Here is a 57671-nt window from a genome sequence, read left to right as displayed (position 1 = left end):
TGGTCTGAAGGTCCTCGAACAAGCGGTCACCGACACGAACTTGCTAGATCCTGATTTGGTGATGACCGTGGGAGACTTAATCCAAGGGTACAGCGACTCGCCGCCGTGGTTGAAGCAGATGAAAGAGTACAAGTCGATCGTCAATCGCTTGAACATGAAGTGGTACCCCGTCGCGGGCAATCACGACATCTACTGGCGTGGCGAGACAGCAGCACCGCCGGGACACCACGAAGCCAATTACGAAAAACACTTTGGACCGCTGTGGTACAGCTTCCGGCACAAGAACGCCGGTTTCGTCGTGCTCTATTCCGACGAAGGCGACCGGATCACCAACCTGAAAGCATTCAACGTGGGTGCACTGCAAAACATGAGTCCGGAACAACTGGAGTTCCTAGACAAGGCGTTGGCTGAATTAAGCGACGTCGATCATATTTTTCTGTTCTTGCACCATCCCCGTTGGATTGGCGGCGGATACACCGGCAGCAATTGGCCGGTCGTTGAACGCAAGCTAGTCAAAGCGGGCAACGTGTCGGCTGTCTTCGCCGGCCACATTCACCACATGCGATACGACGGCCCCACCCGCGCAGAAAAGGCAGCACAAAAGACCAAAGCGACAGAAACACAAGATGCGGCAGGCGGCTTACCTGGCGAAAACCTACCGATCCAGCGGAACAACATCGAGTACTACACGCTCGGTGCCACGGGCGCGGGAATCGAAGCGGATATCCCCGACGCGGGATACCTGCATCACTTCAACATGGTGACCGTGCGTCGCGAACACATCACCGTCGCGACGTTACCGGTGGGCAGCGTCATGGATCCGCAACAGTTCACACCCAAATTCCTGGCCGAGGTGAACGAAGCTCGCAAACTTCGTGTCAAGCAAACCTCACCCGCATTGATCGTTAACGCGGATGGTTCTTGCCACGGCGAGGTCACGCTTGTTCTTCGCAATCCAACGTCCTATCCAGTCGACGTGACTTTGACACAAGCCCCAACCTCTTATTCGGCGCACTGGCTTTCCAGTTTGGATCACCGACACCTCGAACTGAAGCCGGGCGAAAGCCACGAGGTCAACTTCATCGTTCGGCGTGACGTTTCGCCCACCGCGGGCGAAGATGATGGAATCGGTGCTGAATCCTTACAAAACGTGCCAGCGGTTAGCCTGACCGTAGAAGCCAAAACAAGCTCGGTACGAGCCCGGTTGCCAGAGGCGATCCATCCGATTGAGCTGGCATTAGGACAAGTACCGGCGGACTATTTCAGCGTAGAAAACGATCACTGTCTTCACGTCCAAAACGATCAATCGGCGATCCGCGTTGAGTCCAAGGACATCGAGCTACCCGACGGACCGATGACGCTCGAAGCGTGGGTACGTCCAGAATCGCTGCCAGGTTACCGTGCGATTTTGGCCAAGACCGAATCCTCGGAATACGCGATCTTCAGCGATGAAGGCGTGCCAGAGTTTTCCATTCACCTCGGCGGACGCTATGTCATCGCCAAAGCAACCAAGCCGATGAAGCCGAACCAATGGACTCATCTGGCCGGAGTCTATGACGGCGAGTCGGTCAGCCTGTATGTCGATGGAGTACGGGTAGGCAACCAACCAGCCCATCCAAAGTCCCGACAAGCAACAAAGCAAGCCTTGAAACGACGAGTGAATAGCTTGCCGTTCTTTGTCGGTGCCGATCCGAATCGTCGTGGCAACCCAACACGATCGTTTAGCGGATGGATCGATGAAGTTCGCTTATCAACCGGTGCTGCTTATGCCGAAAACTTCACACCCAAACTGCGACACACCCCAGACGAGGACACGGCATTTCTTTACCACTTCGATCGCCGTGTGGGACCGTTCGTGTTAGACCACAGCCATCATGCGGCAACCGGTGTGATGGGTCCGTCGAGCCGGTTAACCGAAGCGACAAGCAAGCCCGGTAAGTGATCGAGATGCACTGATACTCCGCACCTTGCATCACATCCAAACATGCGGTTCTTTAACATCGGCGTGCCGATAACGCACCACCGGGTTACCTGAGCATGTGCTGAATTTGTGAACTTCCATTGCTTCCGAAGCTGTGTCAGACACCTCCGCGCACATTGAATCCTGGTACGCTGGTATGAATCAGCCTGAACTTCCCATTGAGGGTCGTTCACCCTGCTTTTCTAGCTCGATGCCGCACCTATTCAGGAGAATCTGATGCAAGCCATCTTGGTTTGGTTGATTGCAATGTCCGCATCGTTGACCGCCCTCGTTTGGGCGTGGCGATTTTATCGAGAGATGATGCGAGCGGACGAAGGAAACGATGCGATGCGAGCGATCGCCCAAAGCGTTCGCGAAGGCGCGGCGGCTTATCTGAATCAACAAAACAAAGTGGTCACGATCGTCTTTGTAATCGTGACGGGACTGCTGGCCGTGGCCGCCTTTGGCTTGAACGTGCTTTCCGCATTCACTCCGATCGCGTTTCTAACCGGCGGCTTGTTCAGCGGTCTGTGCGGCTGGTTTGGAATGAAGACCGCGACCCAGGCGAGCAGCCGGACGGCCGCTGGAGCCAGCCATTCGCTTAACGAAGGACTGCAGGTCGCCTTTCGCAGCGGTGCCGTCATGGGGCTGACCGTCGTCGGGATGGGACTGTTTTATATCGGTGCTTGGTTTGCCGTTTTGTACTGGGGCGTGCCGGCCTTGGGCGGTGAGGACGCAACCCTTAGCTTGCAACAAATTTCCGTCACCATGCTTTCGTTCGGCATGGGAGCGAGTGCGCAAGCCTTGTTCGCGCGAGTCGGCGGCGGCATCTTCACCAAAGCGGCCGATGTGGGTGCCGATTTGGTAGGCAAAGTGGAACAAAGCCTTGCCGAGGACTCGCCTCGCAACCCGGCCACCATCGCCGATAACGTGGGCGACAATGTGGGCGATGTTGCCGGCATGGGAGCTGATTTGTACGAGTCTTATACCGGTTCGATTTTGGCTGCCTCAGCCCTGGGTGTGGCCGCGTTCAGCCAACCCGGGCTGTTGCCCGAAGGTGTTGACCTGGTCTCGGCTCAACTCAGTGCGATGATGCTGCCGATGGTGATCGCGGCGGTGGGAATTGCTTCGTCAATCGCCGGAATCTACGCGGTCAAAACGGGCGACGAACTCTCTCAAAAGGCTTTGCTGCACGCACTGGCTCGCGGGATCAATCGCTCATCCCTGTTGGTCATGATCGCAGCGGTGGTGCTATCGATATGGCTGATGCCGCAAGTTCCCGGCACGATGTTGTTCGGCGTGCTTCCGGGCGTTGCGGTCAGTGTCGTCATCGGTCTGTTCGCCGGATGGGCGATCGGCCAATGGACCGAACGGGTAACCAGCGATGAATACGCCACGACTCAACATCTCGCTAGCCAAGCCGAAACCGGGCCCGCCACCATCATCATCGGTGGCGTGGCCGATGGCATGATGAGTGTTTGGTTGCCCGTGGTGATCGTGTCCGCAGCGATGCTACTGGCGTTTGGATTTGCCAACGGTGGCAGCTTCAACGATGTCAATCGTTTCTCGCTGGGCTTGTACGGTGTCGGTATCGCTGCGGTTGGCATGCTCAGCACGCTAGGCATCACGTTGGCCACAGACGCCTACGGACCGATCGCCGACAACGCTGGCGGCAACGCAGAAATGGCTGGCTTGGCCCCCATCGTCCGCGATCGCACCGATGCACTGGACAGTCTAGGCAACACCACGGCGGCAACCGGGAAAGGGTTTGCCATCGGCTCGGCGGCGTTAACCGCATTAGCACTCTTAGCAGCCTATGTCGAATCGGTGCGGGACGGTTTCGAGCGATGGGGCCACGATGTCGCGATCACGATTCAAGACGACGGCATGTTCAAACTCAGCAACGGTGTTGTGATCGAGAAAACGCCCAACGGGAACGAGACCTTTTTAGTGATGCCAGCTCGCAACACACCTCTTGAAGCGGCCGAACAATGGAACGCGGTCGCGTACGAGTCGGCGTTAACGGGAACGTCACCACTGGATTCGGTGCCCGGTGAACTCGTCGCGGTATCTAAAGCGACGTTGGTTGACTTCTTGTTGTACTTCGACGCAACACTGATGAATCCGCGCGTCCTGGTCGGCATCTTCTTGGGTGCGATGAGCACGTTTCTGTTTTGCGCGATGACAATGAAGTCCGTTGGTCGTGCCGCCGAAGGCATGGTGCTGGAAGTACGCCGGCAATTCCAAGAGAACCCGGGCATCTTGGACGGTAGCGCGACTCCCGATTACCAGCGCCCGATCGCAATCAGCACGCTTGCGGCGCAGCGTGAAATGATCTTACCCAGCCTGCTAGGTTTGCTGCTGCCAATCGGCGTTGGGTTGCTGCTGGGCGTGGGTGGTGTACTTGGTTTGTTAACCGGATGCTTAACAAGTGGTTTCTGCTTAGCCGTTTTCATGGCCAACAGTGGTGGGATGTGGGACAACGCCAAGAAGTACATCGAAGCGGGACACCACGGCGGCAAAGGCAGTCCGGCACACAAGGCCTCCGTTGTCGGCGACACCGTGGGTGATCCCTTCAAAGACACCAGCGGTCCCAGCTTGAACATTCTGATCAAGCTGATGAGCATGGTGAGTGTCGTCGTCGCCGGATTGATCGTCCGCTACTCGCTAGTCGCTATGGGAATTTTTTAACGGCGGATTCGATGATCGACGGCGTTTGCCAATCAGATCCGGCAAGCGCCGTCTTTCAGGATCGCTATTTGAAACCAACGGTCAACGATCGCCGTCGACTGTTAATATGCTGAAGACGCAATCACGAGATGATGGCATCTTCGGACAAAACGATCGTCTCGTTGTGACCGTGGTGATGCGAGTGGTCCACACGCTTTTGAGTTCGGCGTAACAGATAGACGATACCGGCGGAAATGGCCAGCAAGCCAATCGCAAAGACAGGACGCACGGCAACCCACGACACCGCGATGGTGGTGATCCCGCACACCAGTGCGACCGCGAAAGCGACCGCGGCAATCAACGCCCCGGTGATGTCGCCTACCAATGGTATCCAGCGAAAGAGTGCTTGGGCGGGCGAAAAGATCATCGTGACACCAACGAAACAAAGCACGCAGCCAAGCCCACGCAACATCCAAGCCATAATCGTGTTCTCAGATCGCATGTTGCCAATGACCTGTTCGGCGGTCAACGTTCCGGCATAGAGGCGTTCCATTGGTTCGCCGTTGCTGGTTTCATAAGAAGCGAAGGTATTACCCTTGAGTCCCGCGATCAAACTGACCGGGCCTTGAGGTACCGCTTCGAAGAAGATCCGTAAATCACCCACCCGCGGCGAGCGTGGATCGATATCGAAACTCTCTGCAAAACGAGCCTCGGTTTCCTCCCTGGCATTGACGTCCGCGGCAATGGGGGCGACAGCACTCGCCTCAGCGGCAGCCGCGTCTACGGCAATGGGTTCAGCACTCGCGTCAGCGACAGTGGGTTCAGCGGCAGCAGAGTCCGAAGCCTCAGCCTTCGCCTTCTTTGGCACGTTTAAGTTTGCGGCGTAAAACAATCGGTCGCCGTCGATAACGATTTGCCTGCCAAGCGGATCACCTAAGGATTGCCGAATCTGCTTAACGTCCAGCTCGACTGACTGGGCGTCTGTCTTTTGCCGAGCCAAAGACTTGCTCAATTGGTACTGCCCAACGGTCACGTTATCCGCCAACTGTTCCCACGAAGCGAACTTGGGTTGCGGGTTTTGGTGACCGGATCGACGTTCAAAACGCTCGCTATCGATTCGCCCTTCGTGCCAGCCTTTGTCATAGCTGTACGAGGTACGGCCGTCGTGTCGCTGCTCGTCCTCTTCCCACTGGTACATTTCGACAACGCGGCGCAGATGAATCGCAGGCGATTCGACGCCGAAGTCAGGATCACGCAAAACGCCTTGAACCTTCGCGTCGCCTGCCATGTGAATTAGCTGGTGGTCCAAGTCGTCCCGCAGAGTCTGCACATCGTCAATGGTTTGCACAATTTCGGCAGCCTCATTGAGCCCTCGCGTGCGGTGAATCGTCCGGTACTCGTTCCACGCCTGCAAAACCATCGACCCAGGAACCAACAACAGACCGAACAGGGCGGCAACAAATGGATTGAGTTGACGACGCGACATAGAAGAGGCTTCCTAGTGAAAAAACACGCGGCAAACACGCGCCAAATACGGATTGCAAAACGCTAGCAAAACGGTCGTTAGGCAAGCGGGTGGTACGACCTGGCTTTTGAAACCCGCCCGGCGAGGGGCGATAAATTAAATTTCAAACAAATGTTTCAAACAGGTGTTTAACTCGGCTTGCCATGCAATCAGAATAGGCTAAAAGCACGATGTCGGTAGGCGCGGATTCTGTCCGAGCGATTTGATTTCCCAGCAAAAGTTCATTTTTGACCAGTTCAGCAACACCTTCCAGCGCGACTGACCCCGCCCAGCGACTACTGGATGCGGCCGGTCCGGTGTTCGCCCAGCGTGGATTCGACCGCACACCCGTACGTGAAATCGCGAAACTGGCGGGCGTGAACGTCGCGGCGGTCAGCTATTACTACGGCGACAAAATGGGGCTCTACCGGGCCGTCATTACATCGATTCGTCACAAACGCGTTAGCCAATTCCCAGCACCGGTGCTGGGCAGTGCACCGGCGGAAGAAACGCTGCAACGACTGATCCACACGCTCTTGTCGCGGATGTTGTCTTGCGACGAAACCAGTTGGGAATCAATGTTGTTGGCCCGTGAAATGGAGCAACCCACCGAAGCGCTTAGTGAGTTGATTGAAGAGTATTTCAAGCCGCTCTACGACGTGATGTGTCAAACCATTGCCGAACTTATCGACGCCAATCTTGTCGTTCCAAACAATCCCGACGAATCAGCCGCTCATCGCGAGTCGGCTGCCCCCACAGGAGACATCGGAGCCACCGATTCCGACTGGCTCAACGAATCGCTCGTCGAACAGGTTACCCTCGGCGTGATCGGCCAGTGCTTGCACTACCGAATCGGCCAGCCTGTGATCGAACGACTCATCGCACCATCCATCCGCTCGCGTCATTACGACCTGGCGTCATTATGCCGACACATCACGGCGACGACGCTCGCCGTTTGTGGACGAGGAACCGTCATTGAACATCGCCGAAATCTCGAAGCGATCCAAACAGAGTCTTCAAAAGAATGCCGCTAACATGAGCATTGAATCTACCCAAGAAAGTCCGGCATCCAAAGGAGCAAGCGATCCCTATCAAGCTCCCACTGCGCCGGCGAACGACGGCGTCACTCCGGTGACGGCCAACGGTCCATCGGTGACGACAACGGCATCGCAAACCCGCGCGAAACTAAGCAGTAGTTGGTCGTCGTGGTTGCTGTTCAACATCGTTTGCCCGTTAGCTCTGTTGGCAGCCGCTGGCGCAATCGTCTACGTGCTCGGCAGCGTGGAGTCACCTGCCCGTCCGCCAATCGACGACACGACCGGCGGGCGATTGTTCGCCTTGCCCGCCGTCGACGTTGTTCCGGTTCAGTCGCTTGCTAGCACCGGCCAGAAACTCGAATTGACGACTGATGGGACCGTTGTCCCGTTTCGAGAAATCGTGTTGGCAACCGAAGTCGCAGGCCAAATCATCGAGAAATCACCGCTCTGCGAAGCTGGCAAGTACGTCAATCAAGGCGATGTACTGATGGTGATCGACACCACCGATTACGAACTGGAAGTAAAACGTCTGCAGCGTTTGCAACAACAAGAGTACGAGGCCTTGGGCGAAGTCGACCAAGAAATGGCCAACACGGACCGTTCGATGGAACTGGCTCGGGCCGACATTGAATTGCAACGGCGTGAACTGAAACGTCAAGAAACCCTACCAAGCCAATTCGCTAGCAAAGGCGAGATCGATCAAGCCCGCCGCGCGTTGCTGCAGGCCGAACAAGCTTTGCTAACATTGCAAAATCAACTCGAGCTTGCGAAGAAACGACGCATCCGACTGCAATCCGCCGAGCAACTTGCCAAGATGCAATTGGAAGCGGCCCAAAACAACCTGGAACGCACCCAGATCGTTGCCCCGATGGATGGCGTCATCGTTAGCGAACAGGCGGAACTGAACACATTCGTCGCCCGTGGCAGTCCTGTGGTGACAATGGAAGACACGTCCAAGGTGGAGGTCGCGGCCAGTCTTCGTACTGACCAACTGTATTGGGTGCTGAACCAAAAACGAAACGAATTAGACCTACTGACAGAAGCCAACGGCAACCCAGTTCGCGGCTACAACCTGCCCGCCACACCGGTCAAGGTGCAGTACCTGTTATCCGGTCGTGATGACTTAGCCTATCAATGGCAAGGGGAACTGATCGGCTACGACGGGATCGGTTTGGACGAACAAACCCGTACCGTCCCAGTCCGTATCCTGGTCGACGATCCGCAAAAATTCACCGTGCTTCGTAACGGCAAACCGGTCAATCCCGACAGCGAATCTTCCACCGATGTATTGCGTGTGGCCGGTCCAACGACCTTGGTACGTGGTATGTTCGTGAGCCTTCGTTTGGAATTGGATCCCTCGGTTGACTTGGTTGTCTTACCTGGCGAAGCACTGAAGCCTGGCAACCGAATTTGGCAATTCATTCCCGACACATCGGTACTGGATAAGTCACGAAACGCAATCGTGAAGTCAGAAACTGCTGCGTCGGAAAGCGACCCGACCAGTCCTGAAGATACAAAGGGCACCGGCGACTCGGATGGCAAGAAGGACAAGACCGCTGCCAAGCCAACCGAAGCAAAACCGACTGCCGAAGAACTAGCCAAACTGGAAGAAGCATCTAAAGAAGCTTTGGCCGAAGCGGGGTTCAATCCCTCGGCGTGGGTTCCCGGCAACCTGCACGTCGTGGAAGGGATTCGCCCAGTCGATCGCTACGTTGGTCCATTAGGCAGTTCCGATGGAGATTCACAAAACTGGATTTGCGAAGTTCCCAAAATGGCCAATGCCACTTTGGGTGACGGTTCCTACGTCATCGTCTCGCCATTAGGCAGCCTCTCCAATAGCGTTGTTCCCGTCCGAGCGTCCGCCGAAGTGGTGAATCCGGACAAGAAAGAAGCGGCCGCGAAGGCAACCGATGAAACAGCATCCGAAACCGGGGCAACGGATGCCGCACCGACATCAGTCGCGATACGGAGTGACCGATGAAACAAGCAATCTCATGGGCGATTCACAACGCGCCCGGAATGAACGTCTTAATGCTAGCTTTGATGCTGGTGGGCGTCGGCTCATTCGCATCGATGCGGCGTGAAGTCTTTCCCGAATTCGAACTTGAAGTCGTGATGATCTCGGTGCCCTACCCGGGTGCGACGCCACAGGACGCCGAAGAGGCGATCTGTCAAAAAATCGAAGAAGCAATCCGCTCCATCGACGGCATCAAGAAGGTCACCTCCATTGCGATGGAAGGCACCGGATATGTCCTCGCCGAACTGCGCAGCGACATTGACGATGTGCAAAAAGTAATGTCCGAAATCGACCGGGAAGTCGACCGCATTCCCAGCTTTCCGGATCTCGCTGAAGATCCCCAGGTGGAACAGATCACCTTTCGCGAAACGGCGATTCGCGTGGGCATCATCGGCCCGGACGATCGCACTCGAACCGGTGAGCTAGCTCTGCGAGAAGTCGCCGAACGTGTACGTTCCGAAATGCTGCTTCTGCCTAGCGTTTCGGTCGCCGAATTGATGGGAACACGCCCGTATCAAATTGATGTGGAGATCCCCGAAGCGACCTTGCGTTCTTACGGCATGACGCTGGACCAGGTGGCTGCCAGTATTCGCAGCCACAACATTGAATTGCCCGGTGGACAATTGAAATCACGCGGGCAAGAGATTCTCTTGCGGGCCAAGAACAAAGGTCGCATTGGACCTGAAATCGAAAAGATTCCGTTGGTCACCGAAAGCGGTGGCGTGGTTCTAACGGTCGGCGACCTGGGTGTCGTACGGGACGAATTTGAAGACATCACATCGGTTGGTGAGATCAACGGCGAGCCATCCGTCATCGTCAACGTGCAACGCACCAAAAGCGAAGATCTTTTGGCGTTGGTTGACGACGTCCGGGCTTACGTGGACCAAGCTACGCTTCCGGACGGTTACCGCTTTGTTATCTGGGGCGACACCAGTACCGACGTTCGTGACCGAATGGCATTGCTGCTTCGCAACGGTGCTCAAGGGCTAGGGCTGGTGTTTTTGGTGCTGGCTTTCTTCCTGGAAGTTCGACTCGCGTTTTGGGTCGCGATGGGAATTCCCATCTCGATTCTCGGTGCCGGCGCGTTCTTGGCCTACGGTGACCAGACACTCAATATGCTGTCGTTGTTTTCGTTCTTGATCGCACTGGGAATCGTCGTCGATGACGCGATCGTGATCGGTGAAAACATCTATGCTCACCGGCAAATGGGCAAAACGTTGATGGACGCTGCGGTCGACGGCGCAACCGAAGTGCTGCCCAGCGTGGCAGCGTCGATCGCCACAACCGTCATCGCGTTTTCACCCATGTTCTTCGTGTCCGGTGTGATGGGCAAATTCATGGCGGTGATCCCGTTCGCGGTGATCGCGATGCTGATCATCTCGCTGTGGGAAAGCACTTTTGTCCTGCCGTGTCACCTCGCGCACTCGCATGCCGGATTCTTTCGCTTGGCATCCATGCTGATGTACCCGTTGCGTCCGTTCATGCTGTTGCTGCTTTGGATTAACGGACACGCTAGTGACGCGATGGAATGGTTTGCCGAACACATTTATGTGCCGTCATTGCATTTTGGACTGCGCAACCCGGTCTTACCGATTGCCGTAGCCATTGGAATGTTGATTGGAACCTTTGGTTTGGTTCGCGGCGGTTTGGTGAAGACCATTTTGTTCCCCAAATCAGATAACAACTACCTGCAAGCAACCGTCGTTTTCCCCAACGGAACGCCATCCAAAGCGACCGACGCGGCAACGCGACGGATGGAAAAGGCACTCGCCAAAGTCAGTGCAGAGATTGCCGCTGAACGTGCCGCGAAAGAGAAACGATCCATCGAACAAATCTACCCACTTCCGCAGGGTGGTTACGTCGGCCCAGTTCGGTTGGCATTCCGCGAGGTCGGCGCGATCGCGAACACTCAAGGCCCGATGGGTGGGCAAAACAACACCGGCAGCAACGCTGGACAAGTATTCGTAGAACTCCACGACACCGAAATCCGAAACGTCCATAGCGACGATTTGCTAAGTCGTTGGCGTAAGGCCACCGGTGAAATTCCTGGCGTCGAAAAGGTCACCTATGGCAGCGTCGGTGTTGGTCCGGCCGGTCAACCGATTGAATTCAAATTACTCGCCGCCGGTGAGCACATCGACGAACTGCTCGAAGCGACGGAGGCGATGAAGGCTCGCGTCGAAAAGTTCGCCGGCGTCTTCGACATTTCCGACGACAACACGCCCGGCAAGTGGGAGTTTCAATTTCGCGTCAAAGATCGAGCACTCGCCACCGGCGTGACGCCAACGGATCTTGGCCAAACCGTCCGTAACACTTATTACGGCGCGGAAGTCATGCGGCTTCAGCGTGGTCGCCACGAAGTGAAGTTGATGGTGCGTTACCCCGAGGAAGAACGGGCGTCGCTGGTCAACTTCCGCGAAATCAAGGTGAGCGGTCGAGACGGAATGTCACGGCCGATCGGCGAACTCGCGGAAATCGATCTGCAACGTGGTTTTTCTGAAATTAACCGCGTCGATCAACAACGCAGCATTACGATTTCGGCCGACCTAGATGAAACGACCGCCAATGCTGATTTGATCATCAGCCAACTCAAACGCGATTACTTGCCGGAATTCCTGGCCCAGTACCCACACGTGTCTTTGCGTTGGGAAGGCCAACAAGAACAGAGTCGCGAATCGGTGGGTAGCTTGATGGTGGGCTTTGCCGTCGCAATCTTGTGCATGTTTGTCTTGCTGGTTTTGCAGTTCCGATCGTACGCACAACCGCTCCTGATCTTGTTCATCGTTCCCTTTGGAATGATCGGGGCCGTGTGGGGCCACGGATTGTTGGGGCTTCCTTTGACGCTATTCAGCATGTTTGGCTTAGTCGCGTTGGCGGGGGTCGTTGTGAATGACTCGATCGTGTTGATCGACTTCATCAATTCTCGTGTTCGTGCTGGCGTTGAGCCGGTGGAAGCCATTTTGGAATCCGGCCGTCGTCGCTTTCGTCCAATCATGCTGACCAGTATGACCACGATCGCTGGCCTAATGCCTCTGCTGACCGAAACCTCATTCCAGGCCCAATTGCTGATTCCAATGGCGACGAGCTTGGCGTTCGGCTTGATGGTGTCGACGGTGTTGGTTCTGCTTTTGGTGCCGGTTCTCTATATGATTTACCTGAAGGCGCTGGGACTGCTGAACATTGATTTTATTGAGGTGGAAGAATAGTCACCTTATCGGGCATAATCGGTGGGCCGCTATGCAATTTGCGTGATGATGTGCGCGGCGCCAACGATTAGGCTGTTCTATGTGCGAGTTTGGGCTTTCGCGTTAGCTCGCACAGAAATGACTACTTCCCTTTCACCTTGGATCCGTCCCGGATGCTCGACCGTCGCCAAGTCGCCACTGAGCGTATCGAGCAGCTCGATGAGCTGGTCGCCCGTGTGGATGGCAAGCGATTCAGGGCAGCGGATGTCTTCAACAAGTCGGCCGAAGCGATCCAGGCCATCACCCCCGCGTCGACTACGCTCGACTGGATCATCGAAGATCGAAGGACGTGCTTGCTTGCCAACGGCGAGCCGAGCTCGATGGGGACAAGCGGGACCGAACGTTGGACCGGAACCTACACACTCGGCGAACAAGAATCGCTGAAGTTAACCGTCGTTCAAGAATCAGCTACCGATGCTGAAAATTGGCAACACACATTTTTCGATTCCGTGCTGGACTGCTGTGGCGTCGCGTTTTTGAAGGAGCGGTATCGGCTCGCGACTTCCGCTCCGGTTGTTGTTCAGCCAAAGACGAAAAGCCGTCTAATTCTTCCTGCCGCGGTGATCGCCGCAGTATGCACACTGGCAGCATTCATCCCGGTTCCGTTTCGGTTACCTGTCGAAGGGGTCATCGCCCCGGCAATCGCTCGCGAAGTGTTTGCCCCGGCCGCTGGCACGCTCACAACGCTTGAAGTCCACGACGGGCAAACCGTTCAGCAGGGCGATGTGCTTGCGATCATTGATCAACCCGAAATCGAGCTTCAGCACGATCGCCTACACGGCGAACTTCTAACCGCTGAAACCGAACTGGCTTCCGCGAGAGTCGACCAAACTCGGCCGCAAAACACGGGGTCGTCGTCAATCGCCAGCACGCATACAGCCGTCTTGCAAGCACGGGTGCGATCGCTGCAACGGCAAGTGGAACTGATCGATCAAATCTACGCCTCGCTCACCATGAAAGCCGCAATCGATGGCCAAATTGTGATGCGGGACGCCCAAGCGGACTGGGCGGGGAAGACGGTCATGCAAAGCCAAGCTTTGATGAGCGTGATTCAACCAAGTGGTGGCTTTCTATCGTACTTGGATTTACCGAGCGATCAGTTCGCTTATCTGGCCACCGCGCAAGCCAAAGCCAACGATGAACCCGCGTCGTCATCGGCGTCCGTCTCTCTGCGTTTACGATCTGCTCCCGAAGTCGAACTCACCGGACACGTCGTTCGCATCGCAGATTCCGTCTTCATCGACAAACATCACGAAAGCGTGATCGAAGTCACGGTCCGTCTGGATGATATCGACGAGAGTATCACTCGGGTTGGCGCCGCGGTGATTGGCCATGTGGAGCTTGGTAAACGACCTCTTGGTTTTGTCTTGTTTCGTCCATTGATTGAACGCATTCGGAGTATGGGCTGGTGAGACGTTTTGCACTAATCGCCTTGTTGTTTTGCATGGTCGCGTGCCGTTTGAATGCGGAAACCATTGATGGCTTGGTCGTCGCGTTGGTTGATGAAGCCGTGATCGTTTCGGTTGTCGACGGTCGCGTGGCGAACGTGGCAATCCAAGAAGGACAAGTCCTCTCAGCGAAAGATTTGGTCGTCCAACTGGACGATCGCAAACAGCAAATCAATTTGCAACTCGCTCGCCGAGATGTCGAGATAGCCGAAACACTTAGCGACCAGTCACACGCGTTGGACACAGCCCTCGCGGCCGCGGATACGCAAAAGAGCCGGTTGGATGAGCATGCTGTTCGTATGGATCAGCATCAAAGCCAAGCGGACAACGAATTGAAAGTGTTGGCGGCACAAAAGGCAGAGGCGGTTGCTAAGAACGAATGGACACGAGCCCAAACCGCACAACAAAAATTCGCAGACGCCGTATCACAATCCGAAATCGAAGCATTGCGTTTGGATTACGAACGCAGCCTATTGGAAACCCGCGAGGCCAAATTCCAGCAATCGATGGCCGACTTAAACGTCAAACTCGATGCATCGACAAGAGCAACTTTGACCAATCAGTTGCGTTCGGCGAGCATCGAAATTGAAAAGGCGAAGTCAGCCAAAGAAATCGAGAAACTGGAAATTGAACTGAAGCGATTGCAACTGAAATTCGCCGAGGTGGATCTAGACGAACGACAAATCCGATCTCCCATCGCTGGCACGGTGGCATCGTTGCGGGTCCGACCTGGTCAGTGGGTACGTCCTGGGGACGAACTGGCCCGCGTCATCGGCCTAATTCGACTGCGGGTGGAAGGCTACGCCAAGTTTGAATCGGCGACCAGCTTAATGGCGGGGAACAACGTCTCCATTCAAATCATCGATTCGAACCGCCCCGGTCAATCCGGCGGCAAGGTTGCCACTAGTCCAACGTTGGCTCGAACCGCACTGCGACGATTCGTTAGCCCTCAAGTGGATCCAGTGACGGGCGAGGTCCGGTTCTGGATCGAATTCGACAATTCCGATGGTCTAGTTCAACCAGGATGCCGAGCGTCCGTGACATTAGGTTCACGTTGATGCTAACGATGGATGCATTGGTCACAAGCGAGATCGCGCTGGCCGACCGAACGGTTTGGGTGGTCAAGGAACCGGTCAGCGATCAGTTCTATTTTTTCGAACAAGACGAGTTCGAAGAAATACGTCTGGACTTGCCTACCCATGTTCCCACACCACCGCCCGGGTTCGTGAAACGAAAACCGCCGTGGTGGTCCAATCCGCTCGCCATCCGAGCCTCCGAAATCGACCCGGCAAATTTTCTAGATCGATGCTTAAAGTGGATTAACGTCCTCGGGCAACAGCGACTGTTTTGGATATCTTTGTTCGGCACGCTAACCGCTTTGTTGATTGTCTTGATGAATTTGGAGCGATTCATCCACGACGTTAGTTTGGCGACTTCCTCCATGCTGGCTTTTACTACGCCATCGTGGTTCGCGTTGATGGTTGCGATTGGTGTAGTCAAGGTTTGCCATGAACTTGCCCATGGGATCGCCTGTCACGCCGGTGGCGGCAAGTGTCGAGAAATGGGGGTGCTCTTTTTGCTAGGCATTCCGTGTTTGTATTGCGATGTCAGTGACACTTGGTTGATGCCACAACGACGACAACGCATCTTGGTTTCAGCAGCCGGAATGATCGGCGAACTGTTGATCGCTGCGGCGGCCGTACTGATCTGGTCGGTCACTCGAGACGGCGCGATTCATGACATCGCGGCGATGATTGTGGTCGTTGCCTCCGTCAGCACGCTGGCATTCAATGCGAACCCGTTGATGCGATACGACGGCTATTTCATGCTTTCAGACTGGGTCGGAATCCCCAACCTTGCCGCCGAATCACAATCCGCACTTCGCCAGCTATTTAGCAACGATGAATCAGACGCTGGACACCCCAGCGACTTAAGATCGAGCCGAACCTTCTTGGTCGGCTACGCCATCGCCAGCACGCTCTATCGCGTTTTCGTTTGGGGAGCGATCGTGTGGCTGGTGTGCGAACTCGCATCCCAGACCATTGGATGGGGAGCGGCAATTCCGATTGGCGGGCTCTTCGGCGGTCTTTTGTTGCGACGGTGGTTCGTGCCAACACAGCCTAACGCAACGAACCAGCCCAACGCTCCAGATCAACGCCGCATAAACGCAACTTCCTCGCAAAACGCCCGACGCGGCAATGCACTAGTCTGGACGGGATTGATTGCGGTCGCATTGACATTCGTTTTGTTCGTACCGTTGCCTCAGTCTTTTCGCTGCATTGGGCTCGTGCGTCCAGCATCCGAACGTTTGGTCTTTGCCCAATCCACGGGGACGGTGCAGCATCGGGATAACGCGATAAGCATCCGTGATTGGCGACTTGAACTGCGTAAATTGGCAGCACAGGGACAAGTCGACGAAACCCGAGCGGCGCTCAAGGCGAGCGAAGTAGCGCGTTTGCACAATCCGGAAGTGATGTCAAACGTCGCGGTTTGGCGTCAGCGACTTCAAATCTCGCTGGGGCAATTGGCGACCGCGAATCGTCGCATCGATAACCTATCTACCGAATGGCAACCCAACGAATCACTCTTCGTCGCCCCGCCCACCGCGGTTTCGCGACAAGCACATCGCACGGGCCGAATCGGCCTAACGGGCTCGCCACTTGAACCGGCCAATTCGGATGCCGTTGTTACGCCCGGCACCTTAATCGCAACGATTGGTGACACTCACGAAAGAGTCATCTCGGCGTATGTGCCAGGGCAATGGATCGAATCGGTGACGACCGGCCAACCAATCACGCTGGCATACCCAGGTCTGCCTGCTGGCTCGATTCAAGGTAAAGTGCAATCCATTTCGGACGATCCTGTCGACGCTCTGCCACCGGAAGTGGCCAATTCAGGATGGGTGCGATTGAACGCTTCTTCCGGAGAAAAACAAACGCCACAAGATCCGCACTTTGAGGTAACAATCACGATCAACTCTCCGGTCGTACTGCCATCCAGGTTGGTCAACCCCGTCCGAATTCATGTCGATCGCGAGACTTTGGGGGCACGCGTGCGAGACGCGATCCGTTCCACGTTCATCTTCTAGCCGCACACGACTTCCGCTTTTACTTCCGATGGGCATCGAACTCCGCGTGGCATGGATTTCGGCACTTACGCAACGTCAACGACCGCACATTCCCATACACGAGCTAAATCCTCTAAGCGAGCAACGTTCAGCGAGAAGTCGGTGTGGGGGTGAGGTCGCCCTGATCGTGTAAGAAGTTGGCGAAGGCCTCAGCGCCGTCTGGATTCAAGTGGATCGGGTCGGCGAAATGGGAAGGATTCGACAGAGCGGATGAATAGTCATGGACCTTTCGACCGAGTTCAGATTCCAACCCGTTTAACCAGGCATCGTGGTCGGGCATGTGTTCTTGATAGGCCGGAAGGTACGGTGCGAGGATCAATTCCACTTCCACACCCGAACGGTCGGCAATCTCTATCAAACTTAAGATTGCTTTGACATCACCTTCCGATTCCTGAAACGACTGCGCCGCCGACAGATGGTCCTGCCAATCGTCGCCGACCTGCCCCTCCATGATCCAGTCCTGGTCTGAATTCTGAAGAAAGAACAGACTTCGCCAGTTGAGTTCACTATTGAACCGATACAGATGGCTAAGTTGGCACCACCAATATTCTTTGTTTCGAGTTCTCTTCAACAGGTCACAAATCCCAGGTGAGTGGGCCATCAAAACCGAGAATCGTTCCAACGATCCAGGCTCGTTATCACGCCCGACGCAGGACACCTCTACAAAAACCTTCTTCGGGACATCGTGGTGGTCAAGGTAGTCGCTCCAGATGACCGGCATCATCTCCGCTGGCATGCCATTAAAACTGATGTTTGCAACCCGTTGCCCCGAAACTTTCTCAAGAGGGGGACGGTGAAACATGTGAACGCCTCGCGAGTTGCCGACAAACACCAGATCCGCTGGCAACTGGCCAGAATAGACTTGCGAAAAACGGAACTGAGTTGATTGAAAAACACGATCCAGCACGTACGCACCCACTCGATCTCCCACAAGAAAGAGAGCGAGTAGAGCAATGGCGTTTCGCCAGTTTCGAATGGAGTCTGACTTCAACATTGCGACTAGAACTGGAAGTAAATAAAAGCGTTGCTGCTAAAGGAACCGAATAACGCGATCATCCAAAGCAAACCGGCATAGCCAATCAAACGAACCGAGCGGAATCGACGCTCGACGTACTGCCATGCTTTCATAAAGAACAACCACTCTCCAACAATAAAGAACATCACCAGCAAGCTAGCTTGAAGCAGTGGAATTCGATCTCGCAGTGAAGACGGGTGGAAACCGTCCATCGCTGGCAACTGGCGAAGGACCCAAAACGATTGCTCAAAGGTTTGCCCGCGGAAGAGCACCCATAACAGGCAAACGGACGTGAACACGAATGCTACCTGACCGACTTTTCGAACCGCCGTTGCCAAATTCCACGAGGGTTCGACAATGGTGTCGCTGACGGATTTCTTATCCGTTGACAATTCCAGTTCGGACGAGCGAGTTCCTCGACGCCCCGGCAAACTGTGCTGCACGACCAGAAGCAAACCATGCAGTGCGCCCCAAGCCAAGAACGTCCAATTAGCTCCATGCCATAGGCCGCCCAAAATCATAGTGGTCATCAGGTTGCGTGTCGTTGCCAAGCGAGACCCACGACTGCCGCCCAAGGGGATGTAAAGATAATCTCGTAACCATTGCGACAACGTGATGTGCCAACGTGACCAAAAGTCACTGAACGAATCGGCGAAGTAAGGAAACCGAAAGTTGACCGGGAACACGAATCCCATCATCAAGGCGAGTCCAATCGCGATGTCCGAATACCCCGAAAAGTCGCCATAGATTTGGAACGCATACAACACGATTACCACAAGCGTATTGACCGCGGTATACAACTGGGGCGATTCAAAAAGGTGATCCACCAACATCCCGATGTTGTCAGCGATCACGAGCTTTTTGAAAAAGCCTAGCAACACCAACCCGAACCCGGCCTCTAGATTGGCGAAGGACCATTGCCGATCTGAATGCAGTTGCGGTAAGAACTCGCGGGCACGAACGATCGGACCGGCAACCAACTGTGGAAAGAAGGTCACGTAGGTTGCGAACTTCAAGAGGCTCCGCTCTGGAGTGATCTCCCGGCGGTACACGTCGATCGTGTAGCTAAGCGTTTGGAAGGTATAAAACGAGATTCCGATTGGCAGCACGATGTTCAGGGTGGGCCAATCGAGTTGCCATCCAATCGTCCGGCAAGCCGCTACCAAACTCTCACTGAAAAAGTGGAAGTACTTGAACGTCGCGAGCAGGCCGAGGTTGGCGACGAGACTGACCACCAGCAGTGTTCGGCGAACACGTCGGTCAGTGGTGTCCCCAAGACGAAGCCCGATCAGGTAATCGACCAGCACTGAAAACAGGATGAGTGCCAGAAAGCGGTAGTCCCACCAACCATAGAAAAACAAACTGGCGGCTAGGCACAACGCGAGTCGAGCTTTCCCCGACAACAGCCAATAGGCTGAAAACACGCAGGCGAAAAACACCAGGAACGCTATGGAATGGAAAACCATCGAACGTGGTTTCTCGCGAAAATCAGGGCGAGTGGACGGCTGAGCCGAAACCGACCCAAAAAACTGAAATGCTAGTTTGATCACTAGATTCCAGCGTTTGCAGAACAAAATGGCCAAGTCGACCGTTAATCCGCCGATCAAAATGCTCTTTTGCTTCATCAATCAGGGGGGGGTGACTATACTTGGGGGCACCTGGCGGCACCGAAACGTCGATTGCCAGCGTTTGGAATCGATTTTCAAGCTAGCCAAATGATCCCTTTTCTGGCTCCAACACGCCCCGGAGCCCGCACCCGCACAATGCTGAACCGCCCCACTTCTGGCTTTCACCGATGAGTTCGATCGGTACAAGCTCGTTTTGCATCCGCCCCTTGGAGGAAACTCCGGGCTGGGATGAGTTCGTGCAGTCACACTCGTGCGGAAGTATTTTCCACACCAGCGAGATGATTCGAGCGTTTGCCCAAACGCCTCAATTCAAGCCTCTCGCCATCGCAGCCTGCCTACCTGACGGCACCGTGGCAGGGCTGTTGGTCGCAACGCAAGTTTGCACGGTCGGTGCACTGCCCAACCGACTTTCATCTCGGTCCGTCTTCTTCGCCGGACCGCTCGGAATCGACGGCCCGGTGGGGAAGCGAGCGGTCAAAGCACTGCTAAGGCACCACGACGATCAAGTCAGCAACCAGGTTGTGTTCTCGGAAATCCGCCCCTGTTCGCCGACCAACGACACCAATCCGCTGTACCTGGATCTAGGCTACGAACCGCACGACTACGTCAACTACGAACTGGACCTGCGTCGAACGCCGGATGACATCTTCCGCGGCATGTCCCACCAGCGACGTAACAACATTCGAGCCAACCAACGGCGTGGTCTAACCGTCCGCGAAGGCGACCCTTCGTCCGACCTTTCGAACCTATACGAACATCTGACCGAAAGTTTTACACGGTCTAAGATTCCGCTGGTTGAACGCGAACACTTCGAACACGTGTTCCAGCACCTGCCCCGTTCGCGTTATCGATTGACGATTGCGGAAGTGAACGGGAAGCCGATCGCATCGTCCTTGCACTTGATTTTCAAAGGCCGTGTCTATTGGTGGCACGCTGGGACAAAGCGAATCCAAGGGATCACGGCGCAGGCATCCTTGGTCTGGGATGCGATCCAATGGGCTATCGATCAAGACGCTTCGGTCTACGATTTCGCCGGCGCGGGCTGGGAAGGTGAAACTTATTCACCCGGCGTCTTTAAGTCCCGCTTTGGCGGCCAACGCGTCAATGTGCGTCGGTACCGCAAGGTGTATTCGCGGTTACGTATGAACATCGCCACCGCCGGCTACCGGCTCGCCCGTCCGATGTTTTCGGCACCGCGCCGCGACCGCGATGAATTGCCAACGGCGATCAATCCTAGCTAGCGTCGACGCATTTCGGGATGATGCCGCTTCGATAGAGGGAACACGTCGAAACCCGATCTGCCGCTATGGACGACGAAACGAGAGTCCGGGCTTAGCGAGAGCAAAAGGGACTCTTTGCCGCGTCCGATATTCAGTTTGCCGGTGCAAGGGATGGGTTAGATGCGTTTGGCAACCAAGACTCGGAATAGCGAGAGCGGATTGTCTTTGTGGCAGCTCTCGATTTCAATCGGCAGTTCGTTGAGCAGTTGATTCATTTCCAAATCGGTTCGCCATCCAAGGCGACGCGTCAGTCCGCCAGCGGAATCAACCACTTTGGCAATCAATGGATTTTCGCTGCGGAAGTGATTGATCACCAAGATCCGCCCACCCGGCTTACAAACGCGAACCATTTCACGCATCATCTCATCGGGCCGCGAAACGACGCTGATGGTGTGAAACGACGTCACCAAGTCAAACACGGAATCGTCGAATTCCAGCTTCTCCGCGTTCATCGGACGAACTTTGATGTGCGACCAATTGTTCTTTTCAATCAACGTTTCCGCTTCGGCCAACATGGCTTCGGAAAGGTCCACGCCCAGGACTTCTGAATGCGATGGATAGGCGTCCAGTGACATACCGGTACCGACACCAACCTCGAGGACCTTGGCACCTGCGTTGACTTCCAACGCCGATAGATTCGACTGGATCCGCCGCCGCGCGACCGCTGGCCACAACGCTTGATACGCTGGAACAAGATTGTGGTAGAAACGACTTTCGTGCGGCTGAGGGGCACTGCCCTCTGGCTTGGATTCCATCTTCAGCATGATGCCCTTTCCTATGAAGCCCTCCAGGTTCGACTTCGGGTCGATCCGGGAGGTTGAGGGTACCGCAAGGCCATGGGTACCATGAAACGAACGAGGATTGTTGCATTTTGAGGCTCAAAATGCTGCTGGGAGAGGCGCTGGATTTACCATTTCCGAAGGAATTTTGCGCCCCGATTACACGTTGAGTCCGTGAAAACTCTCCCCTGTCGGCAAAATGATTACAAATGCCCTGTTCGGGGAGCAGATTTCCCAACCGCAATGACCAGGGCAATTATCGGGTCGGGATGGAACGAAACGCCCGAATTCGAGCTCTCGGGGCCAAGCCGCGAGTGTCAATCGGTTCATCCAACACATAGCCGCCGACGTTTCCAGCCTGGTCGGTGGCATCGATCCGCAAATAAATCTGACGTGGCAACTGCGGATCGGCGGGCCAGACGTAGTCGCCCAGGTTCCGCAAACCAGCCGCGATGGTGGTCCAGGGACCTTCCGGAGAATCACTGAAGGCGAGTGCGATCGGGCGAGCCATCAAGTATTGATCCTCACACCGATACTGAATCACCAGCGAACCAGCACGATCGCCTTCGCCGTAGCGGGCCCCCGTTAACGTCACCTCTGGCTTGCTTTCGTCAACGACCACCACGATATCAGGAACGTCTCCTGACAACGGTCGTGGGCTCGCTAATCCGTTGGCCGCGACGACGACGATGTTGAACCCAAAGATTCCCTCGCCATTGGTCTCGATATCGAACGGGCTGGCCTTATCGGGATCCTCTCCCCAAAGTTTCCATGTCAGGCCGCCGTCGGTGGTGCCGTACAGTTCGATCGCGTCGACACCGCGACCGCCAATTGCTTCGATCTCGAAATCCAGGCTAAATTGACGACTATCGCTATGCCGGACAACAGACCGCTTGGACAGTTCTTCCAAGCTCAACCGTTTGGCCGAATGTCGCTGGGAAGGCGAAGCCCCGCTACTGCGACGCGGCATTTCCGCTGAAAGTGTACCGCCTTGTTGCGCCGGCGATTGGGACAGCTTCGCGGGTGGGCGAGACGAATCGATCGCCGACCACTGCGAGTTCACGCTTGCCGAATCCGGTGAATCGTTTTGATCCAACCGTGCGTCTTCGATCGCCGGTCGATTCAGCGATGTGGGTGGCTCGGCTTGCGGCGATGGGGCCGGAATATTTTCGGTGTGGAAGGGAGTTTCGGGCGCAGGTCCGGTGCTGCCCGCGGAACCATTCCGATTGGACGTATTCAGATTGGGAACGTTCGTTTGCGGAGCGTTCAGCGGCGCTGTGTTGAGTGGCGGCGCGTTGAGCTGTGACGACGAACTTCCCGATCGCTCGGTTGTTCCTCGATCCATTCCGGCCCTGTCCATCCCCGAGCGACTGCTGCTTCCAGGGACGGGGCTGAACGAATTATCCAGCGGTCGCATCGCTTCGGCTGGCGTTCGGGGCTGCGTCGCGGCGGGCTTGGATTCGTTTGCAGAATTGGCCCTCGGCTGCCGTGATTGCGTTGCATCGGGCACCGCCGTGGGCAACATCTCGATCGCGGGCATCCCTTGCCCCAAGCCGCCACCAAAATCCTGGCTCAATTGTTCTGGCGTGGCCGGTGGTGGCAGGACCCCGGCATCAGCCGCGAATCGTTGGTTCGTTACCGTTGGAGATGTGCGACCAAATTGGAACGGGCTGCTGTAACCAGAATGCCCACCAGGATGCATGTTCGCATGCATGCCAGGGCCAAGCGGACCAGCGGCCAGGGTTGTGTTGGGTTTCTGGAACTCGTCCGCAGACGACTCGGTCGGAAACGATCCGTCGAGATCGCCACCGCCGGCCACTTCGTTCGTCGTCTTACCGAGGTCGGGATTCGCCATCGCAACCTGGTTTAGCGGGGCGACCGTTCCTAACTTTACCCCCTGGTCCGTCGCTATAGCCCGGTCTAACTGCGAACCTTGATCAAGTCGGGCGATCCGGTCGACGGCTCCATCCACAACCACTCCATCGGCCGCGCTGGGTGCCGTTGAAAAAGGTGCGACGTGGGACGGCGTTGGCGACGAGGCGAACCGGGTTGGGTGCGAAGTCGCGACGCGTGGCTTTTGAACTCGTTTTTTGACAATCGTTTCGTTGCCAGCCCGATCCAGTACGCGCAGCCGCAACGAAAGTTGTTGCCAGTTGTCGGTTGGAACGAACGCGAAACGGCCACCGTTGGCAGTGCGATCAATGGTGGCCGTTTGCCACTGGGGAGTGGTATCGGTGACATAGTGAATCGTCATTTGGTCGGCGCCGGTGGCATCTTCCACCGTGAACTCGGCCAGCACCTTCCCATTGGCATCCGCTTCGGCAGCCAAGTGGATAATCGGTTGGCTCGTATCAATGGTCACCTTTAATTCCGGCTCGATCGGACCGGGTGGGTGAGGCCGGCCGTTGGCGTCGATTGTGCGAGTAGCAAACCAGTAGGTCCCCTCGGGAGACTCCGAAACTTGGAACTGACCCACGCTGGGGGATTGTCGATCTAGCAACTGCCATTGGCCGGTTGGCGTCTGCGCAGCGGAAGCCTGGCCAGTCGCCGTTTGCCCCATAACGGCTTGACCGGTGGGAAAACCGCTCGATCGCAAACCGACTTGGGACGCAGTGCTCGATCCCGCCATGAAAAGCTGGACTTCCCGTGGGGCGGAACCGCCGCTGGCAATATTGAAAGGGATCTGGAAGGAACCTGACCCCAAAACCACATCAGCCAGATTCTCGCCCGACGCGACATTCGTCGCCACCCAACCTGGCATCGTCGCCAACAGCGCGAAGCCCAATAACCGCCGCCGAGCCCGCAATCGTTGCCCAAATCCTGTGCCTCGGTTCATTCCGTTGCTGCCTTTTTGAGCCCGATTCGAAACAATGGCACTTCGGTCCTGGTCAAATCGCATGGTTTGGTCAAAATCAGAGGTTGGCCGGCGAACCGCCGGATTAACAATCCAGCCCGAATGCTGAAAAAACGCCTTATAACGGTTATCGGCTTTCCTCCATCGTGGACTTCAACTTTTGAATCACGACCATTCGCAAAATCGTTACGACTATGACGTCGTGGTCATCGGAGCCGGTCACGCCGGAACGGAAGCCGCTGCCGCTGCGGCACGCCTGGGAGCCAAAACGGCCCTGCTGACAACAAATCTGGACACGGTCGGCCAAATGTCGTGCAACCCAGCCATCGGCGGCGTTGCCAAAGGTCAAATCGTTCGGGAAGTGGACGCCTTGGGCGGGCTGATGGGTGAAGCCATCGATGCAACGGGCATCCAGTTTCGGATGCTCAACCGCCGCAAAGGCCCCGCCATGCACAGCCCTCGTGCCCAGGCGGACAAAAAGGCCTACCAAAATCACATCAAGTGGCAAATTGAATCGCAACCCAACCTCGACCTGCGTCAAGAAACTGTCGAAGACCTGATCACGCGTCCGGTCACCGATAGCGACCGAGCCGAATCCGAACACGCCGAATTTGCTGAACACCAGATCGTGGGTGTGCGGGTCCGCGGGGATGCGACCTACTATGCCAAGACGGTTATCTTGACGACCGGCACGTTCTTGAAGGCGATCATGCACACCGGCGAAGCCCAAAGTGCTGGCGGTCGCGCAGGCGAAGGGACGACTTCGGGAATCAGCGGCGCCCTAAACCGACTCGGTTTTGAAGTCGAGCGTTTCAAAACCGGCACCCCTCCACGTCTGAACGCGCGGACGATCGACTTTTCAAAAGTCGAAGAGCAACCCGGTGACGAAGATCCGCAACCTTTCAGCTTCTTGAACGACGCGATCCGGACCGAACAACTGCCTTGCCACATTGCCCACACCAACGACAAGGTTCACGAACTGATTCGGGCGAACTTGTCACGTGCGCCGATGTATAGCGGCCAGATCGATTCGCGGGGTCCAAGATATTGTCCTTCCATCGAAGACAAAGTGGTGCGGTTCGCCGACAAGTCGAGCCACCAACTGTTCTTGGAACCCGAAGGACTGCAGACTCAAGAAATCTACGTCAATGGAATTTCAACAAGTTTGCCACGCGATGTTCAAGACGCGATGTTCCGGCTCATCCCCGGTCTCGAAAACGCGTCGATCATGCGATACGGCTATGCCGTCGAATACGACTATTGCCCGCCCACGCAACTATGGCCTCACCTGGAATCCAAGTCCGTCTCGGGCCTCTTCCTAGCCGGACAAATCAACGGCACGACGGGCTACGAAGAGGCCGCCGGTCAAGGTTTGATCGCGGGGCTGAATGCGGCCCGATCGGTTGCCGGACAATCACCATGGGTACCCTCGCGACAAGACGCTTACCTGGGCGTGTTGGTCGACGACTTGGTCACAGCCGGAACCGATGAACCCTACCGAATGTTTACCAGCCGTGCGGAGTACCGGTTGCTGCTGCGTCAGGACAATGCCGATCGGCGATTGACTCCCTATGCAGATGAACTGGGGCTGATCGATTCCAAACGCCGCACGCGGTTTGCTGAAAAGCTCAAGCAGATCGAACGCGGTCGTGAACTGCTCAAGCAAGGACGGATCGAAGGCACAACGGCGGACGTCTATCTGCGTCGTCCCGAAGTGACCTGGGAAACGCTTTGCGACGCGATCCCGGAACTGAACTCGATTGATCGCGAATCGGCACAACAATGTTGTGTGGACATCAAGTACGCGGGCTACATTGATCGTCAACAAATGGAAGTCGACAAGCAAGTTCGGCTCAGCGAGAAACGTATCCCGGTTTCTTTTGACTATGACCAGATCTCGACGCTTCGTAACGAGGCCCGCGAAAAGTTCACTCGGGTGCGTCCACTGAGCCTTGCCCAAGCCAAACGGATTAGCGGGATCACGCCAGCGGACATCGCGTTGATCCTGGCGTACCTGGAACGCCGATAGCCTTCGTTAGCTCGATCGACACAAGCATGACCGCTATTCGCCGAGCAGTTCGTCGATGGCGGTGATCACACGATTCGATTCGGCGTTCAGCCTGGACAACAGTTCTTCCATTTTTGGGAGATTGCGAAGCTGACCGGCTCGGCAGAGATCTTCGATGTCCGCAGCGACCTTTTGCAGTTGTTTCGCCCCCAGCAACCCACAAGCGCCGCGAAGGGTATGGGCTTGGCGGCGAGCAAGCTCGGCGTCACCCGCCGGCATGGTTTTGGAAAGTTCCGCAACCAGTGATTCACACTCGCCCCGAAAGACTGTTGCCAACCGCAACACGCCGGACGCACCACCGGGAATTCGCGAACGCGCCGACGCCAAGTCCAAACAACCATGGTGAGCGTCGGACAGGTTGAAGACGCCTGACGCATCGCTGGCATTGGTCGAATCACGCGGCGTGTCATCCAACGGATCCATGCTCTCGGCCAACTCGCTGGCGATCCGATTGAGAACCTGTTCTAGCTTTTTGCGATGGATCGGCTTGGTTACGTAGTCATCCATTCCCGCATCGCGACAAGCCTTCGCGTCTTCCGCCATCGCAGCCGCTGTCAACGCGATGATTGGAATGTGCTGTTCGGTTCCCTGTTCTTCCTGCCGGATCACGCGGGTCGCTTCCAAACCATCCATGACCGGCATGTGCATGTCCATCAAGATCACGTCAAACGACTCGGCCCGCCACTTCACCAATGTCTCGCGACCATCGCTAGCGATCGAGCACTCGTGTCCCAATGACCTTAACAAACCGGATATCACATGTTGGTTCGTGATCCCGTCTTCGGCCACAAGCACACACAACGGGATCCGCACCTCGCTATCGGTGTGCCCAAGATCTTCTTCAGCATCAACGCTTGTCGATGCCGTTTCCGGCGGCACCGCCACTGGAAGATCGATATCGAAATAAAAGGTCGTGCCCACGCCCACTTCGCTTTCCAACTTGAGCGTGCCGCCCATCAATTCAACCAACTGCCGACTGATACTTAGCCCCAGGCCCGTTCCGCCAAACCGCCGGGTCGTCGAGGCATCCGCTTGCGTGAACGGAGCCAACACCGCCGCCTGTTGATTTTTTGGAATTCCAATCCCCGTATCACGCACGCTCACCCGAAGTCTCATGTTCGATCCAGGACCAGGCCTGGCTAATCGCGAGGCATCGTCGGTTGTAGATTCGCTCGATGAGGCTGAATCGGGCGAACCTACCAAATCGAATTGAGTTTCCCGTTCAAACGCGGGCACCTCGCCGAACGGTTCGGACGAATCGAGCTCCACACCACCCATGCCCAACTCGGCGCTCTCATGATCGGCATCCAGATCGATGTACGTGTCTTCCCACCGATCCTCTTCATCGGTTGTGCTGGCGGACGTCACCGACAACTGCTCGACAACAACGGTGACACTTCCGTCGTCGGTAAATTTGACCGCGTTACCAATCAGGTTCACCAGCACTTGCCGCAATCGACCGGGATCACCAATGAAGTGAGTCGGGATTCCAGGTTCGGCCTCGAGGTTCAAAGCGACGTTTTTTTCCGACGCGAGCAAACGCAAGGTTGAAAGTGCGGCTTGTATTTCGCCCACCAAAGTGAACGGTACCGATTCCAGTTCCAAGCGACGGGCTTCGATTTTGGAAAAGTCCAAAATGTCGTTCAGCAATCGCAACAATGCATCGGACGATTGCCGAATCGTATCGACTTGCTCGCTTTGCTCTTCGCTTAACTCGGTATGGGCAAGCAGGTCGGCCATGCCGATGATCGCATTCATCGGCGTGCGAATTTCGTGGCTCATGTTGGCCAGAAACTCACTCTTGGCCCGGTTCGCCGCATCGGCCATCCGCACCGCCTCTTTCAACGCCGCCTCACTGCGTTTCAGATCGGTGATATCGCGAGAGATCCCAAACGTTCCGATCGTGTCCCCGTCCGCATTCTTTAGCGGCATCTTGGTTGTCATGCACCAAGTGCTGTCTTGATCGGTCCAGGTTTCCTCTTCGATCCGGTCGACTAATGGCACGCCCGTTTTGATAATTTGCAACTCATCACGTCGCGCCTGTTCGGCATGCTCGCGAGAAAAGATGTCGGCATCCGTTCGTCCGTGCACTTCTTCAGCGCTCGACCGACCAAACTTCAACGCCATCGCCCGACTCACACGGATGAATCGACTGGCCGTATCTTTGAAGTAAATGGAATCGGGGATACTTCCCAGCAACGTGTTCAACAAAGACTGCTCGAACTTCATTGCCTGTTCAGCTTCGACCCGCGCCGTCACGTCCCAAAACAACACCTGCACCCCAAGCAGCCGGCCGTCACCACTGCGGATGGGGCACTTCACACGTTCCACCCACTTCACCTTGCCATCGACGGCATAGGTGGGCTCGACCGCATGCGTCGCTTCGCCGGACTGCAAGACGCGTTGATCGTCTTCGGTGTACCGACGCGCAACCTCCGGTGGAAAGAGTTCCGCATCGGTCTTGCCGGCGACATCCTTCCAAGACAGCCCTCGCCATTTCAGGTAGGCATCGTTGGCGAACAACCGCTGCCCGTCGAGCGACTTGATCAGCACACTGAGCGGCAAACTGTTGGCGAGCGCACGATAGGTCGCCGAAGTCTGAAACGCAGAAAGATCCTGTGACACAGTGGTACGCCTATCGTTTGGAATCGTGCTCGATCAGACAGCCGACTTCAGTCGCACTCGCCGTCACCGCTTTCTCCGGTCGCTTAATGGGATGTCACCCAATTCATGCCAAGCAATCAAGGACGATTCATTGTTGATTGCATCGTTTTACAAGCGTCACTTCGTTGCCTTTGTCATTAAAGATGAGCTCATCGACCAAATTCGTCATCAAGACCAAACCTTGCCCCTTGCTCAAATCGTCATTGCTGAAGATCGCTTCGTTGTCCATCTCACCTAAACGTGGCACGGTGTTGGTATCGAACCCGTTTCCTTGATCAGCGACACTGACACGAATTTCGTCGGACGTCGCGGTCGCTTCCACTCGAACCTTTCGCGACTTGTAGACGGGATCCGACAAACGTTGCTGCATCGCTTCGCTGAGCACGCCATTGCGAGCAAACTCGATATGGCTGGGACAATCCGCGGTCGCCAATTCCAAATTACCGTGGCACATCGCATTGGCGATCGCGTGTTCGATCGCGACACCCATTCGCACCATGTCGACGCTGGGCAACAATTCCATTCCAGCGCTGATTTGCATCAACAATCCAATCAACGGTGGAATCAATTGCGGGTCGTTGGGAAGATCAAAAACAAAGACGTTCTTGCTAAGTGTCGAGATCAGCCGGGCATAGCTGGCGTCCGATCCAATCACGCTCAACACGTTCGTGATCGAATCGTTCAGACTGTCCCGCATTTGGTTTTTTGGAACGTACCCAGCCGCCCCCAAGCGAAGAGCTTCAGCGGCAAGGGCTTCAGAGCCATGACCGGTCACCAGAATGGTGGGAACGTGAGCGAAATCGATCCGCATTCGCTCGACCAATTCCAGCCCATTCATCTCAGGCATTTCCAGGTCAGTGATCACCGCGTCAATTGTTTGACTTCGCAGTTGCTCCAGACCGAGCCGCCCGTTCGAAGCGTGTATCACTTGATGATCGGCTTCTTCAAGTAACATAGTCATCTCCACCGCCTGGGTGGGACTGTCCTCAACTAGTAAGATTCGTGCCATCTTGATGAGTCCCTAGAGAAGTTGCCAATCTTGCGAAGCACAACGATGGCAAGAATCCGCCATCCCACTTCGCCATAGGTGTTATCGTAATGCATCAGGCGGGGGGGAACCATCGTCAAGACGTCGCCTCAACCAATCATTTTGTGAAAGTCTTCACTTGACCATTTACTATTCCGTCGGATCGCCCGAACACTCACTGACCACCGACGATTTTAAAAACGCACTGAGCACCACGTTTGCCGCGATGTCACCGGCGAAGAAGGTCCTACTGTTACCGCCCGATCAAACTCGGTTGTTCAGCCGCGCCGGTGAGTTAACCGCTTTATGTCATGAGCTATTGGGCGATCGTGTTGCCGACATCATGCCCGCCTTGGGTACACACTCGGCCATGACGCCAGCTCAACTGGACCACATGTTCCCCGGCGTGCCGCACGATCTGTTTCGTGTTCATCGCTGGCGGGACGACGTCGTTGAACTCGGCCAAGTGCCAGCCGATTTCGTGACTGACGTGACAGGCGGCATTTACACAAAGGCTTGGCCAGCTCAAGTCAATCGACTACTTCGCGACGGCGGCCACGATCTTATCTTCTCATTAGGCCAAGTCGTCCCGCACGAAGTCATCGGCATGGCCAACTACAACAAGAACGTGTTCGTGGGCACCGGCGGAGTTACCGGAATCAACGAGAGCCATTACCTCAGTGCGATGGTTGGGATTGATGACACACTCGGTATCGCCAACACGCCGCTACGTAAAATTTTGAACTACGCCCAAGATCATTTCTGCCAAGACCTGCCGATCCTTTATGCACTGACGGTCATTGAGCAACTCAAAGACGGCACCAAGCACACTCGCGGCTTGTTCATCGGCGATGACCACGACACGTTTTTTGCTGCGGCCGAACTTTCACGGCAAGTGAATATCACACACCTGCCGCATGCTCCAAAACATGTTGTGGCGTACTTGGACCCCAGCGAGTTCAAAAGCACTTGGCTGGGCAACAAAGCGGTCTACCGGACTCGCAAGGCGATCGCCACCGGCGGCAAGCTCACCGTGCTTGGTCCGGCTGTCGAGGAATTCGGCGAGGACAAACGCATTGACTCCCTGATTCGCAAATACGGCTATCGCCCCAAGGCGGAAGTCATGCAGTTGGTAGCTGAAAACGAAGACCTTGCCGCTGACCCCTCCGCCGCCGCTCACCTGGTTCACGGGTCACCGGAAAATCGCTTCGAAGTGGTTTACGCGGCCGGCCATTTGACCGATGAGGAAATTCGCAGCGTCGGGTTCACACCAGGAAACCTGACTGAATTGATGCAGCGATATGACGTCACCAAGCTGCAAGATGGCTATCACACCGATGTCGATGGAACCGAGTTTTACTTTGTCCAAAACCCAGCCTTGGGTTTGTGGGAAGCGCCGTTAAACTAAACGGCATCTAAAAACCGGTACATTGACTAGCAACTTGAACACTTCCACTGAATCGCAGAAAACGGCTGATTTGAATATCTCCGCCGAACTGAGCATCCCTGCTCAATCGATGCCACGCCACGTTGCCATCATCATGGACGGCAACGGTCGGTGGGCCCAAAACCGTGGAATGCCGCGGATTGAGGGGCACCGCCGGGGGGCATCGTCGGTACGCCGGATTACTGAACTTGCGGCCCAGTGGAAACTGCAGGCTCTAACGCTCTACTGCCTGTCCAGCGAAAACTGGAAGCGACCGGCCGCCGAGCTTGAATTCTTGATGCAGTTGCTACGGCAATACTTGATTGACGAACGCCCCACGCTTCGCGATCAAAATCTGAAGCTGCGTTTCATCGGCCGGCTCGACCGACTCGGCGACGACGTCCTGGCCGAAATTGAAAAAACCAAGGCCGTGTGCCGCAATAACACAGGGACGGAATTGGTCCTGGCCGTCGACTACGGCGGACGCGACGAATTGACCCGAGCCACCCGAGAAATAGCCCAACAGGTCACCGACGGCAAACTCGCGATCGAAGACATCAACGAGGCCACCATCGCGGAACGCCTCGACACCCAGGGCCTAGCCGAAGTCGACTTGATGATCCGCACCGGCGGGGACATTCGGATCAGCAACTACCTGCTCTGGCAGATCAGCTATGCCGAACTCTGGTTCACGGAGAAATGCTGGCCGGAATTCGGAGAAACGGAATTTCGCGAAGCAATCGAAGAGTTCGCCAGCCGCCAACGCCGTTTCGGTGGCCTGGACGAAGCTGCTAGCAATTAGCTACTGGCCATTAGCAATCCAGACTTCCGTGGAGCCGTTTGCCGGGTTGCCGACATGAATTGAACTTCGAAATCAGCTCGCAATTTCAGTCACGCCTCCACGGGGATCGGGACGATAGAGATCAGCGTGACGCGAGATCTCGTTTCGAGGCAGTCCCAAACCAGTACCGAGACGCTATTTGGCGGGACTCAGGTCCGGATTCGGGACTGGTTTTCCGGCCGTTCTGAATTTCCGTAGGGGTTGCTAAGAAACCCTGGTTTTTCTAACCTCTCGCGTTCTATCGTCACCCGGCACGTCTGTCGTGGTGACAATTTCCCTGACCGCTCACGTCTTCGATGGGGCGAAGGGCTGATGAAGTGACTGGGCCAACCTGTTTGGCTGCGTTCGCTTTTGTGCCCTGGAAAAACACGTTTTAGACCGTAATTTGCGGTGTCTGTGTCTTTCTCGAACCCGATGTGAACCTAACCTGGAGTATGCCGAAAACCGGCACACCAACACTGATGGCTAACGAAATTGTTAAAGAGATGATCGAATCGGGCGTCCACTTTGGACACCGTACGAGCCTCTGGAACCCGAAGATGGCTCCATACATCTTCGGTAAAAAAAATCAAATTCACATTCTCGACATCCGCGAAACCCTTCGTGGACTGCTCCGAGCCAAGAAATATCTCTCGCAAGTTGCCGCTGGCGGTAGCCTGATCCTGTTCGTCGGCACCAAGCGTCAAGCTGGCGAAGCCGTTGAAGAACAGTCCCTTCGCTGTGGCATGCCTTTCGTCAGCGAACGCTGGCTCGGTGGCACGCTGACCAACTTCCGTACCATTCGCTCGCGTTTGGGCCGTCTGGAAGAACTGGAAGATCTGCGTACCAGCGAAAAGATCAACGAATACAGCAAGAAGATGCAATCTTCGCTGAACCGTGAATATCGCAAGATGTACCGCAACCTGAACGGCTTGCGTACCATGAACCGCTTACCTGAAGTGATGTTCATCGTCGACCCCGGCAAAGAACGCAACGCGGTCCGCGAAGCGAAGCGATTGGGCATCACCACCGTTGCTCTGATCGATACCGACAGCGACCCAAGCCTAATCGACCTGCCGATCCCCGGTAACGACGATGGTATCCGCAGCGTTGAAATGATCATGCGTGAATTGGCTGACGCCGTGCTTGCGGGCAAGGGCGAAACCCAAGTCGAAGCTGCTGACGCCGGAGCACCACCTGCTGCCCCAGCACCGGCTGCGACACCGGAACCAGCCGCCGCTGCTGCTGAACCTGCCGCTGAGTAATACCGTCTTCATCGGTGGGCACCAGTCAAGTTGGCTGCCATCCATCGTCGGCGAACTGCAGACACCGAACCGCCCCACAGCGGTTGGTTCGGTGAATTTGCAATCACTTCTAGGCCGGATCGATATTTTCGACCCATCGTTTCCGGCTGCCGGCCCGAGGCAAACCGCCTCGTTGACCGAGCCCAAACCAAACACTCGTACTTAGATTTCTTTCAGAAGACAGAAGATAGGAACCTCAGATGGCTATTTCTGCCAAAGACGTAAGCGAACTGCGCAAGTCCACCGGCGCAGGCATGATGGACTGCAAGAAAGCACTTGAAGAGTCCGGCGGCGACATGGAAGGTGCTCTGGACTACCTTCGCAAGAAGGGCCAAAAGGTTGCTGAAAAGCGAGCCGACCGCGACGCCAACGAAGGTGTTGTTGTGGCCTTGATCGAAGGCAAGGTTGGCATGTTGCTAGCCCTGAGCTGCGAAACTGACTTCGTTGCCAAGAACGAAAACTTCATCGCCTTGACCGAACGCGTCGCCAAATTGGCGATGGAAAACGGTGCCAAGACCAAGGACGAAGTCAACGCATTGCCAATCGAAGGCACCACCGTTGCCGAACACCTGGTCACCGAAACCGGACGCACCGGCGAAAAGATCGAAGTGTCCGACGTGCAGTATGTCGAAGGCGATAACCTGTCATCGTACATCCACGCTGGCAGCAAGATCGGCGTCGTGTTGTCCTTCAAGGACGGCGGCAAAGAAGGTGCAGACCAGTTCTTCCGTGGCGTTGCTATGCACATCGCCGCTATGAAGCCTTCGATCTTGCACCCCGATGAATTCGATGCCGATTTCGTCGCCAAGGAAACCGAAGCCTTGCGTGCTCAAATCATCGCTGAAAACGAACTGAACGAAAAAGAAAACCTTGGCAAGCCTGTCAAGAACGTTCCTCAGTTCGCCAGCCGCCGCCAATTGACTCCCGAAGTCATCGCTGCGACCGAAGAGCAAATCAAGGCTGAACTGAAAGCCGAAGGCAAGCCTGAAAAGATCTGGGACAAGATCCTGCCAGGTAAGCTTGATCGCTTCATCGCCGACAACACTCTGCTCGACCAAGAGCGTTGCCTGTTGAGCCAGTTCTACGCCCTGGACGACAGCAAGACCGTTGAAGCAGCCGTGAAAGACTTCAGCCCTGAAGCTGAAATCGTGGCGTTCAAGCGAGTCTCAGTTAACTGAGATTGCGTGACCGGCCCGGCGCCGGCCACCTAACGATCTATCGAAAACGGCCTCAGTGATCTGGGGCCGTTTTTTCATGCGCCGACGGAATGAGCTAACAGCCCGGTTCCGAGAACGGCGCTGAGACCGGCACTCTAGACCTGCTTTGAAGTGCTTGCGTTGGTTAAAGAGTGAGCCGACACAAACAGACAGCAACCAGCCCCCGCCCTTCCAGCCGATCAGCAAGCAACTCGCAATCGGGACGCGGCAATCGACTCCATCGCTGAATGCAGCTCGGACTGGTCAAACAGATCTTTCTGCGATTCCCGTCGCTTCAGCGTTAGCTTGGACTTCTTCCCATAAAACGCGGACCAGCCTGAAAACGTACTGGGCGGGCCAATGATCAAATCCACTTCAGCAAGCGCGTACAGATCTTCAATCAGATGCCCTGACGAGAACGTAACGTCCAGACCGGGGAAATCTTGCTCTGTCACGACCGCATTGGTGCAGACCAAAAAGCGAGTTTCGAAGCCATCGTTCAGCTTCACGACCCGCCGCATATGAGCTGCATACTCTTCAATTGCATAGAAATACCGACCACCGTGCCACTCTTTATAGTCACCATGACGGATGTGCACCCCAAAGACCTTGCACCCTGGCCTTCGCAGTTTCCCAATGGTCGAGTCCACCCTGTCTTGGTGAACATCTAAGATTCGGAAATGACTGCGTATTTGGTCGAAATGTTTATCGACCAAGTCCCAGCCTCGGAACATCCAGCCGTCGACCAATAGTGGCCTAACCGACTGGGCCATCCGCTTAAATTGCTCGGTGCCAAGGTCACAACGCTCCGCTTCGGAAATGCTGATCACGTTTGCTGGGAAGCGAGTGAGGCCAAACTGGCTAAGTCGATACCGCAACTCGAAAACTTGATTGCAGATGAAGTGGCGAACGAAGCTTTCGTGCCGCTGCATCAATTTGGATGGCGGGCAATCATCAGGCACCACCTGCGGGTAACGGCACCACCAATCGTTTCGCAAAGCCGGGAAGTGCTTCGCGTACTCCCGAAAATGCGGGAAGTACAGCGGAACGTCATATTCAATCGCGGCCGCCATCAAGTGCGCGTAGAGACACAAGCGGTTTCCCAACTGGCCGTATGCTCGAGTGACTAACATCATGCCGCCGCTGAATTCCGTAGAAATGGCTATCGCTCACACCGGCGACCCGCCGGGCTGGCGACGTGGCCTAAAGCGTTTGGATTCCATACATACGAAATATGGCCCCCCATTCCAATAGAGCGTTGATGGCCAATAGGTTTGGACGGGCTCGCCACCCGTTCCGTCATCCGACGAACCTGAGATGCCATCTCAAGCGTGCGACGGACGAATCCACATCATACGGCGCAGCGAACAAGCGGCAACCTATTGCTCACCCCCCTTGCTAACTTACCGCCCCGTTTTACAGCTCGGCGTCGTGCCTTACCGGCTAGCGATCCATTTCGCGGGTGTACAGAGCGAGACTGGTTTCGAACGTTGAGCGACTAATTTTGTGCTTCGGATCTGTATCGGTGAACTGATTGCAGTGCTCCGCCACGACTCGGTACAGGAACCGGAACAGGTGCCGCGGAACCCGCAGAGTCTCGAAAGAGGTCAGCAGCTTGTCGTACGATACCTCGTCTTCGAACAAGTCTTTCGGCTCCGGCGATTTGCCCTCACCGGCACAAGCCAACATCCGAGCGCGGGTGACGTCGTAGAGCGATTCGCCGGTCCACTGGAAGGCCGGAATCACGTTCTGCTTATCCAATCGTGCTCGTTCGTGGAATTCGCGGTTTTCGCGTTCAGTGTCCCGGTACAGTTCCTCGGGCAACATCATCTTGAAACCAAGACCGGGATGCTTCAGCAGCTTGTTATCCAGCATCGGCCACACAAAACGACGCATCAACTCGGGCTTGCCGCCGGTCATGTGCGGCTCGTCGACGCGGTCCATCAAGACGATCATGCCGCCAAAACCAAGCCGCGACAGGATACCTTGGAACTTACGAAGCAACTCGTAGCGATCGTCGGTGCGGTCGTACCGCGGGACAGGCTGGCTTTCGAGTTCCTTGCCGGGGAACTTCAGCAAGACCTTACGCACAGCACCGGTTTCTCGCTTGCCCACTCGCATGTGACGGTGGATGCCCATCGCCGCCATTTGGCACTTGGTCCATCGGATCAGGTAGGGCAACTTGCCGAAGAAAGCCAAGATCGGAATCAGCCACAACAGATTCCAAGTCGGCACGCCTTCGTCGTCAAACGAGTGGTAGAACATCCAGCCTACCACGGCCACGACCAAGACACCCCAAACCGCAGCAAACCAAAAATCGAGGTTGGCGGTCCAGTTCTGGAAATTCAATCGCTTCCGCAATTGCTCAAACCGACCGGCGAATGTTGACGAGGTGGATTGATCATAACAAGCCGCCAACAACAACAGATCGCGGGCGTCGTTGCGGTCCAGCTTGTTGATTCCGCTGGCGTCGATCTCGTTGCCATCATTGTGCCGCTGACGATCGCCACTCGGATCGGCCAAGACTTGGTCGACGAGTTCAGTCACCGCAAGGCACAAGATGGCGTCCATGTGGTCCCACAACCGCCAAGCGTCGAGAGCCTTTTCAGGCTTACGCGCCGCCCGCTTGCCCAATCGCTCGCAGAAATGATCCAAGAACGGATTGAAGTCGTCATAGCGGACGATGTAAACGCGTTTGCCCGGATTCTGTTCATTGAACTGAACGAGGTGCTGATCGACCTGCAATCGCATTGCCGTTTTGCCCGATCCTTTGGGACCGAAAATGATCGCCGTGGCCGGTTCGGTGGGATCGCCGTACACCTTGTCCCACGCCGGATGGTAGGCGTTGCGGATGCAATGCTGCTTAAAAACCGGATCCGTTTGCGCGTCTTCTTCAGCAAACGGGTTACGGATGATGCCGTGATATTCGAGAAACGATTGAGTGTTCATACTTTAATTCCTGTGCGTATCCGGCGTTTGTGCGACTGAATTCCTCCCTAGGAATTGTCACGAAATCGTTTCCAGCATCAGCGGGGCAGTGCAAGTCGTTCGGTTTCCAATCGACGGACGCCATCGAACATGCACGTGCCATTCCGCTATCAACAAATTTGGGAAATTGTTCCAGGACAATCCCCGGTCTCAAATGGCGAAAACTCAGTTTCCGACGTTCTTGACCATTTCTTTGAACGCCTTTTCGTTGGCTTCAATAATCGACGCGGGGCCGATCATCTTAACGAAGTACTGACGTCCCTTGGCTTCCACCAAAATGGCACCCAGCATCGCGTAGTCGTCTCGCTTCACCTTCCGGCCACCGGAAAACGGGCCTCCGCCCATCGTCTCGGTGTACTGACCAGAAACCTTGACTGTGTGGACTTTCCAGTCGCCACTTTCGCTGGTTTCCATTTCGCCGGCTTTCTTATTGTCGCCACTGAACTGGCCTTTCCAGCGACTGATGTTCGCTTCAACGCCACCACCGGCTGGCATCATCGTCAAGCGAGCGGCTTGCTGGTCATCGCCCTCGCCCTCTTCCACAGCGAACTCATGCTCAATGATACGGCTCTTGGCGACAGCCTTTTTGAATTTGGCTGGCACAACGAGCTTGCCGCTGCCAAAGACGTCGACTTCGACAGCCTTGGAATCGGCGACAGCTTCTTCAGCGGATCCGTTTCCGGTCCACAAAAGGGCGACAGAGGCGGTCAGGGCGATCAAATAGCGGGTCATTTCGCAATTCCTTAAAGAGTGGGGATGGATCAACACAATAGTGTGTCGAGGCAGTCAAGATGAAGGGGGTTGAGCGAGGCGAGCTGGGGAAAGCGAGGTGGACTACGGGAACATCAAGCCCCAGGCTATTTCGTTTTCTTCGTAGCACAAGAACCCGCCGCACACGTGGCACAGCCTCCGCCGGTTCCACATCCACCGCCCTGGGCTGCCGGAGTCCCGCAGCCGGGGCCACAGCCTTCGGACATCAACTCGCTTAGCCGAATCGACTGAACCTCCGATTCGTACTGCCGGACCATTTCGTCGGTCAGCTCACGCCCAACCGCGTCGACAGGCCCCAGGAAGTGCAGCACCAGCGTATTGCCATCGAACAACTGATCCACGTCGAGCAGCACCGCTTCGCTGCAACGCCGAGCCAAGACCTCCTGGCAACGCCGGACAGCTCGAGTCTTGTGCTGGTTGAGGCGATCGATCAGCAATTGGTCATCACGGGTCACCCGCCGAATGATGGTCAAAGCCGGTGATTCGGCCGCCGGCTGAACGGGCGAATCGGCGGCTACCGAATCCGGCGAGTCGGTCTCGTATCGCACTTGTGGATCCGCCGCGAAATCACCTGACAGCTCCGCCATCGGTTGGGCTGCGGATGGAATTGGGCCGTGAAGTTGACGCAGCACCGTGCCGAGCTCAACACCTCGGGGCGTGCGAACCAACACACTTGAGTGATCCGGAATTTCGGGCGCGGATTCAGGCAGTGCCGCCGAAGCTGAAAAACAATCGCCAGCGAACCCAATCTGTACGAGATATCGCAACGGCTCCACGAGTTGACTCATCGGCAAGCGACCTGAGTTGCTGAGTTCAGAAGTACGAATCGATCCAAAACGAATCTCTTCGTTGCGATCTTGCGGAGGCTACTCATCCGCGACGCCATCCTCTTCCTTCTTGTACTGATCCAGTCGCCGGTAAAGCGTTCGAGCCCCGATACCGAGCACGGTGGCTGCTTCTTCGCGATTGTTACCGGTGAGCTTTAACGTTTCCTCGATTGCCCATTTTTCGATCGTTGCCAATGGTTGCCCGATCATGGCCGTTGGGCCCTGTTCGATGTTCAACATCGCGTCTTGGTTCAGTCCCGCCTCCGCCGCGTTGCCGGTCAACTCGGGTGGCAAATCGTCCTCGTCGAGCGAACCGTCGGTGTCGAGCACCACCATCGTTTCAACAAAGTTACGAAGCTGGCGAATGTTCCCCGGCCAGTCGTAGGCAAAGAACTTTTTCGTCACCGCCGGAGTGAAGTGAGCGGCCGGTTTGCTGTGGCGACGCAGGAACATCTTGCGGAAATGGTCCATCAACGTGATCACATCATCACGGCGATCTCGCAATGGCGGCAACTCGATCGTGACCACCTTCAATCGGAAATAGAGATCGTTGCGGAAGCTACCGTCTTCGATCATCTCTTCCAGCGGCCGATTCGTTGCGCTGATCAATCGCACGTTGACCTTGATCGACTTGTTTCCGCCGACGCGGGTGATTTGATTTTCTTCTAACACACGCAGCAACTTGATTTGCGTGCTCATCGGCATGTCGCCGACTTCATCCAAGAACAACGTTCCGCCGTTGGCGTACTCAAACGCTCCTTCGCGATCCGAAACGGCGTCGGTGAACGAGCCTTTGACGTGCCCGAACAACTCGCTTTCAACCAGGTTTTCCGATACCGCTCGGGTGTTCAGCGCCACAATCCGCTTGCTACGTCGCGGGCTGTTTTGGTGAATCGCCTGAGCCACCATCTCCTTGCCGGTCCCGCTTTCACCGGTAATCAACACCGTCGCATCGGTTGCCGCAATCCGGCGCAGCCGATCGATAACGGTCTGCATCTTTTGACTGGTATAGATGATGCCTTCGAAGCCAAAACGCTCATCGAGCCGCTGCATCAACTCGGTGTTCTGTCGTCGTAAGGCAACCTTCTCGGCGGCCTTTTCCGCGATCACACGCAGCCCCGATGGCGTGATCGGCTTTTCCAGGAAGCTGAACGCCCCCATCTGCATCGCTTCAACCGCGATTGGGACGGTAGCGTGACCGGTCACCATCACAACTTCCGCTTCGGGCAACCGCTCACGTGCGAGCTTCAGGATCTTCATGCCATCCACGTCGTTCATCACCATGTCGGTAATGATGATGTCGAAGATTTCTCGCTGGATCGCTTCGGCCGCTTGCGGGCCGCTGGTCGCCACTTCACAGGCGTAGCCAACCTTTTCGAGGCTCTCGGTCATCGCGCGGGCGTGAGCGGCCTCGTTATCAACGACCAAGACACGAAAGTCGGCGTGGTTGAGTTCAGCAGGGGCGTCGCGATTGGTGGATGCGTCGCCGGGGGCGGTGACTTCGCCGGAATGGGCGCTCATAGAAACTTCTCTAGCAATTCGATCGAACAGACGAGGGCGTTCGACGGGGTGCCCTCGGTCGACATCTTAACGAATCCCGGTTTCGGCGTTAGCCCGACAACGCACCGACGGGCAAAGCACCGTTCCGACCTGATCTGACATGCCGCCGGATCGCCACCGGCCAATGAAAACCAGCCGTCGAGCCAGGGAACGCGTCCCGAAGAAAAAGACGCGGACTATTTCAGATCGTCTTTGATTTTGTCACCAAAAGAACGATTGAACTTGCGGACCTTGTTGGCCACCACGGCTCGGCAATAACCCGCATTCGGATTTCGGCGGTAATAGTCCTGGTGGTACTCTTCAGCGACATAAAACTTCGACGCTGGTTCCAACAACGTCACGATCGGATTGCGAAACTCACCGGATTCATCGAGTTTCTTGATGTACTTCTCCGCGATCTTCTTTTGCTCTTCGTTCTGATAGAAAATGCTGCTGCGATACTGAGGTCCCGCGTCGGCACCCTGGCGATTAAGCGTGGTAGGATCGTGGACTTTGAAAAACACCGTCAACAGTTCTTCAAACGACGTCTTCGACGGGTCGTAATACACCTGGACCGCTTCGGCGTGACCGGTCCGCTTGCCGCAAACCTGTTCGTAGGTTGGGTTTTCGACGTGGCCACCGATATAGCCCGAAATCACATCGTTGACTCCCTCCATTCGTTCGTACACCGCCTCGGTGCACCAAAAGCAGCCACCAGCCAAGATAGCCAGTTGCTCGTCGGCGGACGCTCCCGCTTCCAGGCTAGCGACATCGGACTTGGCGTCACCGGCGACGGTCTGGCCATTGGCAAATGAAGCCAGCACAGCCGTGATGCCGATCGCCAACCAGCCCAACATCATCCATAGCAAACGTTTTTGGGCAGCGGGTTGGTGCGACACGGCAATAGCGATAGCTTTGGGCCCATGAGATTCAGCCCTGGTGGCAGCACCCAATTTCGATTCGCGATCGACCGGCGTGAGGCAATGGTCCGTGGCTGGTCCAGGACTTGTCGATCGAGACATTCGGGAACTCCGTAAAAACAACGCGAAGACGGTAAATGGAACTTGTTTGAAATGCAGCCAGACATCGAACGTCCGCCAATGCTCGATCGCTGTCGCATGATATCCCTCGCGACAAGCGATGACTCCGGCACGGGACGATACGCAGCGAACACCGAATGGGTTTCCCCATAACGTTGGCTGTTTGTTTTAGGCATGTTTGACAACAATGAAGCGATCCATCACGACCGAAAGTTGAATATGAAAGAAAATTGGTTCGACCTGACACATGTGGTGCAGGCTGACGAAGTGGATGCACAACAACACGTCCACAATCTGCGTTATTTACAATGGTCGCTTTGGGCGGCGCGGGATCACAACGCGACCGCGGGCTGGGATGCCGCATCGGCTTTGGCGGAAGGGCTGGGTTGGGTGGTGCGAGACCACGAGATCACCTACCGCGTCGCTGCCGTCGCGGACCAGGAAATCATTGTCCGGACCTGGGTTAGCGATATCAGTCGCTATTCGAGCACCCGGAAAACACTGATTTGCCGGCCCGCGGACCAAAAAGTGCTGGCCCGAATCAGCACCCGATGGGTCTTCATCGACCTCAAAAAGCATCGAGCACTGGAGATTCCCCAGGCCGCCAAAGCAGGCATCACGCTGCAAGAATCCACGCCCCCATTGCCTTGGGACTCCACCGAGCGACCGTGATCAAGGCTCTCTTTTCCGTGTGTTTTGCGTCCCAATGTTTTTGCGTCCCAATGTTTCCGTACGGTTTAAAATGCCCCAACGAAATATCCAAATCTTCCTGCGAGTGATCGGCTACGTTTCACTTTTGGCGTTCCTCGCCGCGGTAATGCCGGAAAAGTGGATGGTCGAAATCGGCGAGGAACTGGGAATGGATCCCTTTCCCATCCACCCGCTAACGTTCTACCTGGCTCGCAATTTGTCGCTGCTGTACGGGTTCGTAGGCGTCGTGCTGCTGATCGTCGCTTCGGATCTAGACCGGTATCGACCGCTGGTTCGCTGGATCGCCGGTGGCACGATCGCATTTGCCATTTTCCAGGGCGTTGTGGATTCGTTGGCCGACATGCCAGGGTGGTGGACTTACGGCGAGAGCTGCTCGACGTTGTGCGGCGGGCTGTTGCTGTGGTGGCTCGACGCCCGCACCGAACGAGTCGAGACACCTTCAAAGGATTAGCTTGGTGCGGTATTTTCCCGGGCTGTTCGTGATCGCAGACCGAATTGCCCGTCTGCTGTCGCGTGAAAGCCGGATTGCCAAACAGTCCGAAAACGCCCCAATTTCACCCCATTCAAGACACCCATGCAACGTTCGCTCATCCTGCTCAAGCCCGACTGTGTTCAACGCCGCCTGATCGGCGAAGTTCTTTCTCGTTTCGAAGCCAAGGGTTTGCAAATCGTCGGCCTGAAGATGCTGCAAGTGACACCGGAGTTGTCCAAGCAGCACTACGCCGAGCACGTCGAAAAACCTTTCTATCAGTCGCTCGAAGACTTCATCACGGCGGCTCCCGTTGTCGCAATCGCCCTGGAAGGCCTCGAAGCAATCACGGTCATTCGTGACATGCTTGGCGCGACCAACGGTTTGAAGGCTGCCCCCGGCACCCTGCGTGGCGACTTCAGCAGCAGCCGCCAAATGAACCTGGTCCACGCCAGCGATTCGCCTGAGTCGGCTGAACGGGAATTGAACCTGTACTTCCGCCCCGAAGAATTCTGTGAGTACTCGATGAACCTGACGCCGTTCATGCGTGCAGACGACGAATGAGCTAAGATTGCGGGGCTGGCTCGACGCCAATTTCCATCCCCCCGCAGGAACTCATTGCCATGCTCACCGATTTGTTGAATCTTGCTAGATCCAATCGTTGCCACTGGGCGACTTGCACTTGTGCGATTCTGAGCTTGATGTTCGCGGGCACCGCTTTGGCGGTTCCGCAAGCCGGATCGGGCGGCCCCGGTTACGCCGCGGGAGCACCGGCCAATGAGGTCACCGAGTTCACCGGCAAACTCAAAGGCGTCCGTGGCAACATCGTCACGGTCACACGAGACGATGGCGTCGATTGTCTGGTTATGCTTCCCAAAGAAGCCGACAACCTGGTATTCACGGCCACCGCATTACCCGCCTATCTTCGCCGCGGAATGCTGGTCCGGTTTTCGACCGCACTGGGACCAACCGGAATGCCTCTGGCTCCGGTGGACAAGATTGAAATCTTTGCCCCCATCAATACCGCCACGATCTCCGGCAGCAAAAAGAATAACTACACGCCGGGTGTGCATTCCGACAGCAAGGAACGCAAGCCTCGCAACGCACCGATCACAGGCAAGGTCACCGTCGTCGGCAGCTTGCTCATGTTGTCACCCGATGGTCGCCTCGGTGTGCAGGCCGGTCAAACTCCGGTGCAAACGATGGTGTCCCCCAACCTGAAGCTCGAAATCCGAGCGAACAATTTATCCATGGCTCAGGAAGGGGAACCCGTGCAAGTCAGTGGCTTCTATCAGCCACCGGACGACACGAAGGTGCAAGCGGAACAGATCACGGTCTCCACCGAACGCATCTTCGGCGAAGCGCCACCACCCAAGACCCGCCGCACTCGCAAGCCTCGCAAAAGTAAAGAGGCGGAAGCCGTTGAGGCCGAGTCAACCGAAACCGCGGAAGCAGAAATGGAAGAAAAAGCCGAAGCGGACGACGTGTTCGATACCGAATAACGGCCGAGAAGTCTTTTCGGGGGTCTTTGAAAGACACCTTTTCAAATGGTTCTACCCCCGACGCGACGACAGGCTAAAGCCTGTACTCCAGCACCCGTTGGAGTCCAGGCTTCAGCCTGTCCCCCTCGTCTTCCCAACAATCAAGACGTCCTCATTCCGCCCCGACCAGTCGATCGCAACAAGACGGAGTGACGGCTCAAGACAACGAACAAAGCCGAAAGCCTTCTCCTCGAAAATACCACCCCAGCGACTCAGCAGGCTAAAGCCTGTACTCCAGCGCCCGTTGGAATCCAGGCTTCAGCCTGTCCCAAGTGCTTTCCCACCAAACAAACGCACCTCGCGTCTACACATTCGCCAGCGGGTTACCCGCTAAATAGTGGCCGGTTAGAGCGATCGCCATCGCGTCGGCAACGTCAGCGGGTTCGGGCGCCGTTTCTAGCGAGAGTTGCAACTTGACGGCCAATTGCATTTGGGACTTCGAGGCATGCCCATTGCCCGTCATCACCTTTTTGACTCGCGTGGGTTCGTAGTGCACCATCGGCAAACCGGATTCGGCGGCAGCCAAACAGATCACGCCGCGAGCATGCCCCATCAGGATCGCGGTACGCGGTCGCTCGTAGTGCGAGAACAATTGTTCCAACGCCACAAGCTCGATCGGATGGGCCGCAATCACCTCGCGGATACCGTCGGAAAGTTCCTTCAGTCGCTCCGGTAACGTGTCTTTGGCCCGACTGCGAACCACACCGGCTTCGCACAATCTTAGGTTGCCGCCGTCACGATGAATGACGGCATAACCGGTGATGTTCAGTCCCGGATCGATCCCCAAAATACAGCGAGCTGCATCGGGGCGGTCCGCTACGAGTTGCGTTCCCAAGACGTTCCTTCTTTCTTATCCAACAAAGCGACACCGAGAGCCGACAGCCGGTCGCGGATCGCATCGCCGGTCGCGTAATCCTTTCGCTCACGGGCTTCCTTTCGCAAGTCGATCAACAAGTGAACGACTCCATCGAGCAGCTCAGCCGAAGCTTCATCGCCGCCCGCTGCGATCGGTGGTTTCGCGAACAATCCCAACACACGGCTGAGTTCAGCGATCACTCGCGTCGCCGCAACCAAGCTTTCAACCGCTGGTGACTTGGCGTCCGCACCGGCAGCGAGCTTTTCTGAATCAATGAAACGGTTGAGCGTTCGCAATGAATCGAACAACACGCTGATCGCGGCCCCCGAATTGAAGTCGTCATCCATCGCAGCGAGGAACTTTTCGCGGATGCCGTGAACTTCGTTCAGCAGGGCGTCTTTGCCAGCGTCGAAGCTTCCTTCGGCTCGAGTCTTCGCGGTTTCGAGCTGATAGAACGATTGGCCGCTGATCTCTTCAAAGCGATCGAAGAACCGATAAAAAGCTTCCAGCGACGTGCCAGCTTCTGCCAATGTTTCTTCGTTGTAGATGATCGTGGATCGGTAATGGGTGCGAAGCAGGAAGAAGCGAATCCGCTCACCCGTTTGGCTGCGAATCAAATCGGCCAGTCCACCGGCTCCCTTGGATCGGCTGATCTTGCCCGATGCCGCTTCCTCGACGGATTCCGCCGACGTGTCTTCGCGGTCATTCTTGCCGCCGACCTTGCCTTTTTCGCCAGCCCGCATCAGGCCGTTGTGCATCCAGTATTTCACCATCGGCGCGTCGTGACGACATGCGCTTTGAGCCCGTTCGTTTTCATGGTGCGGGAACATCAAGTCCAAGCCGCCACCGTGAATATCAAAAGTCTCGCCCAGGATTTCGTGGCTCATTGCCGAGCACTCGATGTGCCAGCCCGGACGGCCATCGCCCCACGGGCTTTCCCAACTGATCTCGCCGGCGCGGGCGGATTTCCAGAGGGCAAAGTCGCCAGGGTTTCGTTTTTTCGCTGCCGCGCCACCGCCTTCGCCCTGCTGGGCATCGACGCTGCGGTTGGACAATTGGCCGTAGCCAGGGTCCTTGGTCACGTCGAAGAAGACGTCGCCATCGATCGCGTAGGCGTAGCCTTTTTCTTCCAGAGAACCGATGAACGCGATGATTTGGTTCATGTGATCGGTTGCCCGGGGCAGGTAATCGATCTGGTTGACGCCGAGCTCTTTCAGGTTCGAAAGGTAATCCGCAGTCATTTCGACCGCGATTTGGCTCATCGGGATGCCCCGCTCACGGCTCTTATTGATCAGCTTGTCGTCAACGTCGGTGATGTTGACGACCCAGGTGACTTCATAGCCGCTGTAGGTCAGGTACCGCTTGATCGTGTCGAAAATGACCGGGCCGACCATGTGGCCGATGTGAGATTCGGCGTAAACGGTGGGGCCACACAGATACATGCCCACGCGAGGCGGACGCAGCGGAGCGAACGGTTCTTTCGTCTTGCTGAGCGTGTTGTAGACCCGAATCGAGGGTTGGGAATCAGCGGAACCGTCGGTGGAGGCAGGCGCGGTGGCGGTCAAACTCATCGTTTTACGCAGGTTTCAACGGGAGAAGTGGTGAAGAATGTCAATATAGCAATGCAGGGGAGTATAGGATCAACCAGGGTTTCGAAGCGAGTCCATCTTTTCAAACGGACTGACTCCCCGCCAGAGTCTGTTTTTGGGTCGGGAAATACCAGGCTCCCAGACGCATCGCAGTGAAACCAAGGTGCGTGCCACCGAATTGCCGTTGGAGTCCAGGCTTTAGCCGACCCCAGCCTGACCCCAAGTCACCCTTCAACACGCCAGCCCCAACGTCATACTTCCGAGAAAATCCGCGTATCTTCTCCGTGAAGGTGTATGAAATCGGCTAAAGCCTTGACTCCAACTGTTTCCCAAGCATGCCACGCGAACCGGAAGTATCGCTGGCGGAATCTGACCGACGGGTCAGACGGCGCCGTCCACTCCCACCGTTGGAGTAAAGGCTTTAGCCGACCACAGCCTGATCCCGAGTCACCCTTCACCACGCCAGCCCCAACGTCATACTTCCGAGAAAATCCGCGTATCATCTCCGTGAAGGAGTATGAAATCGGCTGAAGCCTTGACTCCAACTGTTTCCCAAGCATGCCACACGAACCGGAAGTATCACTGGCGGAATCTGACCGACGGGTCAGACGGTGCCGTCCACTCCCACCGCTCTCACCGTTGGAGTCAAGGCTTTAGCCGACCACGACCTGATCCCAAGCCACCCTTCGTCACGCCAACTTCCTACTTCCGTTAAAATTCGCTTGTCGTCTCCGCCAAGGTGTGTGAATTCGGCTAAAGCCTTGACTCCAACGGGGTACCAACATGCCGCGCGAACCGGAAACGATGTATCGCTGGCGGAATTTGACGGACGAACAGCGACGCCAAACGCTCGACCAACGTCGCCAGCATCAGCAACCGTGGCACAGCATCCCGCATCGCAGTGACGAAACTCGAGCGGTCTACATGCTCACCGCTGCATGCTTCGAGCACGCTCCCGTCATTGGCAAGTCACCCGAACGCATGGCGAAGTTCGAAGCCGACCTCATTCGATTTCTTCTTGAGACATGCACACAAGTCTACGCGTGGACGGTGCTGCCCAACCACTACCACGCACTCGTTCAAACCCAGGAGATTCTCAGCCTGCTCAAGCAACTCGGCAAACTGCATGGACGCAGTTCGTTTGAATGGAACGGTGATGATGATCGTCGCGGGCGTCAAGTCTGGTGCAACGCGGTCAAACACGGTTATGCCAAGAAGTGGACCGATTGGCCTTACTGCAATGCAAGCGAATATCTCGAATCCGTAGGACGCAAAAAGGCCTTGCGAATCTGGAAGTCATACCCGATCGATGATTACGGCAACGACTGGGATCCAGCCGATCTTTAGGCCCCCGCCAGAGTCGGCCACCAGCGTTTGCAAGCCAGATGCCCAACCAGCGAAACAAATCCCGCGAACCTCTCCTTGCCCGAAGTGATATTGCCCATCCATGAGCCAGGTATTCGCTCTACGAGAGTAGAACGTTTGTCCTCAATCGTTCGGCCGCATCCGATCGCGTACAAATCCCAATCGATTGGGACAATCGATCTACAATGAAGTCGTGCAATCAGGCTCTCGACTAGCTCGGAACTCACCATGCACCAAGATGGCGGGTAATCCAAAGCAGCCGAGACGAACTGGCTGCAACAGCGGAAAAAGAGTCCGCGTACCTTTGGTTGCCCTGAATCCGATAGAATTTCACGAAAGCCAACACAGGCGAATGCCGATAACCCGGGGGCCCGACGAATAATGCGGTGCACCAGAGTAGGTGTGCTCTTCGCTGCGGCGGTTGGCTTCGCCATTATACCACCTCCGCTCCGATCCCCGGTGACCGTGGGCGTTATACCGCTAATTCATTCGCTAATGACGACACCGCGCTCAGCTATCAACGATCTAAAGAAGCACCTTTGCGAACATGGATCGTCCGCTAACGAAGATGCGATTTCAATCTTCGAGAACGTCGAGTTCGTAGCTCAAAAAAACGACATTCCGGTTCATTCGTGGGTTTTTCTCTATGCCTGTGTGCTGACCATTCGAGAGCTTCGTTCGGCGATGGCTCGTAATGGTTGTGACCCGAATATAGCCACCAAAGTCCTGCTGTGCCAAATTGAAGCGAGGGACAACATTTGCTCATCGTACAACGATCCAAAATCACGCCCCTACACTCATAAATCTAATCGCGGGCTTGATACGAGAACTGCTATCGTTGACTTAAGCATTTCTATCGCAAAGAGAAATGGTCGGTCTGAAACCACTGCCCTGGACGTCTTCGAAGCATTGCTGGAACACCATGACGAAATCTGGCCTATCACCGAAAACTCACTATGGACAGAAGAAGCTCTTTGCACGACGTTTAACACACTTGCGCACATTTACGGCCAATATGATGCGTCTCTCTGGATTCGATTCGATGACATACGGAAAGAACTGAATCTGGCAATTGGCTCAGCATCCGCTAGTCCAGCAGAATTAGCGCCTCCAGAAGTTAGGGCACCGCTGCTCACGATGCTCGTAGATTATCCTGACGTACGACGCAATGTTTTTCTTATCATGCCATTTACGCCGACACCAATGCATAAAAAAGTGGCCGCGACGCTGAAAGCACAAATCGACTCGGCCGGTTTCAATTTATTGCGTGCGGATGATTACATTTATTCGGACGATGTCTTAACAAATGTCTTGACATATATTCATGGATGTCGCTTTGGCATTGCGGTTTTTGAACGCGTCTTCGACGAGAGTTTTAACCCCAATGTTTCATTAGAGGTTGGCTATATGATGGCGCTTCGGAAGCCCGTTTGCCTGCTTAAAGAGCAGTCGTTGAAGACCCTCCAGTCAGATCTAGTTGGTAAGCTATATATGCCTTTCGACATTCATGACATAGAATCATCAACGTCAGTGGCACTCACGGACTGGTTGCGTGCAAAACGCATCAGCTCTTAGGTAAGCATGTTCGAATTTACCACGCGGTTTAATCAGTACGCGTTTGAAATCGCGGAGTGACTTTAGGAACGCAGTCGACGCTCAAGCCCTCTATCCTATGAAGCCCGGCGACTAGCGGGGCAGACTCACTTAGATTTTGCTCGATGATTCTACTCGCTAGCGGGATGTCGAGATGCGGACGTTAGAGATGCTCCGCTGCCTGCGTTGGACATGATTTAATACTCGGATTCTTTCCAACTATTTTGGCATCAGACCTGGGCGTTCCTGTGACCGACACTGGAGCTTCGAGATGGCGCCGCGTCTCGTTCCGACTGTCCGATTGGTGCCTTCCATCATCTGGGCCCAGCCGCATCGGTCTGCGGGTTAGCATTTGGGGCGAAAGCATCTGATAGAATGCGAGCCAACTTTTCGGCTTTCCCTACGTCAACAGCACCCCTGCTAGAGTGTTCTTCATGAGACAGTTGTTCCTTGGTTCGGTCGCGATCCTCTCGCTTAGCCTCATCACGCATACCGCAGTCGCCGAAACTTGGACCGATGAATCGGGACGTTTTCGGATTGAAGCCGAGTTCTTTGGCTTGGACTTTACAGCAAAGAAAGTCGCCCTGATCAAATCCGACGGCAGTATCGTACGGGTTCCGCTCGCGAAATTAAGCAAAGAGAGCCACGAACAGGCCAAGCGGTTGTGGATGGAGGAGACACCAGAACCGGTCTCCGACTCGGGGCCCACCGCCGTTCCGCTCGGCGAAAACCCGACGCTTGAGCAAACGCTCGACGCGATAACCGAACTCAGCAAAACCGCTGACCCGGGCGGCGTGTGGGATCTGATGCCTGCCTCCTTCCGGAGCGACGCGGACGAGCTAGCGAGGCTGTTCGCACAGTCGGTTGACGACGAAACATGGAACGGTGCCGTTGACGTAATCGAAAAGCTTCACCGACTCTCGGGCGAGAAGAGTGAGTTCATCCTCAACAGCAGTTTCCAGCTCAGCCCAGAACAAAAACCGGCTATTGCGGCAGTGCTAAAGTCGGTCACTCCGTTGCTGAGAGCGGTGCTTGATAGCGACCTTTGTGATCAGGCTGCAATGAAAAGCTTCGACGGGAATCGTTTTTTCCAATCGCAATACCCAAACATCAAGGGACACGTGCTGAACGCAGTAAGCGTCCTGGAAAAGACTGGAATGCAATCGTTTCGAAAACCGAACACGAAGATTCGCTACAAAATCGTTTCCGTTGAAGGTGATTCGGCGATCGTCAAAATGTCTAGTCCTGAAGAAGACAAGGAACAAACCTATCGCCGCATCGACAATCGCTGGCTGCCGGAGGACTTGATCGGTAAATGGTCCGCTGGAGTTGCGAAGGCACGAACGACGCTGGAGTCATTGCAGAGTCCGGCAGGAAAACAGTCTGTCGCACAAGTTCGACAATTCACCATGATGGCTTCCGGGATGCTCGATCCCTTGTTGAAAGCGAACACGCAAGCCGAGTTCGACCAAGCCTCTTCCGCTCTCGTCGCAATGGCTCCCATGATCATGGGTGCCTTCAATCCAAACCGAAATTCGGCTGCGACGCCGTCGGGGGCGCCCGTTCAATAAGCGACACCGCGTCGTTTCAACAAAGTGAAACAACGCCGCTATCAAAAAGCCTGAACCTCGTTCGCGTTCCTCGGTAGCCTTTTTCAAGATGTCTTTCAAGAACCCGAGAATTCCATTGCGAGATCTAGCCGATCGGTTGTGCGTCTATTCAACCGCTGCATTCATCGTTCTCGTTTGCGGAACGATGCACGCGGTAACCAAGTCGTGGGCAGAAGCTCCCGAGACACCAAAGATTGAAACACCCAAGCTTGACGCTCGTGTCCGGGCAATCCCGCTATCGCCGCTGCACGGGATCCCTGTGGACGGTGGCATTTTGTCGGTCAGCTCAACGCGATTGGTAACCGTTGGCCTGGATTTCTACAGAAACGCTTCCTACCTGACCGTGACCCAACTGCCCTCTGGCAAGGAGATCGACCAGGTTGCCATCGCCTCGCCGATCGAGAAACCGGAACACGCCACAGGCTCACGAGACGGTTCGCGAATCGCGATCCTGCAAGGCGACGCGGTCGAAATCCGTGACGTCAACAAGCTAAATGAAGTGAGGCTTCGTGTGCCAGCAGAAGCTGGCTTCTCTACAGCCATCGCACTGTCCAACGACGGCAGGCAAATCGCGGTCAGTTCCCGCGCGAACATCTCGGTCTACGATTGCCAGACTGGAAATCGACTGCATCAACATCCATTTGCGATGGGTTCGCAAAGGCCTAGCGTTTTTTACAGCGACGCTGATCAACTCGGAGCCTTTGACGCAACCGGTGCATGGTTGTCGCCATCCGATCGCGAACCTCTCGAGTTGCTCTTCAAGGCACCGAAGGGCATGGAAGTGCATCGCGTTTGCGTCTCCAGCGAGCGTTGTGTTGCCGTGCTTAGGAAACCTCGTTCAAAAGATCTGGTCACCGATCTGTTAAGTGGCAACTTCAAACTCGAGCGTTATACCATTGCCGAATTCGACACCGAGGGCCGCGAGAAATGGAGCTTGAAAACTTCGGATGACTCCATCGCCGTCAGCAAGGACACGGTCGTCTTTCGTAATGAGGAGCGGCTGATCCGAAAGACGGGCCTGGAAGAGCCAACCGTCATTGGACGCTGTGAATGGCTTAGCCAACTGAAATTCTCTGCGGACGAAGAGATGTTGGTTGGCTCGAACAACAAAAAAAACGGTGTCCAAGTTTGGAACGCGAAGACTTGGGAACCCCACACCGCCAATGCCATTCCATTCACCCCATCAGCGTCCGGAATTGATGATAGCGGGCGGGCCACCGTTACTAGCCAATCCAGGGTGTGTGCCGCTGATCTCGGCCAACCGTTTCACCAAGTGATCGATCTTCCCGAGGACATTTCACCGTACTCGGGCAAGCACTGGCTGTCCGGCGATGGTCGTTTACTCGCCTGGCTCACTCGCTCTGGAGGCGTCAAATGCATGGATACTGTGGAGAACCAAGCAATCAAGATCGAAACGCGTGATGACTTGAAGGTCTCCAACGTGTGGCTGAATCAATCTGGGAACCGCGCCATCGTTCGCTACCAACGCGCAGCCACCTCCCCAGGCAAAGCAGCTCAACGCGGTTTGTTTGAGGGGTTCTTCGGCGTGTCCAGTGCGTCTTCCGCACCCACCGATCTGATCGCATTGCCAACGGGAAAACGGATCGGCCAGTTCGACACCGGCGATCTCGGGTTTGGGCGACACGCTGTTTTCCCCGGTAAGCGAATAGCGTATTCCACCGAAAGTAGCATCGCACACTTCATCATCAAGCCGACCGATGTGAATGCGTTAGGTGCATTCGGGACGGGCGTGAACCAAACCGGCAACATCCGCATCAAGAACTTAAGTCAGGCGATCAGCGAAAGCGGATCGATGGTGGTGGGAACGTGGGAGGGCAATGTTCTCTGGTATGAGACCCCGACGTCACAGCCCCAGACACTCCTTGGAACAAACGACGACCGCAAACGCACCGTGGGGATTTCACCGGATGGACAAGTTGCATTTAGTTGTGAATTCCGCTTCGATCAAAGACAAGCACTGGTCAAGGCGATTCGCTGCCGTGATGCGAAAGTCCTTTGGCAGCAGTGGTTTCCCGGCTCAGTCGAAAAACTGCAGGTTTCGCCAAAAGGCAAGCATCTGCTGCTCTCGATGGAAAATGGATGGTTCGTTGTCGACGCTGACTTTGCAATACGCTAGCGGCAACTCGCCGAGTCCCCCAGTAAACAGCACCGGTAAAATCACTAGCCAAATCTTCGCTGCTAGCAAAATCTTCGCTTTGGGAAATCGGCGTTAGCGGTCAAACCGATTGGCTACCGCAGGATTCGACGACCGAACTGGTGCATGCAAGCAATTGCACAACGTGGGGCTTTTCGGCTCAACCGAGGCTGGGGGCGAGTCAAGCTTAGGCGGCATTTCCCCAAGGGTCCCGCGCCTTCACACTCTCCTGTGACAATTATTCACAGATTCCAGCATCTCGCAGTGGTCTTCCCGAATGGTTCTCTGCCGTTGCTAGAAACGACTCAAACGGGGCGGTAAGGACCGACTGCCTGCCAAAATCCCCTCAGGCGTCCATTCCCCCCAATCCGAAAAAAAGTTAAGATTCGGGTGATTTTGTGGGCTGGAACACTCGATACAATCCCTAAAGTCCCTCCAAACGGCCTTGTCCGTACTCGCTAGCGCCTTCGCGCTACCACCAATCTCCCATTCGTCGCCGACTTTTCGCGGCCCAAACACATGACCGAAACCACCGCCAAAAAAATTGAATCCGTTACCGGGATCACCGTTCGCCTCTGTGGCGACTCGGGGGACGGAATGCAATTGCTCGGAACCCAGCTGACCAATACGTCGGCGTTGGCGGGAAATGACGTCGCCACGTTCCCCGACTTCCCGGCGGAAATCCGTGCACCCCGCGGAACGCGAGCTGGGGTTTCGGGATTTCAGGTTCAATTTGCTAGCGAAGAAATCTTCACGCCCGGGGACACGCTCGACGCGTTGGTGGTGATGAACGCGGCCGCGTTTGTGACCAATATCGCCGATCTGCGAAAAGGCGGCATCCTGATCGTCAACGAAGACGGCTTCAACGACAAGGAATTCAAGCTCGCCAAGATCGACACCAACCCGCTGGATGCGGACGTGTTGATGGAGCAATACCGTGTTGTCAAAGTCAACATGACCAAGATGACCCGTGACGCGGTTGCGGAGCATGGCTTGTCGACCAAGATCGCTGACCGCTGCAAGAACTTCTTCGCGATGGGCTTGGTTTACTGGTTGTTCGGCCGGTCGCTCGAACCCACCATGCGATTCATCGATGCGAAGTTCGGCAAGAAACCCGATGTCGCCGCCGCCAACGTTTCCGCTTTGCGAGCCGGTTGGGCGTTTGGCGAAACAACTGAGGAATTCGGCGAGAGCTATCAGGTCGAAGCCGCCGAACTGGAACCGGGCACCTACCGAAACATCATGGGCAACCAAGCGTTGGCCTGGGGCTTGGTCGCCGCTTCGAAGCTAAGCAACAAAGAGCTGTTCTTTGGAACCTATCCAATCACGCCCGCTTCGGACATTTTGCACGAGCTAACGAAGTACAAGAACTTTGGCGTTCGCACCTTCCAAGCCGAAGACGAAATCGCCGCGGTTTGCTCCACCATCGGTGCAGCTTTCGGTGGCACGATGGCGGTTACGGCATCAAGCGGTCCCGGCATCGCGTTGAAGGGCGAAGCGATGGGCTTGGGCGTAATGCTTGAGCTTCCCATGATCATCATCAATGTCCAACGTGGTGGCCCCAGCACGGGCTTGCCAACGAAGACCGAACAAAGCGACCTGTTGCAGGTGATGTTTGGCCGCAACGGTGAAGCCCCGATGCCAGTCTTGGCACCACGGTCGCCTGGCGATTGCTTCGACATGGCAGTGGAAGCTTGGCGGATCGCGACCGAATGCATGGTTCCGGTGATGTTGTTGTCCGATGGTTACATCGCCAACGGTAGTGAACCTTGGAAGATCCCAGTCGCCAGCGAAATGCCACCGATCGTTTGCTCGCATCCGGAAGGTCTCAATGGCGACGAGCCATTCTTGCCTTACGCTCGCGACGAAAACTTGGCTCGCCCATGGGCGATTCCAGGAACACCCGATCTGATGCACCGCGTCGGCGGTTTGGAAAAGGAAGACGGTACCGGCAACGTGTCGTACGATCCGGACAACCACCAACACATGTGCGATACACGTGCGGCGAAGGTTGCCAAGATTGCCGAGCGAATTCCGGAACAGGACGTCTTCGGCGAAAAGACCGGCGACGTGTTGGTCGTGTCGTGGGGCGGCACCTACGGGTCGTGTCACACAGCGGTCGACCGTTGCCAGCGTGCGGGTCACAGCGTTTCACACGCTCACATTCGCTACATGAATCCATTGCCTCGCAATATCGGCGAATTACTTAAGTCGTTCCGCACCGTTTTGGTTCCCGAGCTGAACGCCGGTCAATTGCGAATGCTATTGCGTGCGGAATACTTGGTGGATTGCGTCGGAATCAACAAGCTCAAGGGCAAACCGTTCGCGGTTTCCGAGCTGGTCGAAGAGATCACGCATCACGCCACCACGCTTCGGAAAAACAAAGCAGGGTAGAAGGAAGCCAGATTTCAGGTGACCGGCATCGGCGTCGTCAATCGACCCAATGCCTTCTTCTGCGAATCACTCCATCGCTCGCCACTTCTGCTGACACGGCAGAAACCTTCTGACATCTGACTACCGTTACCAGACATTTCAACTATGAATCTTCCTGTTCTCAAAGCCGCCGACTTCGCTTCTGACCAAGACGTTCGTTGGTGCCCCGGTTGTGGCGACTATTCCATTCTCGCCCAAATGAAAAAGGTACTGCCTGAACTGGGCGTGCCTCGCGAGAAGATCGTTTTCGTCAGCGGGATCGGCTGCAGCAGCCGGTTCCCGTATTACATGAACACCTACGGGATGCACTCCATCCACGGTCGTGCACCGACCTTCGCCACCGGCCTGAAGTCGACTCGCCCTGATTTGATGGTTTGGGTGATCACCGGCGACGGCGACTCGCTTTCCATCGGTGGTAACCACTTCATCCACTGCTTGCGTCGGAACTTGGACGTCAACATCGTCCTGTTCAACAACCGCATCTACGGCTTGACCAAGGGCCAATACAGCCCCACGACGACCGAGGGTCAGATCACCAAGAGCACACCAATGGGCTCGATCGATCACCCATTGTCGCCGCTGTCGGTAGCCCTAGCAGCGGAAGCGACCTTCGTCGCCCGCAGCATCGACGCCCACGTCAAACACTTGGGCGAAACCTTGAAAGCAGCCGCGGCCCACAAGGGCACGTCACTGGTCGAGGTTTACCAGAACTGCAACGTGTTCAATGACGGTGCGATGGCGTACGCTCAAGAGCGAAAACAACGCGCGGACAACGTGATCGAACTTGAGCACGGCAAGCCATTGATCTTTGGTGCCAACAACGACAAGGGTGTGCGGCTTAACGGCAATCATCTGGAAGTCGTCAACACCGCCGATGTCCCAGCCGACGACTTGTTGATTCACGATGCAAAGGATCCCAACCCGGCGATCCAAATGATGTTGGCCCGCATGCGGTATCCCGAAATGCCAGAACCCATTGGCGTATTGCGAAGCGTCGAAGGCGTGCCAACGTACGATGATCAAATCAACGAACAAGTCACCTCGGCTCGTGCCGCCAAGGGCGAAGGCGATCTCGATAAGCTTTTCCGTTCCGGCGATACCTGGGACGTTGGCTG

39 protein-coding genes (2 of these 39 cut by a window edge) are annotated in these 57671 nt (G+C 55.8%); 24 read left to right on the top strand and 15 right to left on the bottom strand.

Annotated features, from left to right (window positions below):
• A protein-coding gene (locus ACR3ZL_RS08315) for a LamG-like jellyroll fold domain-containing protein (protein WP_473648343.1) crosses the window boundary here: on the top strand, positions 1–1942 show its 3' portion. 629 nt of this gene lie to the left of the window's left edge; the window shows 1942 of its 2571 coding nt (coding positions 630–2571); its start codon lies off the left edge, out of view; the stop codon is at positions 1940–1942.
• A gap of 255 nt (positions 1943–2197) precedes the next feature.
• Entirely contained in the window at positions 2198–4651 is a 2454-nt protein-coding gene (locus ACR3ZL_RS08310; RefSeq protein WP_473648344.1) for a sodium-translocating pyrophosphatase, read from the top strand.
• A gap of 121 nt (positions 4652–4772) precedes the next feature.
• Here the strand turns inward: ACR3ZL_RS08310 and ACR3ZL_RS08305 are convergent, their stop codons facing one another.
• Positions 4773–6116, bottom strand: coding sequence for a TMEM43 family protein (locus ACR3ZL_RS08305; RefSeq protein ID WP_473648345.1), 1344 nt, complete (start codon positions 6114–6116; stop codon positions 4773–4775).
• 266 nt (positions 6117–6382) lie between these two features.
• Here ACR3ZL_RS08305 and ACR3ZL_RS08300 point away from each other — a divergent pair, with 266 nt between their 5' ends.
• The 6 genes from ACR3ZL_RS08300 (at position 6383) to ACR3ZL_RS08275 (ending at position 16969) form a co-directional block, all read left to right on the top strand.
• Positions 6383–7168: a CerR family C-terminal domain-containing protein gene (locus tag ACR3ZL_RS08300; protein WP_473648346.1), complete on the top strand. Its 786-nt coding sequence runs from the start codon at positions 6383–6385 to the stop codon at positions 7166–7168.
• A 1-nt stretch (position 7169) separates the two neighbouring features.
• The gene (locus ACR3ZL_RS08295; protein WP_473648347.1) at positions 7170–9152 is read left to right on the top strand and encodes an HlyD family secretion protein; all 1983 of its coding nucleotides are present in this window, start codon (positions 7170–7172) and stop codon (positions 9150–9152) included.
• Positions 9149–12394: an efflux RND transporter permease subunit gene (locus ACR3ZL_RS08290; protein ID WP_473648348.1), complete on the top strand. Its 3246-nt coding sequence runs from the start codon at positions 9149–9151 to the stop codon at positions 12392–12394. The genes ACR3ZL_RS08295 and ACR3ZL_RS08290 overlap by 4 nt, the downstream gene beginning before the upstream one ends.
• Positions 12395–12546: 152 nt before the next feature.
• Positions 12547–13845 carry an efflux RND transporter periplasmic adaptor subunit gene (locus ACR3ZL_RS08285; protein ID WP_473648349.1) on the top strand — a complete coding sequence of 433 codons (1299 nt, stop codon included), beginning with the start codon at positions 12547–12549 and terminating at the stop codon, positions 13843–13845.
• Complete coding sequence (locus ACR3ZL_RS08280; RefSeq protein ID WP_473648350.1) at positions 13842–14939, top strand: HlyD family secretion protein; 1098 nt, start codon at positions 13842–13844, stop codon at positions 14937–14939. The genes ACR3ZL_RS08285 and ACR3ZL_RS08280 overlap by 4 nt, the downstream gene beginning before the upstream one ends.
• Positions 14939–16969, top strand: coding sequence for a hypothetical protein (locus ACR3ZL_RS08275; RefSeq protein WP_473648351.1), 2031 nt, complete (start codon positions 14939–14941; stop codon positions 16967–16969). Before ACR3ZL_RS08280 ends, ACR3ZL_RS08275 begins: the two co-directional genes overlap by 1 nt.
• 127 nt (positions 16970–17096) lie before the next feature.
• Here the strand turns inward: ACR3ZL_RS08275 and ACR3ZL_RS08270 are convergent, their stop codons facing one another.
• Positions 17097–18002 (bottom strand): SGNH/GDSL hydrolase family protein, encoded by a 906-nt coding sequence (locus ACR3ZL_RS08270; RefSeq protein WP_473648352.1) that lies wholly within the window; start codon positions 18000–18002, stop codon positions 17097–17099.
• 5 nt (positions 18003–18007) lie between these two features.
• On the bottom strand, positions 18008–19648 hold the full coding sequence (locus ACR3ZL_RS08265) for an MBOAT family O-acyltransferase (protein ID WP_473648353.1): 1641 nt from the start codon (positions 19646–19648) through the stop codon (positions 18008–18010).
• A gap of 170 nt (positions 19649–19818) precedes the next feature.
• Here ACR3ZL_RS08265 and ACR3ZL_RS08260 point away from each other — a divergent pair, with 170 nt between their 5' ends.
• Positions 19819–20892 carry a lipid II:glycine glycyltransferase FemX gene (locus ACR3ZL_RS08260; RefSeq protein WP_473648354.1) on the top strand — a complete coding sequence of 358 codons (1074 nt, stop codon included), beginning with the start codon at positions 19819–19821 and terminating at the stop codon, positions 20890–20892.
• A 155-nt stretch (positions 20893–21047) separates the two neighbouring features.
• Here ACR3ZL_RS08260 and ACR3ZL_RS08255 read toward each other — a convergent pair whose 3' ends face one another.
• Both ACR3ZL_RS08255 and ACR3ZL_RS08250 read right to left on the bottom strand, forming a co-directional pair.
• A complete protein-coding gene (locus tag ACR3ZL_RS08255) occupies positions 21048–21695 on the bottom strand; it encodes a class I SAM-dependent methyltransferase (protein WP_473648355.1) in 648 nt (215 codons plus the stop codon).
• Between the two features lie 271 nt (positions 21696–21966).
• Entirely contained in the window at positions 21967–24609 is a 2643-nt protein-coding gene (locus ACR3ZL_RS08250; protein WP_486173361.1) for a hypothetical protein, read from the bottom strand.
• 115 nt (positions 24610–24724) lie between these two features.
• Between ACR3ZL_RS08250 and mnmG the strand changes: the two genes are divergently transcribed.
• Positions 24725–26593: a tRNA uridine-5-carboxymethylaminomethyl(34) synthesis enzyme MnmG gene (mnmG, locus tag ACR3ZL_RS08245; RefSeq protein WP_473648357.1), complete on the top strand. Its 1869-nt coding sequence runs from the start codon at positions 24725–24727 to the stop codon at positions 26591–26593.
• A 33-nt stretch (positions 26594–26626) separates the two neighbouring features.
• On the opposite strand, the gene ACR3ZL_RS08240 is transcribed toward mnmG, so the two are convergent.
• A complete protein-coding gene (locus ACR3ZL_RS08240) occupies positions 26627–29257 on the bottom strand; it encodes a PAS domain-containing protein (RefSeq protein WP_486173360.1) in 2631 nt (876 codons plus the stop codon).
• A 127-nt stretch (positions 29258–29384) separates the two neighbouring features.
• Positions 29385–30305: an ATP-binding protein gene (locus tag ACR3ZL_RS08235; RefSeq protein ID WP_473648358.1), complete on the bottom strand. Its 921-nt coding sequence runs from the start codon at positions 30303–30305 to the stop codon at positions 29385–29387.
• Positions 30306–30462: 157 nt separating this feature from the next.
• On the opposite strand from ACR3ZL_RS08235, the gene ACR3ZL_RS08230 reads away from it, so the two are divergent.
• The 4 genes from ACR3ZL_RS08230 (at position 30463) to tsf (ending at position 35051) form a co-directional block, all read left to right on the top strand.
• Positions 30463–31731: a nickel-dependent putative hexonate epimerase gene (locus ACR3ZL_RS08230; protein WP_473648359.1), complete on the top strand. Its 1269-nt coding sequence runs from the start codon at positions 30463–30465 to the stop codon at positions 31729–31731.
• Between the two features lie 109 nt (positions 31732–31840).
• Positions 31841–32551 (top strand): polyprenyl diphosphate synthase, encoded by a 711-nt coding sequence (gene uppS / locus ACR3ZL_RS08225; RefSeq protein WP_473653370.1) that lies wholly within the window; start codon positions 31841–31843, stop codon positions 32549–32551.
• A 500-nt stretch (positions 32552–33051) separates the two neighbouring features.
• Positions 33052–33834 (top strand): 30S ribosomal protein S2, encoded by a 783-nt coding sequence (gene rpsB / locus ACR3ZL_RS08220; RefSeq protein ID WP_473648360.1) that lies wholly within the window; start codon positions 33052–33054, stop codon positions 33832–33834.
• Between the two features lie 239 nt (positions 33835–34073).
• Positions 34074–35051 carry a translation elongation factor Ts gene (tsf, locus tag ACR3ZL_RS08215; protein WP_473648361.1) on the top strand — a complete coding sequence of 326 codons (978 nt, stop codon included), beginning with the start codon at positions 34074–34076 and terminating at the stop codon, positions 35049–35051.
• Between the two features lie 218 nt (positions 35052–35269).
• Here tsf and ACR3ZL_RS08210 read toward each other — a convergent pair whose 3' ends face one another.
• The 6 genes from ACR3ZL_RS08210 to msrA form a co-directional block, all read right to left on the bottom strand.
• Positions 35270–36205: an O-fucosyltransferase family protein gene (locus ACR3ZL_RS08210; RefSeq protein ID WP_473648362.1), complete on the bottom strand. Its 936-nt coding sequence runs from the start codon at positions 36203–36205 to the stop codon at positions 35270–35272.
• Positions 36206–36512: 307 nt separating this feature from the next.
• Entirely contained in the window at positions 36513–38018 is a 1506-nt protein-coding gene (locus ACR3ZL_RS08205; protein WP_473648363.1) for a hypothetical protein, read from the bottom strand.
• A gap of 204 nt (positions 38019–38222) precedes the next feature.
• Positions 38223–38789: a hypothetical protein gene (locus ACR3ZL_RS08200; protein ID WP_473648364.1), complete on the bottom strand. Its 567-nt coding sequence runs from the start codon at positions 38787–38789 to the stop codon at positions 38223–38225.
• 125 nt (positions 38790–38914) lie between these two features.
• Complete coding sequence (locus ACR3ZL_RS08195; RefSeq protein ID WP_473648365.1) at positions 38915–39616, bottom strand: hypothetical protein; 702 nt, start codon at positions 39614–39616, stop codon at positions 38915–38917.
• A gap of 78 nt (positions 39617–39694) precedes the next feature.
• Positions 39695–41176 (bottom strand): sigma-54-dependent transcriptional regulator, encoded by a 1482-nt coding sequence (locus tag ACR3ZL_RS08190; RefSeq protein ID WP_486173359.1) that lies wholly within the window; start codon positions 41174–41176, stop codon positions 39695–39697.
• Between the two features lie 215 nt (positions 41177–41391).
• On the bottom strand, positions 41392–42216 hold the full coding sequence (gene msrA, locus ACR3ZL_RS08185) for a peptide-methionine (S)-S-oxide reductase MsrA (protein ID WP_473648368.1): 825 nt from the start codon (positions 42214–42216) through the stop codon (positions 41392–41394).
• 237 nt (positions 42217–42453) lie between these two features.
• Here msrA and ACR3ZL_RS08180 point away from each other — a divergent pair, with 237 nt between their 5' ends.
• From ACR3ZL_RS08180 to ACR3ZL_RS08165, 4 genes are all read left to right on the top strand, one after another.
• Complete coding sequence (locus ACR3ZL_RS08180; RefSeq protein WP_473648369.1) at positions 42454–42906, top strand: acyl-CoA thioesterase; 453 nt, start codon at positions 42454–42456, stop codon at positions 42904–42906.
• Positions 42907–42976: 70 nt separating this feature from the next.
• Positions 42977–43396 carry a hypothetical protein gene (locus ACR3ZL_RS08175; RefSeq protein WP_473648370.1) on the top strand — a complete coding sequence of 140 codons (420 nt, stop codon included), beginning with the start codon at positions 42977–42979 and terminating at the stop codon, positions 43394–43396.
• A 123-nt stretch (positions 43397–43519) separates the two neighbouring features.
• Positions 43520–43978, top strand: coding sequence for a nucleoside-diphosphate kinase (gene ndk, locus ACR3ZL_RS08170; protein ID WP_473648371.1), 459 nt, complete (start codon positions 43520–43522; stop codon positions 43976–43978).
• 59 nt (positions 43979–44037) lie between these two features.
• Complete coding sequence (locus tag ACR3ZL_RS08165; protein WP_473648372.1) at positions 44038–44916, top strand: hypothetical protein; 879 nt, start codon at positions 44038–44040, stop codon at positions 44914–44916.
• Positions 44917–45259: 343 nt separating this feature from the next.
• On the opposite strand, the gene ruvC is transcribed toward ACR3ZL_RS08165, so the two are convergent.
• Both ruvC and cysS read right to left on the bottom strand, forming a co-directional pair.
• Positions 45260–45790, bottom strand: a complete 531-nt coding sequence (ruvC, locus tag ACR3ZL_RS08160; RefSeq protein WP_473648373.1) for a crossover junction endodeoxyribonuclease RuvC — start codon at positions 45788–45790, stop codon at positions 45260–45262.
• Complete coding sequence (gene cysS / locus ACR3ZL_RS08155; RefSeq protein WP_473648374.1) at positions 45772–47382, bottom strand: cysteine--tRNA ligase; 1611 nt, start codon at positions 47380–47382, stop codon at positions 45772–45774. Before cysS ends, ruvC begins: the two co-directional genes overlap by 19 nt.
• A gap of 801 nt (positions 47383–48183) precedes the next feature.
• On the opposite strand from cysS, the gene ACR3ZL_RS08150 reads away from it, so the two are divergent.
• The 6 genes from ACR3ZL_RS08150 to ACR3ZL_RS08125 form a co-directional block, all read left to right on the top strand.
• A complete protein-coding gene (locus ACR3ZL_RS08150; RefSeq protein ID WP_473648375.1) occupies positions 48184–48747 on the top strand; it encodes a transposase in 564 nt (187 codons plus the stop codon).
• A 513-nt stretch (positions 48748–49260) separates the two neighbouring features.
• Positions 49261–50340, top strand: coding sequence for a hypothetical protein (locus ACR3ZL_RS08145; protein ID WP_473648376.1), 1080 nt, complete (start codon positions 49261–49263; stop codon positions 50338–50340).
• 452 nt (positions 50341–50792) lie between these two features.
• Complete coding sequence (locus tag ACR3ZL_RS08140) at positions 50793–51929, top strand: SHD1 domain-containing protein (RefSeq protein WP_473648377.1); 1137 nt, start codon at positions 50793–50795, stop codon at positions 51927–51929.
• A gap of 88 nt (positions 51930–52017) precedes the next feature.
• Positions 52018–54105: a WD40 repeat domain-containing protein gene (locus ACR3ZL_RS08135; RefSeq protein WP_473648378.1), complete on the top strand. Its 2088-nt coding sequence runs from the start codon at positions 52018–52020 to the stop codon at positions 54103–54105.
• Between the two features lie 537 nt (positions 54106–54642).
• A complete protein-coding gene (locus ACR3ZL_RS08130) occupies positions 54643–56517 on the top strand; it encodes a 2-oxoacid:acceptor oxidoreductase subunit alpha (protein ID WP_473648379.1) in 1875 nt (624 codons plus the stop codon).
• 144 nt (positions 56518–56661) lie between these two features.
• Positions 56662–57671 carry the 5' portion of a 2-oxoacid:ferredoxin oxidoreductase subunit beta gene (locus tag ACR3ZL_RS08125; protein ID WP_473648380.1) on the top strand. Its footprint extends 1 nt past the window's final position, so the window shows 1010 of its 1011 coding nt (coding positions 1–1010); its start codon is at positions 56662–56664; its stop codon straddles the right edge of the window (only 2 of its three bases are visible, at positions 57670–57671).

The sequence above is a fragment of the Rhodopirellula sp. J20-39 genome (genome assembly GCF_057365095.1).
Note: the sequence above shows the minus strand (reverse complement) of the source record. Positions and strands in the feature narration are given on the sequence as shown.

Coding starts and splice junctions, on each gene's coding strand:
- ACR3ZL_RS08310 (WP_473648344.1), top strand. CDS start 2,198: ATGCAAGCCATCTTGGTTTGGTTGATTGCAATGTCCGCATCGTTGACC.
- ACR3ZL_RS08305 (WP_473648345.1), bottom strand. CDS start 6,116: ATGTCGCGTCGTCAACTCAATCCATTTGTTGCCGCCCTGTTCGGTCTG.
- ACR3ZL_RS08295 (WP_473648347.1), top strand. CDS start 7,170: ATGAGCATTGAATCTACCCAAGAAAGTCCGGCATCCAAAGGAGCAAGC.
- ACR3ZL_RS08290 (WP_473648348.1), top strand. CDS start 9,149: ATGAAACAAGCAATCTCATGGGCGATTCACAACGCGCCCGGAATGAAC.
- ACR3ZL_RS08285 (WP_473648349.1), top strand. CDS start 12,547: ATGCTCGACCGTCGCCAAGTCGCCACTGAGCGTATCGAGCAGCTCGAT.
- ACR3ZL_RS08275 (WP_473648351.1), top strand. CDS start 14,939: ATGCTAACGATGGATGCATTGGTCACAAGCGAGATCGCGCTGGCCGAC.
- ACR3ZL_RS08270 (WP_473648352.1), bottom strand. CDS start 18,002: ATGTTGAAGTCAGACTCCATTCGAAACTGGCGAAACGCCATTGCTCTA.
- ACR3ZL_RS08265 (WP_473648353.1), bottom strand. CDS start 19,648: ATGAAGCAAAAGAGCATTTTGATCGGCGGATTAACGGTCGACTTGGCC.
- ACR3ZL_RS08260 (WP_473648354.1), top strand. CDS start 19,819: ATGAGTTCGATCGGTACAAGCTCGTTTTGCATCCGCCCCTTGGAGGAA.
- ACR3ZL_RS08255 (WP_473648355.1), bottom strand. CDS start 21,695: ATGCTGAAGATGGAATCCAAGCCAGAGGGCAGTGCCCCTCAGCCGCAC.
- ACR3ZL_RS08250 (WP_486173361.1), bottom strand. CDS start 24,609: ATGCGATTTGACCAGGACCGAAGTGCCATTGTTTCGAATCGGGCTCAA.
- ACR3ZL_RS08235 (WP_473648358.1), bottom strand. CDS start 30,305: ATGGCACGAATCTTACTAGTTGAGGACAGTCCCACCCAGGCGGTGGAG.
- uppS (WP_473653370.1), top strand. CDS start 31,841: ATGCCACGCCACGTTGCCATCATCATGGACGGCAACGGTCGGTGGGCC.
- rpsB (WP_473648360.1), top strand. CDS start 33,052: ATGGCTAACGAAATTGTTAAAGAGATGATCGAATCGGGCGTCCACTTT.
- tsf (WP_473648361.1), top strand. CDS start 34,074: ATGGCTATTTCTGCCAAAGACGTAAGCGAACTGCGCAAGTCCACCGGC.
- ACR3ZL_RS08210 (WP_473648362.1), bottom strand. CDS start 36,205: ATGATGTTAGTCACTCGAGCATACGGCCAGTTGGGAAACCGCTTGTGT.
- ACR3ZL_RS08205 (WP_473648363.1), bottom strand. CDS start 38,018: ATGAACACTCAATCGTTTCTCGAATATCACGGCATCATCCGTAACCCG.
- ACR3ZL_RS08200 (WP_473648364.1), bottom strand. CDS start 38,789: ATGACCCGCTATTTGATCGCCCTGACCGCCTCTGTCGCCCTTTTGTGG.
- ACR3ZL_RS08195 (WP_473648365.1), bottom strand. CDS start 39,616: ATGAGTCAACTCGTGGAGCCGTTGCGATATCTCGTACAGATTGGGTTC.
- ACR3ZL_RS08190 (WP_486173359.1), bottom strand. CDS start 41,176: ATGAGCGCCCATTCCGGCGAAGTCACCGCCCCCGGCGACGCATCCACC.
- msrA (WP_473648368.1), bottom strand. CDS start 42,216: ATGTCTCGATCGACAAGTCCTGGACCAGCCACGGACCATTGCCTCACG.
- ACR3ZL_RS08180 (WP_473648369.1), top strand. CDS start 42,454: ATGAAAGAAAATTGGTTCGACCTGACACATGTGGTGCAGGCTGACGAA.
- ACR3ZL_RS08175 (WP_473648370.1), top strand. CDS start 42,977: ATGCCCCAACGAAATATCCAAATCTTCCTGCGAGTGATCGGCTACGTT.
- ndk (WP_473648371.1), top strand. CDS start 43,520: ATGCAACGTTCGCTCATCCTGCTCAAGCCCGACTGTGTTCAACGCCGC.
- ACR3ZL_RS08165 (WP_473648372.1), top strand. CDS start 44,038: ATGCTCACCGATTTGTTGAATCTTGCTAGATCCAATCGTTGCCACTGG.
- cysS (WP_473648374.1), bottom strand. CDS start 47,382: ATGAGTTTGACCGCCACCGCGCCTGCCTCCACCGACGGTTCCGCTGAT.
- ACR3ZL_RS08150 (WP_473648375.1), top strand. CDS start 48,184: ATGCCGCGCGAACCGGAAACGATGTATCGCTGGCGGAATTTGACGGAC.
- ACR3ZL_RS08145 (WP_473648376.1), top strand. CDS start 49,261: ATGACGACACCGCGCTCAGCTATCAACGATCTAAAGAAGCACCTTTGC.
- ACR3ZL_RS08140 (WP_473648377.1), top strand. CDS start 50,793: ATGAGACAGTTGTTCCTTGGTTCGGTCGCGATCCTCTCGCTTAGCCTC.
- ACR3ZL_RS08135 (WP_473648378.1), top strand. CDS start 52,018: ATGTCTTTCAAGAACCCGAGAATTCCATTGCGAGATCTAGCCGATCGG.
- ACR3ZL_RS08130 (WP_473648379.1), top strand. CDS start 54,643: ATGACCGAAACCACCGCCAAAAAAATTGAATCCGTTACCGGGATCACC.